The organism is Aliivibrio sp. SR45-2, assembly GCF_963890165.1.
Taxonomy (GTDB): Bacteria; Pseudomonadota; Gammaproteobacteria; order Enterobacterales; family Vibrionaceae; genus Aliivibrio; species Aliivibrio salmonicida.
The window spans coordinates 79,022-136,692 of sequence record NZ_CAWPRC010000161.1 but is presented as its reverse complement, the minus strand read 5'-3'; the positions used below and the strand labels follow the sequence as shown (position 1 = coordinate 136,692).

The following is a 57,671-nucleotide window of genomic DNA, read 5'->3' as shown; positions in this document are numbered from 1 at the left end:
TGAAACACTTGCCCTTGAGCGTAATCAATCCGCCCATCATTGTTGAACTCGTTTGGCTTGTAGGTGTAGGTGTCTATTTTCTCCCTACGGCGCATGAAAAGTGCAGGCAAATGCTTGTACTTAACGATGTGCCCAAAGGCATTACGAACCTCCAATAAATACCCATTACCAAACATTAAAAAGTCATAGAGAAAACGATTTAAGTCTCGACGTGATAATGTCTTGGATAATTTCGTAATGCTTGAGGCCATGCGGCTTTTTGCATACAGGGCGGAGCCGTGCATCGAGTTGGCTCGTGCAACTTTGGCAAAGAGATCTAATGGGATAGGCGGCTCATACAATCCATCCATCAAGGCGACTTCCATGTAACTTAGAAGGTCGCTGTTCATTACGGTTTCTGGGGTGTGAAATTCTATCAAGGTAGCCTCGCTTATAAGAAGGAAACAGTGGTTGAGTCGTCTCGTAAAATATCGATAGGCTCCCAATGTAAAACGTGCATTGCAGCCCACGCTAAATCCGCATGAGAGCCGACTTTATTGCGCGCTGAAATAAAGGTGATTTGGTTACTTTTGGCGGTGGTGTGTTGGCGTATCATTAAAAATGAATGCACTACATCGTCCCACTCATGATCAAATTGAAGTCGGCCAGCGTTAATAATTTCACGGGCTTTGTACGCCATCATGCGTTTCATCTCTGGCGAGTAATCTAGAACAGTGAGTCCTGGATAAAACTTTCTGACGAGCTCAGCAACCGCCGAGCCAACACCGCCCACATCAATGGCCAAATAGACCACATTGTATTTTTTACAGATATCTTCAATGGCGTTGGCTTGGTCTTCATAACTTGAGCCTTTAAGACGAACGCGCTCGATGAAGCGAAACACGCCGCCTTTTCTGACAGGTTTTAGGGCAACAACCAGACCTGCATCGTCCGAGCCTTCGCCTTGCCCGCCACCTCTTGGATCGTAACCGACCAACACTTCACGACGAGCAACAGGGTTAATCGCATCAAATTCAACGTCCCTCCATTCTGAGGTATCGGTTTTACAGGCAAGCAGGGCTTTGATGCTAAAGAACGAGGACGCATCATCCAAAAACACACAACGAAGCAAGTTATCAAACACGGATTTGTCAGGAAACTTACGGCGCAGTTTGTCCATGTTGAAAAAGTTCGCGCCACCCTCAATCGCATCATCCACGGTAATGATTTGACGATAAATACCATCACAACCCATTGCGCCATTTTTTAAGGCTTTATGGCTGATGTCGATATTGAGCTCTTTTGTGCCTGACCATTTTGGATAGGCTTCATGAGCGGTGGTTGATGGGGTCGATAAATAGGTGGTTCGGTACTGCGCCTGAATGGATACGCCACCAATGAAATTATCCAAATCCTGAAATTTAGGCAGCCAGAACACTTCATCAATATACAAATGACCATTAAAGCCTTGGCCTGTTCGGGCATTGGTTGATAAGAACCCAAGGCTCGCGCCATTGCTTAACCAAATGTCGTCTTTGCCTTTTAATTCAACATCCCCAATCTCAAGCGCAAAACGACGAATGTAGTTTTTAAAGATTTCACTTTGCTTGCGAGAGGCAGATAAGAATATCTGGTTGTCGCCATTTAATACCGCATCTTCAAAGGCCTCAAACGCAAAGTAAAACGTTAAGCCGATTTGACGTGATTTGAGATAGAACCGAATCTCATTAATGTCGTCATTATTTTTATGCGCATGAATGTTTTTCTGATAACTAAAGAACGTTTTCTCTCGATAATCAGCGAGCATTTCTGCGGTAATGCCTGAAATATCATTCTTGGTTTTGTTGTTTGGTCTGCCGCGTTTCTCTTCTGAATACCCGTCGCTGTTTTTGGGTTTGTTTTTACGTCGTTCCACGGCATCGCGTTTGTGTTTTTGAGTGAGCAACATCTCCAGTTCGTTGAGCTGCGTTTCGTGTTTTTGGTCAATCCACAATAAATAAGCAATGCGTTGGCGAAGCATCAATTCAACGGGCGCATCGTCGCGCATCGTTTTCCAATTAAATTTGGCTATCCATTGTTGAATGGTTCGCGGGGCAAGATCTAATGCCTCCGCAATTTCAGCGACTTTGTACTGGCGTAAGTAATACCCCAACGCGTGAGTTTGCGTTTGGGTATACATCGGTTTTTCAGGTGGCGTCGGTGAGTTCATTTTCATCACTACAGTGTGCAATAACAAAAGTGAACACTCAGCAAGTCGCATTCCTATATCCCTTATCTAGAAACGAGATGAATACAAAAAGAGGCGAGCTTTGGGTAAATTAAACTAAGAAATTACAGGAGATAACGGCATGTTTCATTCAGAGCCTATTTGTATTTTAAGCGCAGGAAAAACCGTGGATGGTCGGGACATTAGCCAACAGGTTATTGATGACATCGCAGAGACGTACAACCCAGAAGTCTATAACGCCCGCATCAATGAAGAGCATTGGTCGTGGAGTGACAAGTTCGGCTCGGTGCTTTCTGTGGAAAAGCGGGCAGACAAATTGTTTGCGATTTTAAAACCTAATTCACGTCTGTTAAATACCATTGAAAAGGGGCAATTGCTGCACACCTCTTGTGAGTATATTGAGAACTTTTCTGATAGTGGCAAAGCGTATCTCACGGGGCTTGCCTTAACGGACGAACCCGCTTCATTAGGCACAACGGAAATTCATTTATCTACGAAAGAAAAAGGTGAAGGGAAAATCTATTTAAGCTCTGGGGCTACCATAGGAAAAGAACTATTGGGGGACGAAGAGCCAACCAAGCCAGAGGATATAAAACTCTTGGCGCGTATTAAACAGTTGTTCAGCTCTAATGCTGCGCCGACCGAAATCATTGAAGTAGAAGAGGAAGAAGAAATGAGTCAAGAAATTAAAGAATTGCTGCAAGCACAAACGGGATTAATCACCGCACTGTCAGCGCAAGTGATTAGTTTGAATGCCACGGTAAAAGAAGCTTTGCCTCAAGCTCCTGAAGAAACGGTACCGGAAACTAACACCGATGAAACTGAACTCTCCACTAAGTTTGAAGCGCTCTCTACCAAGTTCGATGCGATGGTGACGACACTCAGCAAAATCACCGATGAAAACCCTCGTCAATTAGCGGGTGAAGGTGGAGAAGAAGAATACTTATAAGTATTCGATCCTTTTGTTTCCTCTTCTCATTTTAATGTCTTTATTTTATTAGGTTTACTTATGCAAGAAAAAACAAAACTGGCGGTTGAGAAATACAAGAAAGCCGTTGGAGTTAGTAACTCCGTGTCTGATGTGACAGAAAAGTTCAGCGTCACCCCTGTGGGTACACAGAAAATCATCGCGCAAATTCGTGAAAGCAATTGGTTCCTTGGCAAGATAAACATCGTGCCTGTGATTAACCAAAAAGGGGAATCTATTGGGCTTGGTGTCACGGGCATGATTGCCAGTCGTACCAATACCAAAGGGGACGGTGAGCGTAAAACCAAAGCGGTGTATGACATGGAAGCCATGCCGTACCTGTGTGAGAAAGTCGATTTTGATTCGCACATTCGTTATGAGCAATTGGATGCGTTCGCGCACTTCAAAAACTTCAATAAACTGATTAACTCACAAACCCGTGAGCAAATTGATGCCAATAAAATCACCATTGGTTTTTATGGTGAATCGTGCGCTCCAGATACGAATGCCGCCACAAACCCCAATGGCGAAGATGTGTGTGAAGGGTGGTTTCAAGCCATTCGAACTCACAACGCGGATGCGATGTTAGTCGAAGGCGAAACCACGGGTGAAATCCGTATCGGTGAAGGCCAAGCTCTGGCAGAAGATGGCACGGGTGAAGGGCTTGGTGATTTCATCAATCTTGATTTGGCCGTGATGAATGTTAAAGGCTTATTGGGCGATGCCTGTGCGAATGCCTCAGATTTAGTCGCCATCATTGGCAGTGATTTACTCTCTTATGATAAGGCACGTTTTTACGCCGCACACGGCAATACCCCAAGTGAGAAATCACACATTGAAGACAAACAAGTGATTGGCACGTATGGCGGCTTACCTGCGTTTGCAGTGCCATCATTCCCACCAACGGGCATTCTGGTGACAAGCTTTAAGAACTTGTCGATTTACATCCAGAAAGATTCCATTCGTCGCACGGTCGCGATTAAGAACGACAAAAAAGACCAACTGGAAAACTTCGAATCCATGAACATGGCGTATGTAATTGAGCAATTGCAAAAAGCGGCGGCGATTGAATTTGCCAATGTGAAGTTATGGATTAATGGCGCGTGGGTGTAAACCCACAGTAACGAGCAACCCCCCATGCAGGCTTTCGCTGTGTTATCAAAGAACATTAGGACTTTGCTATTCACTGTCGCGATAAGCCTGCACCTAACGAGGTGTGTATGGAGTTTGTCGGAAATAAAGACGAAGAATACGAGTCAGTCTTGCCAGCAACCACGCATTATCCAGAGCTTGCCATTGCAGAGTTTCAGCGTGTGTTCCATTTTTTAAGCAATGAAACAGAGGCCGGAATTTTACACCATGCCACGGTCGCAAGAGCGGTGGTCAATCAAGAATTACTGGCAACCGTGACGCCGTTTATCACGCTCGATGCATTGTCATTGGATCGCTTTGATGAAACCCAAACAGGCACAACACTATACAAACAAGCGGTCTTTGGATTAACGGCCAACTATCTGGTTGAGAACCAATTGAGCATGAACGCGACGGTGGAAGCGGCGGAAAGGCAAGAGGCGATTCAAGCCAAAGCCGACAACAGTTTGGTGCAATATCGCCGTGCGATTGATTTATTACTTAATGGCGTTGAAACCTATCGATTCGAGGTGGTGTGATGCAAGCCTTACAAAGTTTAACCGAGTTATTTTCTCATCATGTGACGGAAGCAAAAAGTTTGGATGTGTGGGCGGAAGATGGCGAGCTGCTTTGCACTCAAGGCTCGATAGTCGATGGGTTTGAAATTGCGTACACCGTCAACATCAACATGACGGCGGTCGATGTAAAGCCGCATATTTTGATGATGCATTTGGTGAGTTGGTTAAATAAATACGATGTGCAACGCGATGAGAAAGGGTTGCTGCCACCCTCGTTCGCCACTGAATTATTGGATAAAGGCTTGTGCGACATTAAGTTGAAAGTCGATATTCAAGAGTCGTATTCATTGAATGAAAACGCGCAAGGCAATTGGAAGCAGGAGGACACGCGATACGAATGCGTGAGTGAGTTTGCAAAGGCGGCAATAGAGACCGAGTTGCCACCCTTAAAGTACATCGGAGGTAATGACGGGGACTTTCCATCATGCAGCTAACCAATCCTGAGCAGTTAACTCATGCCATCAACAGTTTGATACTGACTGAGCCTGAAAGGTTTGATTTACACCGACGATTAGCCAATCGCTCACGACAGTACTTTCGAGAGCAAATACGAAAACAGCGTGACATTGATGGCAGCAGTTACCAGAAACGCGCACGAAGAAAGATAACGTTAGACAGTAAAACCCACAAAGCCAAAGACAACAAAAACATGCTGCTAGGTTTTGGTCGAGCCTTAAAAACGCAAGTGAATGACAAGGGCTTTGAAGTCGGCCTGACTGGAGTAACAGGCAACATGGCTCGCGTACATAACGAAGGTCAAGGCGTGTCGTTCACGACAAGAGTTAACGGTTACTACAACAGCAAAGTCGGCCAATGGCAGGGCGGCACGAAAGTAAAAGACAATTATCGAATGACCAAACGAACGTTCATTGGTTGGACTCCTGCCCTTGAGCGAGAGCTGCTTGCCATGGTAGCGAACAATTTCTTATCAGGCGTGGAGAGTTAAATGCAAACCATCAAAGTGAAACCAAAAAAGGGATTGCTTGTACGTGATCCAGAAACCCGAATTCCCTTAAAGGAAAAAGGGGAAGACAAACCAAGAAACACGTATTGGCTTCGTCGTATTAAAGACGAGTCCGTGATTGAGTTAACCGCTAAAAAGGACACCACCTCATGAGCATTAGCTTTTCAGAAGTACCGAACAATGCTCGCGTACCGGGCGTTTATATTGAAATCGACAACAGTCTGGCCAATAGCGCCGAAGAGCAGCAACGTGTGCTTGTCATAGGCAACGCGATTGCAGATGCAAAAACACCACCCAACACCGTGGTGCTGTGCATGAATGAAGACTCAGCGCGTGAGCTGTTTGGTGAGTCAGACATTACCAAGATGCTGAAATACTTTACCAAGCAAAATGAAACGCTGCCGATTTACGCGGTGAGTGTGGACAGTGCCGATACCATGAGCGCATTGGCCGCATTAGGGGATACGCAATACCACCATATTGTCTGCTCATTGAATGATGAAACCACCGTTCGTGAATTGGGTGAATTTTTAGATGCACGCTATAAAGCCTTAGAAATGATCCCCGCCATTGCCTATTTACCAAAACAGGGAACGCATGCCGAGCTTGTGACCTTTGGGGCGAGTTCGAACTGTCCATTGATTAGCTTTGTGTCCATTAATAAATTGGGCACCTCAAGCAATGAGCCATTAACCGATGCAGAAGCGGTCGCGGCATGGGCAGGACAAATTGCACCATCACTGGCAAACGATCCATGTCGTCCATTGCAAACCTTAAAAATGAGCGGCGTGTATTCCATTGCGGATAGCGAGTTTGATTGGGCAGAGCGCAATCTATTGCTGCATGAAGGCATGGGCACCTACACCGTCACAGCAACGGGTGAAGTGCAAATTGAACGACCAGTTACCGCGTACACCGAAAACGCAGCAGGGGCGGCGGATGACAGCTATCTCGATGTAATGACCCCTGCAACCGCGATGTACTTTCGTGAGAAGCAACGCTCATTGATACAAAGTAAATACGGTCGTCATAAGTTAGCCAAAGACGGCACCAACTTTGCGGCTGGCCAAGCCATTGCAACCCCAAGCATGATCAAAGGGGAATTGTTAACCCTTTACAAAACATTGGAATACCAAGGCATTGTTCAAGACTTTGAAGGGTATAAATCCTCTTTGATTGTTGAGTTGGATGAAACCAACAAAAGCCGCATTAACTATCGAGACAGTCCTCAGTTCATCAATGGGTTGATCATCACTGCAGGTAAAATTCAATTTAGAAAGTAACGTAAGTTACTTGGAGTTTATTATGAGTACAAAAATAACCAGTCGTGGTTTTCTCGACGCAGGCTCATTGGATCGATTGCCAACCAAAGAAGGGGCGGTGATTAATTTTGGTGGGTTAAAACGAGATGCAGTGATGGGGGATGCGGGCGTTCTTGGCTACAGCGAAGAGTTTGAAAGCGCACCAAGCATTAAAGCCACCATTGTTCATGCGAAAAGCACCGATGAAACCGCCATTAAAAACTTCACGGGTGAGAACATCACGCTTAATACCAACAGTGGGAAAAGCTACACCTTAATGAACGCGTGGGTGAGTGAGCCTCTTGAGTTGACCGTGAAAGATGGACAGCTTGAGGTGATGTTTTTGGGTACGGAATTAATTCCACAATAACGACTTGGGGGTTGCCATGTTAACGCTACTACTGAAACGACAAGCACGAGCCAGAAAAGAGTTGGCCAAGAAAGAATTAGCAACAGAGAAACACAACGAAGTCGCGAGTGAAAAAGTAAACACCCCGCGCACGGCATTTGAAAAAAAGCCATGGAATGAAATTCAACACAGTTTGAAAATGGACTTGGAGTACGCCAGAACAATGGCAGGCTCAACAGAGAAAATCCCTTTTAAAGGCGCTCTCATTAAGAAATACAAACCCGTTATCACCAATTTACTGAGCACGCACGACAACCTTGAAGGGCTTGATGTGATTTGGTGGTTCTATCAGTGGCAAATTGACTGCGGCTTATTAGAAACGGTTCACGATAAGTTTAAATCCTTGGTGCTTAAAGGGCTTAACTCGCCTCAAGGGTGGCGCTCCAATGGGCAGACCGCGTATCTCGATATTATTTTTAAATATTCGGATGGGGCGAAGAAAGCAAACACCAAATTTAACGCTCAATACTTAAGTGATGCGGTAACGGATTTACTTTCTGGCACCTTAGCCACCAATGCGCCACTCAAAGTAAAAATGTTTCGACTCATGGGCGACTTGTTCTATGAAGCGGATAAGAAAGAGGAGGCATTGGCCTTATTTGAGGCGGTGATGGCGATTGACCCTGAGAAAGGCGGTCGTAAAACAAAAGTGAAAGACTTAAAAGAAGAGCTTGGTTATGAATAAAAAAATGTTCACCGTCAAACTGGCCACGGCAATGGAGATTGACGGAAAAGAAGTGGATGAGTTAGAACTTCGTAAACCGTGTGCCGGTGATTTACGCGGTTTGAATCTGGTGTCTGTGGTTGAAATGGATTTTGATGCGGCGTGTACCTTGTTGCCTCGTATTTCTAAACTCAATGAGCGAGACATCTTGAACATGGAGGCTGAAAACTTTCCACCTATCTTGACAGAAATTGCCTCTTTTTTCGTGGATATGAAACATTAATAGAGCGAGTGGAAACCTATTACGCCGACCTTGCTATGGTGTTTCATTGGCAACCTAGTGAAATAGATAAACTCAGCGTAGATGACTTGATTTTATTTCGAGAAGAAGCACGAATTCGGAACGAACCCAAAGAGAGCATTTAGCTCTCTTTTTTTATACCTAAAGATAAGGGCAATCTAATGAAAATGAATTTGTCTGTTGTGATGGGCATTGTCAATAAAACCAGTGCGCCACTACAAAGCATGGCCAGTGACTCTGACCATTACGCGAAGAAATTAAAAGGACTCCAAAAAGCACAAGCGGATGATTCGAGTGCCTTAACCATGATCGCCTCTTACCAACAAATCCAAAAGGCACTAGATAAAAACTCTCTTGAGGGCGAAGAGGCCACCGAGAAACTGCTCAAACTCAAACAACAAATGGCGGCAACACAAAAGCCAAGTGCGGCATTAACTAATAAGCTCTCAAAACAAGAAGAGAAAGTCGCGCTACTTACGGCCAAGAACGACAAGTACGAAGAGAGTTTAAAAGACTCCAGTAAGCGAATGAAGAAAGCAGGGGTTGATGTTCGAAAGTTGGACAGTGAGTTTGACCGCCTATCAAAAAGCCAATTGACTCATGCCAAAAGCGTGGATGCGGTCAGTAAGAAATACAAACGACTTCGCACGGCCATGGCACCTATCCAGAAACTCAGTAAATCCATTAAGATGCCAAATCTTCGCTCGGCTGCCATTGGCAAAGGGGCTGCGATTTTAGGAGGCTTGAGTCTGGGCGGTTTGTTTAGCCAAATCAATGGAACGGCCGCAGAGATGGATAAGCTATCAAAGGCTGCGAAAAATCTAGACATGCCAGTGGAAGAGTTGCAGGCGATGCAATCTCAAGCTGAACATGCGGGTGTCAGCTCAGACACCATGACATCGGCCATGATACGTTTCACCAAACGATTAGGGGTATTACAAACCACGGGCAAAGGCGCGATGGGCTCATTCTTAAAGAAAGGAAAAAGCCCGTTATACAAAGAGCTAAAAAACGCCAAAGACACGGAGCAAGCCTATGGCCAATTGCTTGATTCATTCTCAAAGTTAAAGAGCAATCAAGAGCAGATGGCGTTCGCGGATGCGGCCTTTGGGCAAGACGGTCGAAAGATGCTTATTATGCTGCGCGATGGCACTAAAGGATTAACAGCAGCTCGTAAAGAGTTCAATGAAACAGGCGGTGGTGTGAACTCAGAGGACGCCGCCAAAGCAGAAGCCTATAACGATGCACTTCAAAAGGTGCAAGAAAGTATCCGCTCAATTAAGTTCGCCGCCCTTGCGCCAGTAATGAAACGAATTACAGAAGCGTTCACTGAGTTTTCAAACAAGTTCAAAAATGAAGAATGGCGCACCGACTTAATTGAAAAGATAATTCAAACGGTGAATGGCCTGTATGAGAGTTTTAAGTTCTTGGGAAAAATCATCTTGTTCGCCTCTCAAAACTTCAAAGGCATCATTGCGACCATTGCGATATTAAAAGTGGCACTGATTGCTCTTAATGCCATCATCATGGCAAACCCTATTGGCCTTATGGTTGCGGCCATTGGTGCGGCAGTGATTGCCATCACTTATTTGATTGATAAGTTCATTGGTTTTGATGTGATATTGGATAAGGTGAATAAAACCATTGGGTGGGTGTGGGATGGCATTCAATCAATGATAAATATGTTACCCGATGCGTTAATCCCTGATGGATGGAAAAGCTCTGCAGAGGCGGCAGGCAAAGAGGTGGATAAACTCAGCACCAAAATAAATAAACTAAAAGATAAGAACGCCAAACTTGGAATAACAACCAGTGAAAAGAGAAACCAAGTTATCGCCACGTCCTACCACGAGCAAAAAAAACAAGGCTTCTCAAACAACATAATCCCAATGTCAAAAGTGAGTCCATTAACCAACCAAGCGATGAAAAGCAAAGCCGAAGTCGCACTCACCATCAAATCAGATAAGCCAATTTCAATAGACAAGGCAACGAGTGAGAAGGGCACGGATTTAAGCTTGAATCTGGGAAATATGAGCATGAGTTATTAGAAAGGGAAATTAAAATGCCGAGGAGCGATTAAGCCCCTCGGCGTGGAACGCAAGCGAAGGTTCCATAAGATATGTGCTTGATGCCTTGAGGCTCTCACTTGCATGAAATAACTATAAAGGTTTGGTTGTTGATATGTAAAAAGTCAATAAGAAGGAGTTGATATACTTGCGAGTTGGTTCGAGCTTAAATGTAATTAACAAATTGATTTAAGCTTTAATCTAGGGATATATGAGTTATTAGATAAGGAATTTAAAAAGCCGAGGAGCGGCTGTCTTATCGGTAGGGAATGTATCTGAATTATAAGCACATCCCTAGTTTTACTCTAACTTTGACTACAGTGTCTTAATTTAATAGTTATTACCCCTACAGTACTCTATCTTTACGCATTTATTTGCTATTATATCCTCCTATTTACTGAGGATTAGCAAAATCATGGTTCGTGAACACCAAAAAGAATTACAAAAACAGCTCTGGAGCATCGCCAACACTCTGCGTGGCAATATGTCTGCCGACGACTTCCGTGATTACATTCTAGGGCTTATCTTCTACAAGTACCTATCAGACAAACTAAACCGATATGGTGATAAGTTGTTATCACAAGATGGAATCAAATTTTATGAGTATGAGAATCATTTAGATAGCGATGATAAATTATACATGCAAAAACAGTGCGTCGAGAACCTTGGCTACTTCATTGCCCCTAAGCAGTTATTTTCAAGCCTTGCTAAGCGTGGAGAAAAAGAAGAATTTATTATTCAAGATCTTGAACGTGTACTGGTCGATATTGAACGCTCAGCAACAGCTGGCGATTCTGCTGATGATTTTAACGGTCTGTTTGAAGATCTTGATTTAAACTCAAGCAAACTTGGCAAAAACCCAGAAGCAAGAAATAGTAAAATTGCACAGGTACTTATTCACCTAGAAAATATTGATTTTCACCTTGAAAGCACAGAAATCGACATTTTAGGTGATGCTTATGAATACTTAATTGGTCAGTTTGCTTCTGGTGCAGGTAAAAAAGCGGGTGAGTTCTATACGCCTCAACAAGTTAGTAAAATCCTCGCCAAAATTGTAAGTCAATCAAGTAATGTAAAATCGGTTTATGACCCAACCTGTGGGTCAGGTTCTTTGCTTTTACGTGTGGCTAAAGAGGTGAATAACGACAATTTAACCTTCTACGGTCAAGAGCAAAACCCAAGCACCTTTAACCTTGCTCGCATGAACATGCTGATGCACGGTGTGCGTTACGATAAGTTCGATATTAAGAACGATGACACCCTAGAGTACCCAATGCACTTGGGTAAGCGTTTTGATGCCGTAGTTGCCAACCCTCCATTCTCTGCTAACTGGAGTGCAAGTGATCTACATTTAAACGATGAACGTTTTGCTGACTACGGTAAGCTTGCACCTAAGACTAAGGCTGACTTTGCCTTTGTACTGCACATGGTTCATCAGTTAAACGAAACAGGCACACTAGCGGTTGTAGTCCCTCACGGTATCCTTTTCCGTGGTGCGGCTGAAGGTCATATTCGTAAGCACCTTATCGAGAATAAAAACTACCTTGATGCGGTGATTGGCTTACCTGCGGGTATCTTCTTCGGTACGGGTATTCCAACTTGTATTTTAGTCTTTAAGAAGACTCGCCAACATGCAGATAACGTATTGTTCATTGATGGTTCTAACCATTTTGAAAAAGGCAAAGCGCAAAACCATCTGCGTGAAGAGGACGTTATTCGTATTGTGGAAGCCTACAGCAAGCGTGAATCAGTCGATAAGTATTCGCATGTTGCTGAGCTGTCTGAGATTGCCGAAAATGACTACAACCTCAATATTCCTCGCTATGTGGACACCTTTGAAGAGGAAGATGCAGTCGATCTTGATGCGGTAGCAAAAGACTTAACCGATCTTGAAATTAAGATGCATTCAGTGGATGCGGATATCGCTGATTTCTGTTCTAAGTTAAATATCAAAGCGCCGTTTTAAGGGGAGTCATGATGAATTCAACACCAAGACTTCGCCTTACTGAGTTTAGTAAAGCCCCCCAATACACTCAGTATAACTTTGACGATATTTTTGTATTTTCCTCTGGAAAGAACATTAAGAAAAATGAAGCATCACCAGAGTATAATACTCCTTGTGTAAGGTACGGGGAGCTTTACCACATGTATGGTGAAGTTATTACAAATACTATTAACTGCACAAACTTAGACCATTCAGAGCTTACGTTTAGTTACGGTAACGAGATTCTTTTGCCATCAGCAGGAGAAGATCCCCTTGATATAGGTTCTGCCTCAGCATTAACCCTAAAAGGGGTCGCGATAGGTAGAACTATTAATGTACTAAGACCAAAGGGTAATGTTGATTACTCTCATGCTTATGTGTCTTATTACATAAACGAAAAATTAAGGAAGAAAATATCAAAGCTTGCTAGAGGGGCAAGTATTAGTAATGTATACAACTCTGATTTAAAAACTCTCAAAGCTAACTTGCCCGAAATATTTGAACAACAAAAAATCGCCTTTTTCTTATCAAAGGTCGATGAGAAAATCGGACTGCTGTCAGAGAAGAAAGATAAGCTCACCGAGTACAAAAAAGGTGTGATGCAGCAGTTGTTCAATGGCAAGTGGCACGAGCAAGACGGACAACTTACTTTCACGCCACCCACGCTACGATTCAAAGCCGATGATGGCAGCGAGTTTCCTGATTGGGAAGAGAAGAACTTGGGCGATTACTTTAACTTTAAGAAAGGCGCTCCACTATCCAAAAGTGACCTTACAGACACTGGGTCCAATGTTTGTATTCATTACGGTGAGTTATTTACAAAGTATAGGGAGGTAATCAGAACAGTATTTAGCAAAACAAACGTCACATCTACAAAGTTAGGCTTTGTTGGGGATATTTTGATGCCTACTTCAGATGTAACACCAAAAGGTTTAGCTAGAGCGTCTTGTTTACTTGTCGATGAAGTTGTTCTCAGTGGGGACTTAAATATTTTACGACCAAAAACTGAACTTAATAGTGTGTATTTCTCCTATAAAATAAATCATTTTAAGAATGAGGTTATCAGGCGTGTTTCTGGTACAACTGTAAAGCATATCTACGCTAAAGATATTGATAGTATTAAGTTTAAAACACCAGTTTCTATTCAAGAACAAACCAAAATGGCTAACTTCTTATTGGCTATCGACCAGAAAATAGAACTAGTCAACTCGGAGCTTAATAAAACCAAAGAGTGGAAGAGAGGCTTATTGCAACAGATGTTCGTTTAACTTTGCTAATTGAACTGTCAATGGCGTTAACGGCTTTCACTCACCCTAGTCTCATAGGCAAGCTATGAGACTAGGGCTTAGTTCAATTGCTGCCTTGTTGACAGCCCAATTATCTGCGTTAAAAAGTAGGTAATCGTTAGTTGGATTTAGAAAAAGAAGAATTATGAGCACACAATCAGAAGAAAAACTTGAAAATGACTTAATCACTCAGCTTACCTCAGCTGACTTTGGGCCAGTCAAGATAGAGAATGCCGCCGCGCTTAAAGCGAACCTAAAGGTGCAGCTTGAACGCGCAAATAAGATTACGCTAACCGAGCGTGAATTTGAGAATGTGCTCATTAGTCTTGAAAAAGGCAACATCTTCGACAAATCCAAACGCCTCAAAGGTAAGGTAGATGTGGTGCATGACGATGGTACCATCAGCTACCTCACTTTGCTGAGTACCGACGCATCAAAGAATATTTTTCAAGTGACTAACCAAGTCACCATGCACGGTAAATATGAGAATCGCTACGACGTTACTATTCTGGTGAATGGTTTGCCGTTAGTTCAGATAGAGCTTAAACGCCGTGGCATTGAGATGGCTGAAGCATTCAACCAGATCAAACGCTACGACAAGCACACCTTTGGCGCAGAAGGTGCGCTGTTTAATTACATACAATTGTTTGTGATATCTAATGGCGTGAATACAAAATACTTCTCAAACAACCGTGAGTTGTCATTTAAACAGACCTTTCACTGGACAGATGTAGACAACAACAAGATTAATGTGTTGCACCAATTTACTGATGCTTTTTTGAATAAAGAACACCTGACTAAAATGCTCAGTCGCTACATCGTTCAGAATGAAACGGGCAAGTTCCTAATGGTGCTGCGCCCTTATCAATTTTATGCCGTTGAAGCGATTGTAGAGCAGGTTAAGACCAGTGATAAACATGGTTATATCTGGCATACAACAGGCAGTGGTAAAACCCTAACCAGTTTCAAAACCGCCCAAATATTATCGAGATTAGATAACGTCGATAGAGTGGTGTTTGTCGTTGACCGTAAAGACCTCGACTATCAAACCGCCAAAGAGTTTGATGCCTTCCTAAAAGGCAGTGTCGACAGTACAGGTGACACGAAGAGTTTATTAAACCAATTCCTTGGATCTCGACCTGTTCCTAAGATAGCAGCATCTGCTCTCGGGAATAGCGTCAGTGATGGTGAAGTGCTACAACAAGTCACAGAATATTCACCGATTTACAGCAGTAATGTGAATCGTATTAATAAGCTGACTATCACCACGATTCAGAAGCTGAATAACCTGATTACTAAGTCTCGCTTCAAAGGGCAAGTTGAACACTTGCGCCAAGAGCGCGTAGTTTTCATATTCGACGAGTGCCACCGCAGTCAGTTTGGTGAAACCCACCAAAATATCGTTCAGTTCTTCAAGAAAGCTCAGCTTTTCGGCTTTACGGGAACCCCAATTTTTAGAAAGAACGCCACCGCAAAGAAAGTGGAAGGTAAGGGAGTACAGAAGAGAACCACCAAAGATCTGTTTGGTGAACGTCTGCACAGCTATGTTATTGTCGATGCGATTCGAGATGACAACGTACTACCTTTTGCGATTGAGTATTACGGCAAGCTAAAGCACAAACAATCAGGCTTGGATGCGGATGTATCTAGCATTGATATCGCGGAGTTCTTCAGTTCTCCTAAGCGTATAAAGCAAGTCTGTGAGCACATCATTGGTATTCACAAATTCAAAACCAAACACAAGTTCAACGCGATGCTATGTGTGGCGAGTATCCCTGATTTAATCACCTACTACGATACCCTTAAGGCTCTCAAGGCAGAAGGTAAGCATAAGCTTAATATCGCTACTATCTTCAGCTATGGCGTCAACGAAGCTGAAGAATTTGAGGGCGAAGTCAATGTTAAAGGCTTAGAGGAAGCGAACGCTAAGGTGCATAGCCGAGACAAGCTAGATTCCTACATTGGGGATTACAACGAACAATTTGGTACGAGTTATTCAACCCAAGATACCGACAGCTTCTACAACTATTACAAAGATCTTTCTAACCGAACTAAAAATGGTGAAGTGGATATTTTACTTGTCGTGAACATGTTCCTGACGGGATTTGATGCACCAAGCCTGAACACCATCTACGTAGATAAGAACCTTAAATATCATGGATTGGTTCAAGCTTTCTCTCGCACCAATCGACTGAATGGTACAGTGAAATCACACGGCAACGTGATGTGCTACCGCAACTTGAAACCACAAGCCGATGAAGCGTTCGCGTTGTTTTCTAACAAACAACCGATAGAGTACATCGAAGTACCAGATCTTGACGGTTTGACAGAAGACTTTGCCAAAGCACTGGAAGCATTAAGAATAATAGCGCCAGATGTTCAAAGTGTTGATAGTCTGCCAGATGAAGACATGCAGGCAGGGTTCATTAAACAGTTCCGTATCTTGATGCGTTTGAAGAACCAACTTGAGACCTTCAGTGATTTCGATATTGAAGCGCTAGGTATTTCAGAACAAGAGTTTGTGGATTACGCTTCTAAGTACGGTGATTTAGCCAGAGAGTTGAAAGGCAACCCGTCCGATAAAGAGTCAATTCTTGCTGACATCGACTTTGAATTGGAGCTACTTCAACGTGACAATGTGAACGTAGGCTACATACGCCATCTTCTGCAAACCATGCTAGAAGAATCGTGTGATGATGCCAAAGATAAGAAGCGTCAGGTTATCGCAAACTTACTCGCTTCTGAGCCAACACTTCATAGTAAGCGCCATCTTATTGAAGGGTTCATTGAAAAAAGCTTACAGGGCTTAGTACAAGGGGCTGAATTTGATGAGTACATTGAAGAACAAAAACAGTTGAAGATGCGCAAAATAGCGGAAGAAGAAAAACTTGACCCACTTAAGTTAGATCAAATTGTGTTTGATATTGAACAAGGACTTAATGTTGAAAGTTTAAAATCTGATGATATTGCTAAATTGACTACAGAAAAAATGACATTTCGTACTCGTAGAACTATTTTGCCAAGAATTACCGAGAGGCTAAAAAGTTTTGCGGCTACTTTTATTGAGGGATTTCATTAACTTTGTAAGCTATTTTAAGGCTGTAATTAGTATTGGTGTTTATTATTCTAGACTTAAGTTACATAACCAATTTTAAATAATTGGTTATGTAACCTGGCTAATTATGCGCTTTTATATCAACAATACATTCCCCATCACACTTTCAAATCCTTCCTAAATGAATGACTAGCTTGTCCCAATCACTCCATATTAGTGTCACGACACCTTAATTACTCAAGACAGGTGTTCAAATGCTACCCATAAAAAAAGGTCAACAAGCCATAGTGCAACACATTATTCAACAAGCCTCATTTGAAGAAGTTACGCCAGATAAAATAGTTATTCCGAACCAAAGCCTGACACATATCCAGTTTCTTTTTGAGCAATTAACTATGTTTGGTTATCTATCAAAACTTACAAACGGATGCTATGTTCGCGCTTAAATGTAACTGTGTTTATATACAGTACTTATTTGTTTTGATAAGATGATTTTGTTTTTATGCCTTGAGTACCTGAGACCCAATAGATTATTGGAGAGGAAGCATATTAACCAACTCAGCCACTACTTGTGGCTGGGTTCTTCTGTATTCAAGGCTCTATTTTATGGAGTATCGAATGCAAACAAATACATTACACAATGGCCAATTGCAGCTCATTAACGCAGATTGCCTACACTACCTTAAAACCTTACCTAATAATTCAATAGATCTCATCCTTACCGATCCCCCTTATTTTCAAGTAAAGAAAAACGCATGGGATAACCAGTGGCCTGATGTTGAAACATTCCTTGCATGGCTTGATGAAGTGCTTGTCGAGTTCTGGCGAGTATTGAAGCCTTCTGGCAATTTATACCTGTTCTGTGGTTCTAAACTAGCGGCTGACACTGAACTGCTTATCCGCTCTCGTTTTGATGTATTCAATCATATCGTATGGGCGAAACCTTCAGGTGTGTGGAGAAGGGCACACAAGCCTCATCTGCGTTCATTCTTTCCCTCTACTGAACGTATTATTTTTGCAGGCCATTATGATGCAGAAGGTTTTGCAAAAGGGTGCAGTCAATACGCAACAAAATGCACTGAGTTAAAGAAAGCAGTATTTAAACCATTAATGGATTATTTCAAGAGCGCGAAAGATTCTTTAAATATTTCAGCCAAAGAAATTAATGAAGCCACTGGTACGCAAATGTGCTCGCATTGGTTTTCTTATAGCCAGTGGAAGCTGCCTACAGAAAAACAATACCAACAACTCCAGGACTTATTTGCTGACAAAAGCGGTGAGCTATCTCGCAGCCATGCAGAGCTATCTAATGAATACAGTTTGTTGAATAACGAGTATGGGGAATTATTAAAAGAATACAGTGAGCTAAAAAAAGAGTACGAAGAACTGCGACGACCATTTTATGTGACTGATGAAGTGCCTTATACCGATGTTTGGACATTTGCACCAGTTCAGTATTATCAGGGAAAGCACCCTTGTGAGAAACCTGCCGATTTACTTGAACATATCATCTCAACAAGCAGCAGAGAAAATGCGGTCGTGTTGGATGCGTTCATGGGATCTGGTTCAACAGGGCAAGCTTGCTTAAAGCTGAATAGAAAGTTCATCGGTATTGAGATGGAAGAGGAGACTTACGTAACAACGGTTGATAAGTTGTCGAGTTAGATCCGCTAAGGTTCTTGGTATATAATTCTTGGATGAGACATATTATGTCAAAACATTAATTATTGAGATGTAGTCACTGTTGAGACACTTAATTTATAGTAGAGGTTTAACCCATTGTTAAATATTGAATTTTATTTATGTGTTCAATGTGATCACATTACGAATCATCCAAATAGATAACGTGTATGTCTGATAAACCAAAAACACAAAAACCTGACCGTAAAACTGCGATGCTGAATATCATCGAATTAGTGAAAGCGGATTTTCCATTTGATGCGCCAGAAGCTCAGATATGTGGTGATACGTGTGTTGGTTGTCCGCGTAAATTGATTGAATTGGTGGAAGGTGAATTATTGTATTGGGAGTCTTACGTTGAACGTGGAGAAATCCCCAATTTTTCAGAGATCGAAAGTTTTGCCAAACTGTGTAAAAACGTTCGTCGTGGCTTAGTTAGAAATGGAATTTTAGAGCCGCTACCAAGGTAACTTAGTACTATCAAAATTTAATAATTACCCGCTATTGTTAATCGATAGCTGGGTAATATCCCTCCATGAATGTTCTTCTTTTTCTCTTCATTGTTGTTACACGGAATACTTGTGTTTCTCTATGTAAACAAATTGTTGTCTGTTTTTAGACATTAGCGCTTGAGGCTATCTGCGCATCTTAATACAATTTAACAATACATTATAAGAAACAAATAATAGAAACCAGTCAGCCAACAATAAGATAATTATTATGAAATTAGAAGCGATCGATTACACTGCTGAAAATGCAGCAGAGCTGTTTGTTAAGTCATTAAGAGAAACGGGATTTGGTGTACTGAAAAATCATCCAATTCAACAAGATCTTGTACAAAGTATTTACGATAATTGGTATTCATTCTTTAATAGTGAAGAGAAAGAAAATTTTCAGTTTAATGTAGACACGCAAGATGGTTTTTTCCCAGCCTCAGTGTCTGAAGTTGCGAAAGGTCATACAAAAAAAGATATTAAAGAATACTTCCATTACTACCCTGCAGGGCAATGTCCTGCTGAATTGAAAGCACAAATTCAAGAGTATTATGATAATGCGAATACTTTAGCATCAGAATTGCTTTCTTGGGTTGAAGCGCACTCACCATCAGACGTGTCTGAGTTATTCTCTCAATCGCTTTCTAGCATGGTTGAGCAGAGTGATAAGACCTTACTTCGTATTCTTCATTACCCACCGTTAGAAGGCGATGAGGAGCTTGGTGCTATTCGTGCTGGTGCACATGAAGACATCAATTTATTAACGATACTTCCTGCCGCTAATGAACCAGGTTTGCAAGTTAAGACAAAAGAAAACGAATGGTTAGATGTGCCGTGTGATTTTGGTAATCTAATTATTAATATTGGCGATATGCTGCAAGAAGCGTCAGAAGGGTATTATCCATCAACAACACATCGCGTTGTGAACCCTGAAGGTGCTGACAAAACAAAATCTCGTATTTCACTGCCTTTGTTTTTACACCCTAAACCAGATGTGGTTTTATCTGAACGCCACACCGCAAATAGTTATTTGATGGAACGTTTACGTGAGTTGGGCGTAATTTAGTTGCCCTAGTAGTTTATAAAAAGCGAGTAGCCTTGGTTACTCGCTTTTTTTGTATCTGTGTGACCTAGATTGTCTATTGATGTTTACTCTGTGGAGGGGCGCGTACATAAGTGATTTTATTTTTCTATAATGACATGAGATGAAAAATGAAGGAGTAAAGATATGGAATATCGAATCGTCAAGATAACCCCTGAACATGATAATGATATTTGTTACATCATCAAAAATGTTGGCGTTGAGTTTGGTGCGGTAGGAGAGGGTTTTGGCCCTTCAGATGATGAGGTTCTTGAAATGAGTAAGCATTATCATGAAAAGAATCGAAGCCGATATTTAATACTATTGCTGAATGGGCGAGTTGTTGGCGGTTGTGGTATTGCCCCTTTTGATAGCAGTGAAACGACCTGTGAGCTAAGAAAACTCTTTTTGTTACCAGAGGCTCGTGGGCGGGGTTTTGGTAAAACCATTGCAGATAAAATATTAAACTTTGCTAAAGAAGCGGGTTTTACTCAATGTTATTTAGATACACTTTCAAGTATGAAATCAGCCGTTAAATTGTATGAGAATTTGGGTTTTGAGCATTTACCAAAACCGATTGATGGAACGTTACATAATGGTTGTGATGTTTGGATGTTAAAAAGCTTAGTTAAGGAAAGGTAGATTCGATATCCTTTTATAGACAAAAGCAATCGTTTGCTTATATTGTCTATTCATGTATTATCCGCCGCATATTTTCGTGTAACAATGTAATTCAAACAGGGTATAAATATATGAAAGGCTTTCGTTGTTGTTTTATTGCTTTAACTATGATGTTTTCATTTTCGGTAAGTGCAATGCCACAACCCATTCTTCTTCAAGGCGCAATGGATATTGAAGTTGAGTATATGGTTGCTCAATTGGAAAATAAAAAAGAAGAGACGATTGGGTCTTGGACTTTTTGGGAAGGAACAATTGACGGCTATCCAGTGGTTGTCTCAAGAACGGAAGTGGGTATTGCTAATGCTTCAGCCTCTACCGTACTTGGGATTGAAAAGTTTTCACCAAGTATGATTGTTAACCAAGGTACATCGGGTGGACATGATCCTGAATTGTATCGAGGTGATATTGTTTTAGCTGTAAAGAGTTTCAATATGGGGGCAAACCGCTCTGAGTTTTCTGAAGCGAGTGCTGGTATTCAACCTGAAAAATGGAAAAATTTTACCGTTACTATGCGTCTTAGAGAAGATAACAAGCTAGTTGAGCATGATGCATTTTACTCTGAACCAACATTAGTTGATTTTGCTTTCGAGAATGTAAGTCACCCAGGTAAAGGTAAGGTAGTGAAGGGCGTGATTGGAACCGCTGATGAATGGAATCGCGAGGTGGCGAGAATTAACTGGTTGCATAAAACATATCAAACTTCAGCTGAAGAGATGGAAAGTTCTTCTGCTGCGTTAGTTGCTAAGGCTTACAATATTCCGTTTATAGGTATTCGTATTTTGTCAAACACTGACCTACACAATCAAGATTTTGATCCTGAGACCGCAACCGTGAATCAGAAGTACGTGATTGATTTTGTGAAAAAGTGGGTTGCGAGCCAAAAATAAATTTACTTTATATAACGAAAAAGCCCCAGCATTTCTGCTAGGGCTTCGAAATTGGTGGAGGGATAGGGATTTGAACCCTAGAACCGCTATTAACGGTTGCCGGTTTTCAAGACCGGTGCTTTCGACCACTCAGCCATCCCTCCAACGCCGTGAATAATAGGCGTAAGCCCTCATCATGTAAAGCATTCTTTTAAATATAAAAATCGTTCGCTCTAAATTCGATCAGATCGAGTGATTTTAAAGCGAAAATTAATGTTTTTTGTTTTATACCCACTCCAGTACTTCTCTGTTTATTCTTATTTGTTAAATCACTTAAGCGCGATGTTAAAAGTTTTAATGGTAAAATAACTACTTATCAGAACGTTTACTTTGCTCTTAAGTGATTTTTCTTCGTAATAAATAGATAGCTACGTGAGTTGAGTGGCCTTATTTTAAAATCGGCCGAGCGTTTATTGCTTGAGTCGGACGATTATTACCATTATAAAGCGCTGTAAATTGTGCTAGCTGTTCTGATGATATCTCAATAGGGTTTTTCATCACTAGCCAAGTAACCCCTTCTGAACAAGGTGGGGTAGTTAATGAACCGTTGAAACGGTAATAAGCTTGATCACGAGGAAGAAGCTTCGTTAGATCTAATTGATTTTCAAGATCTACTTGCCCTGATTGTGGCATTTTAGCCCATATTTTTGTCAATTCAGAATTAGGTTTTCCTTCTTTTAGCATCACTCCAATAACGGCAAGGTTGCCATCTTTATCTGCATGGACTAAGTGCATTTCTAATGGGAATGAGTGACCCTCAATGAGGTTTTCGCTTGGGGCATGGAAATGAAGTTGTAAAAGCGTAAAGGTTTTCCCTTCAATTTGAATGGATTGCTTTACGTCAAAATTAACTTGTACCGTATGTCCATTATTGACGACATTTTTTCCCGCTTTTGAATAGTTGAAAATAATTGGGTCTAATGTGCTCTCGATAGCGTGAGTAATATCTATCGGTGACTGGTTTACTCCTGATTGACAGGTTCCATGCCAATTTGTGGGTGCGGTTTCACCTGAGTAACTCCATTCAGAGGCAGAGACAGTGTAGCTGGTTGATAGAACCGTTAAAGCCGCTAACGTTGTAATGATTTTTTTCATGGTATTTATATAACCTTATTGTTTTAGATAATCACCGATAGGCTAATATAAATACAATTTGGTTGATAATAGTTTAAATGAAGTTTTGCAACCTACTTCCAAATATTTGAAATGTTTTGATCGTTTGTTTTATTTTTAAAACATTTATAAAGGAAGATCGATTACACGGATATTGATGGGTAATCGTGAAGACGTTAATAATGTTTTAGAGAATAATGGTGATGGATAAGGAGGGCGTTTGAATTGTGATTTCATAATTAGCAGATACAAAAAAGGCATCGTCTTTAGACAATGCCTTCGTTGTATTGGCGGAGCGGACGGGACTCGAACCCGCGACCCCCGGCGTGACAGGCCGGTATTCTAACCAACTGAACTACCGCTCCAATTTTTTGAAACCCAGACTCTATCTGAATTTCGAAAGTGGTGGAGGGATAGGGATTTGAACCCTAGAACCGCTATTAACGGTTGCCGGTTTTCAAGACCGGTGCTTTCGACCACTCAGCCATCCCTCCAGTGCGGTGAATAATAGTAATATCCTTGCTTTTTGTAAAGCATAAAATTAAAAAAAATGACTGACTGCTCTATTTTTGTGCGTTGTGCTTTATTTTTAACTCATTTTGTCTTTTTTTACTCTATTAATTACTCATGCTTTTATAGGCATGTTAACTATTTCGTGTGAAAAAATGAATTATAAACAGAGAGATATAAAAAATCCCTTTATGAGTAAAGGGATTTTTAGTGTATTACTTTTTCAGAATTAATGCTTTTCGCAAGCGTTAGTTCTTTGGGTGATAAAAGCGTTTTAGCTCTGAAATACCTTGCATTAATAATGATAATTTTGGTTTTTCATCACGCAGACGTTGATAATTTTCATCGTATACTTTGTAGTTACCAAATTTATCAATGACGACGGTATTTTTGTCTGTAATTAATGCAATGTTTTGTCGGTCACCAGCAAGCAACCAACTGCGATCATCATTAGGACTAAATAAATTTATGCCGCTACTGTAGCTTTCAGCCGGTGTTGTTGTGCTAAGAAATGACTCCATTAACGTTGGCGTTAAATCGAGATGACTTGAGCGTGTAGTGATCAGTTCAGGTTCAGCATTGGGCCAATGAATAAGCATTGGAACACGTAATTGATATTGGCTAAAGTTTGTGTTTGAGCCCCAACTATTACTATTTGTTTCATCAAATTCCATACCGTGATTTGATGTAATAATTACGATGGTTTTTTCCCAATCAGGAGATTGCTTAAGTGTGTTTAATACTGCTTTAAGCTGTTGATCCGTTTTTTGAACTGCTTTACGGTAGTTCGCTTCAAAGGCATGTTGACCTGCATTCGTTGATATTGACCCTACATCATCATATTCAGACACGGCAGTCAGTTCTAAATAGCTAAACCAAGGTTGATCTGTTGTTTGTTGAGTAAACCAAGTATTCCACTGGGATATGGCTTTAGTATCGCTCATCTTCTCTGGTTTTTCTGCTAACTCTCCATGAGTGAAGATAAGCTGTTTATAAAGAGAAGAGTCAAAGTCATCACCACTAAATAAACCAAAGGTATAATTACGATTATGTAATTCCGCTAATACTGGCGACGCTTTATGCGAGTTTCGGAAGTTATCAACGTAGCTGCCTGGTAATCCATAAAACAAGCCAAATAAACTGGTTGGATTATTACTGGCGCTGTAGTGATTATTATAATTTAAATTATTTTGAGCAAAACGAGTTAGGTTTGGAGTGTCAGTATGGTTCAGCGTATCGGCTCTTAGGCTATCGACCATAATAATCTGAAGGTTATACTCTTTTTGCTTGCTTTTAAATTTGATCGGTTCAAGAGGGTATCGCATGGCTTCTGTTGCGCCACCAGTTCCTTCGTCTTCGATTTGTTTTGCTAACGCTTCACGATCAATAAAACCATGCTTCTCTAAGAATGAGCGAGCCGTCATTGGATAAGACAGTGGGAAAGTCGCGCGTTGTGCTGTGACTGGGCCATAAGCAGATGCATCTGCCCAAGTATGAATTAGGTGGCTACCAATAAAGGCAACTGAAAATAAGATGGCAAAAGGGCGACCGACTTGTTTATGGGCCAATTTACGTAGTTTGTTCCATACCCATTCAGACAGAGATAGCTGCAATAAGAAAATAACGGGTACAACAATAAATAAATATTGCCACTGGGTATTTAAGTTTGATTTATCATTATTTAGCAGCATATCCCAGACTAAGGGGGTTATGTGCAAATGAAGGTTTTGATAAGCGTAAGTATCAAGCAGTAATAAGGTCATGCCTGCAGTAGCAATGATGACACTCAATACACGCATTAATCGTTGAGATGGGGTAATAAACGTTAAGGGAAACAGAACAAGTATATAGAATCCAAAAACGAGAAAACCAAAATGACCTATCCAGTTTAAAACCAGATAGGTCTGACCGAGAAGAGTTTCAGGCCATGGTGATTGCGAAATGTAACGCGAACCAATAAGCATTGCTGCAATGATATTGAAAAAGCTGAACCAGTGGCCCCAAGTAATTAACTTGGACACTTTATCGCCGTATGTATTTCCGCTATCGACCATGTGAATTGAATTCTCGCTCTTAGTGAGTTTTTGGAATATCTAATGAGCTAAGCAGCGCTTGAGCAAATTTTTCAGCGATAATTTTACGCTGTTCTGCTGGCACTTCTTGGTTTAGTACATTAGTCGCAATGTTACCAACCAACATTAGAGATAGATCTGCAGGAGCACGATGTTTATCTAATACATCGACCATCTCTGTTAACATTTGTTCAATTTGTTTGTTGCTGTATTTCGAAGTAATAGCCATAAGTCTTTTCAGTTAATGATAGTGAAAGCGGCTTATGATAACCTACTATGTACGTCAACTAAAAACCTTTTCTATTATGAGTTTAATCCTTTCAAACGTAATTTTACATAAATTAGTAAAAAATGAGCAAGATGAGCTTGAAGTTTGTCTACGAAATCAACTTCTTGAGAATGAAGAATTTACTGAAGCCTTAGTTTCTGAGCTGCACAGAGTGTTTAATTCAAAAGCAGGTAAAGGTTTTGGTATTTTCAAGACTGAAAGTGAATTTGGTCACTGGTTAGGTTCTGTTCGTAAGAATGAAACCCCATTCTTAGAGTTTAGTAATAAATCTGCGGAAAAGCTGAAATCTGAGCTGATCAAATACCCATTTGCAGAAGAAGGTATCCTCGTTATCGCAGAGTACCAATCTTTAGCAACAGAATATTTATTTGTGGCAGTTTTGCCATCAAATGAGAGCATGAAAGTTACTGATGAGCTGAATATCAGTGCGACTGATTATCTTGATATTGCGAAAATGGATATCGCAGCGCGTATTGATTTATCAACATGGGAAACAGATTCAGACTCTAATCGGTACCTTACTTTTATTAAAGGTAGAGTAGGTCGCAAAGTATCTGACTTCTTCTTAGATTTCTTACAAGCAGATGTTGGTATGGATACGAAGGTTCAAAACCAAGTATTAATGCAAGCCGTTGAAGATTTCTGTGCTGATGAACGGTTAGAGAAAGAAGAAAAACAACAGTACCGTAAGCAAGTATATGATTACTGTAATGGTCAATTACAAGCTGGTGAAGAGTTAACGGTAAAAGAATTATCAGGTGAATTACCGACATCGGAATCTGGTTCTAATTTCTATCAATTTGCTGAAGAGCAGGGTTATGAGTTAGAAGAGTCTTTTCCTGTTGATCGTACGGCATTACGTAAGCTGACTAAGTTTGTGGGAGCTGGTGGTGGTTTGTCATTGAATTTTGATGCAATGTTATTGGGGGAGCGTGTATTTTACGATCCAGAAACCGATACATTAACCATTAAGGGCACTCCTCCTAACCTAAAAGATCAATTAACACGCCGTTTAGGTTCTTCTGAATCATAGATGGTATGTATTTGTTCATGTAATAAATGTGAAAATAGCGGTATTTTTATCGTAGATATTAACTATCTAAGTTAATTGTTTTTTACAAAATGCTACCCTATCTATTCTTAATTATAATAATTTGGCTAGGTAGGGTTGTTTATGAAATACACCTCAAAATTCTTTTCTATATTTCTATCTCTATTTGTACTTAATGGGTGTTCTTTACTGGAACTGAAAATTGAATCCCAATCGGTACCTCTAACAACCGCGGAGTTAAATACGCGTATTTTAACTCGTGCATACAGTAAGCATTTCTTTAGTGAAGTTGAATCCGCCGCAGACGAAATCTCAGCGATGTATCCGAAAGATGATACCTTGCATCAATCTTATGTCTTGTTGTGGAAAATACACGCAGAAGAGGGGTTACAACATGCAGCGTATCAAGTGTCACCGACTATTTCGTTAATTGATACATGGGTCTTTGCCGCTCAAATGGAACAATTCTTTTCTGATGATGGGAAGGGTGCCGACGTGTTTGAAGGGAATATTGATTTTAAAACGAGTCAATTACTGCATGTTGACATTGAGGCATTAGCAAAGAAGCTATTACCAAGTTCTGAATTTAATGAAGCAAAAGACTTTATTGCACAATTTGTTGCAGAGTATCCCTTTGATAGCGTAGCTATGAGAAGAACCCCAGCTCTAAAAGCATGGCTAGCCGATCAAAATATTGATGAGACAGAAGCGGTAGCAACGCTTGGTTCAATGCCAGAAGCGCTTGGTGATGTTTCTGATCAACTTAGTTTAGTCTCTGAGCAAACACCAAAAATCATGACATGGAAAGCTCAGCTTATCGCGATGAACAGCAATCTGAATGGCGATGACATTAATAAAACAATGGAAAGCTTACGAAACACATCGGAGTCATTCCAAGATTTTGTTAATAATAATCCAGAATACATGCAAAATTTAGCAGAACAAATGAGTTTGCAATTACAGCCATTATTGGATGATTTAGACAATAAAACAGATGATAAATTAAACCAGTTAAGTGCAGAGCGTATCGCTTTGGAAGCGATGGTAGCAAGAGAGCGCCAAGAACTGGTTAATATGGTAGAGAGAGAACGTAAAGCGATTGCAGTAATTGTCTCTCAAGAGCGTGAGAAGTTCACTCAAGATCTCGACCAAGTCTCACAAGATGTACTAACGCTTGCGATGGATAAAGTGATTGATTTGATTAAGAGCACGATCATCTACTTTATCTTGTTCATCTTGGCTATTTTCTTTGCTCCTTTAGGCTTAGGTTATTTCTTAGGGAAACGAGCGGCAGTAAAGAAAACAGTGGTATAAAAATCACAATGATGACAAATATCATGCAAAAGTAAATCAGATACAATAGACATAAAAAATGCCAGTGTTTGAGTTCACAATCACTGGCATTTTTTTATTTAAAACAGAGTCGTTCTATTTTTATTATGCAGTTTTTGTTTCTACTGCAATGACGTCATCTGTTTCTTCTGTGGTAATAATTGGGTCACATTTATCAACAAACCAGCCCATGTAAGACGTAACAATAGTCACGATAATACAAACAAAGCTTAACCACATGAATGGTGCGTAAGACAGTGTCGCTACACCTAAAATACTCGCCATGTAGATACCGTTATCACTCCACGGCACCATACCTGATGTTAACGTACCACCAAATTCTGCGTTACGAGATAAGTTTTTACGCTTGTAACCTAAACGGTCGTAGTTTTTCGCACAAATCTTTGGGGTAAGGATAAGTGATACATACATTGCTGAGCCGAAGATGTTACCAAAGAAGGCTGTCGCAATAGTACTTGTCGCAAGTGAGCCAGGGCCTTGCACGCGTTTTTCGAATAGTTTAGCGACCGTTTCTAGTACACCGACTTTATCCAGTAGACCACCAAAGCCTAAACCAAAGATAATGACCGCTACCGAACCTAGCATTGAAGACATGCCACCACGATTTAGAATTGAATCGATAAAACCAACCCCTGATTCAATTGAATATGGAGCCCACGCTGTATTAAATGCGGTTAAGAAGTTGATGTCTTGAACCATTACAGCCCAGATAATTCCTAGTAATGAGCCAAAGCTGATCACAGGGAAAGAAGGCATACGCATTGCTAATAGGCCAAGAACAATAACAACAGGAACGAATGAAAATGGAGTAATAACGAATTGTTCTTCCATTGCTAAGATAACTGAATCCACTTGGCTCATATCAACGTTGCCTGCGAAATGGAAACCAAAGGCAGTAAACATAATACCAGTAATAATGTAGCTGATAAGGGCAACAGGAAGCATGCCTTTAATATGTTCTACGACCTCAACACCAGACATAGAAGAAGCAAGAATTACGGAATCAGACAGTGGTGACATTTTATCACCGAAGTAACAACCAGAAAGGATAGCACCGGCAGTAATTGGAGCCGGAACACCAAGTCCTTGACCAATCCCCATCATTGCAATACCCGCAGTACCCGCGGCACCCCAAGAGGTTCCTGTTGCAAGTGCTGTTAATGAACAGATGATCATTGTGGCAAGTAGAAAGATTGATGGGTGAATGGCTTTTAAACCATAGTAAATAATTGTAGGAACAATACCACCAGAGATCCAAGTACCAACTAAGGCACCTACAGCCAAGAGAATTAACACCGCTCCTAGTCCATTAGATATTCCATTTAGAGCTGCTTTTTCTAAAGATTTATAATCATGGCCTAACTTAATACCTAACGTAATTATAATGAACCAGCCTATGTAAAGTGCTAGTTGAATTGGTAGGTCAAGTTGTGCCGTGAATGAAAAGGCAAGAAGTAGAAATAGCCCTAAAGAAATAATTACCTGCGTTAACGAAGGTAATTTTGTCGTTGCTTGCTTCATGTATAAAGCCTCTTTTTTGTATGCATGAATAAAATTCATACGATAAGGGATTGTGTTTCCTAAACGGGGCTAACTGTACCTGATGATCAAGAAGAGATCGATTAAGTATGATTGAATTGTGATTATCATCTCTAGTCTTGTTAATTCACGCTCTTCTTGGTTGTAAAAGTGTTAATTCGACGTTTTAAAATGTTTCATCTTGGTTTCTCTTGTGTTGGTTTGGTTTTATTTTCTTTTAAATAATGTGGGTATTACTAGATTTAAATATCATTTAATTGGTTATATTTAAATTAATCGTTCGATTTTTTAGTTTAATTATTGATTTAATGAAGTGTAATTAAGTATGTATTTTGTTACTTATTTATTTTTCGTAGGTTAAATCTGAAATTTGCTTCTAATGTATAAAAGCCTTAGAAATCTATGGGGATAAAATCATAATTGAGGAGGTAAATAAATTAAGTGATGATAAATTGCACAAATGAAATTCTTTAGTTGTCTGTTTTTCTTTTATTGATGGGTATAAAAAACATAATTCTTAGCCAAATAGTGCTTGAGATCTTTCTCTGTTCATCATATAGATGGGACAGAGAAAATTATTTTTTAAATACAGGGAGAGTACAATGAGAGTAGGTTTAGTTGGCTGGCGTGGCATGGTAGGTTCGGTATTAATGCAACGTATGGTTGAAGAGAGAGATTTTGATCTTATTGAACCTGTATTTTATACCACGTCACAAGTTGGTATTCCTGCGCCTAATTTAGGCAAGGGCGAAAGTCTATTGCAAGATGCGTTTGATATAGAATCATTGTCTAAACTTGATGCAATTATTACTTGTCAGGGTGGCAGTTATACAGAGAAAGTCTATCCTGCGTTACGTAAAGCAGGTTGGAAAGGGTATTGGATTGATGCCGCATCAACATTACGTATGAAAGACGATGCGATTATTAGTTTAGATCCTGTCAATTTCGATCAAATTCAACAAGGTATTCATTCTGGTACTACTACGTATGTCGGTGGTAACTGTACCGTAAGTTTAATGCTTATGGGACTGGGTGGTCTTTATAAAGCAGGGCTTGTTGAGTGGGTGAGCGCAATGACGTACCAAGCGGCGTCTGGCGCGGGTGCTAAAAATATGCGTGAGCTTATTTCTCAAATGGGTGTTATCAATGACAGTGTAACGTCTGAATTAGCGAACCCATCAAGTTCTATTTTGGATATTGATAAAAAAGTCGCAGAAACGTTACGCTCAGATTCATTCCCTACTTCTGAATTCGGTGCGCCATTAGCGGGTTCATTGATCCCTTGGATTGATGTAAAGCGTGAGAACGGTCAAAGTAAAGAAGAATGGAAAGCGACCGTTGAAACTAACAAGATCCTAGGTCTACAAGATTCTCCAATAGCGATTGATGGTACGTGTGTGCGTATCGGAGCAATGCGTTGTCACTCACAAGCACTGACAATTAAACTGAAACAAGATGTGCCGATGGATGAGATTGAAGAGATCATAGCTACGCATAATGATTGGGTTAAAGTGATCCCGAATGATCGTGATATTACGGCACAAGAACTGACGCCTGCAAAAGTAACGGGTACGTTATCGGTTCCTGTTGGCCGTTTACGTAAGATGTCTATGGGAAATGATTTCCTAAATGCATTTACCGTTGGTGATCAATTATTGTGGGGTGCCGCAGAGCCACTTCGCCGTACATTACGTATTATCCTTAACGAAAAAAGATAATATATATTTCGGTTTTTATAATTAAAAAAGGCTTCCCATGAGTGATCAGGGAAGCCTTTTTATTATTTTAAGACATCTGTAGTTAGTAAGTTAACTCACCACGTAGATTTTGCTGCATCATCGTACGCATGGTTTCATAAGGCAGGTTTTTGCTTAATAAGTAATGTAACTTAGCAAGAGCTGCTTCTGGTGTCATATCGTAGCCGCTGATCACGCCAGCTTCAGCAAGAGCACAACCCGTAGCATAGCCACCCATGTTTACTTTTCCCGATAAGCACTGAGTTAAATTGATGACGACAACGCCGCGCTCAGAAGCCTCTTTTAATTGTGCCAAAAGCTCAGGATTTTGAGGAGCATTACCAACACCAAAAGTCAGTAATATCATTGCATTTACAGGTTGACGTAATGTATTTTTAATCACTTCCGCAGAGATGCCTGGATACATGGTAACGACACCAATGGGCTGTGGTGTAATGTTGTTAACCGTAAATTCACCTTCAGGTTGCTTATTAATTTCAACACCGTTGATTTGGATGTTAATACCAGCTTCCAATAATGGAGGTAAATTTGGTGAACTGAATGCGTTAAAGCCATCGGCATGAGATTTTGTACTGCGGTTACCGCGAATAAGTTTGTTATTGAAAAATAACGTCACTTCGTTAATTGGATAATTTGCGGCAATGTGCAGTGCATTTAATAAGTTACTTTGGCCATCAGAGCGAAGTTCTGCAAGAGGGATCTGTGAACCGGTAACAATAACTGGTTTACCGAGGTTCTCTAGCATAAATGAAAGTGCAGATGCTGTGTAGGCCATGGTATCCGTACCATGAAGAATTACAAATCCGTCGTATTTATCGTAGTTAGCACGAATATCATCTGCAATACGCTGCCAGTCTTCTGGAGTCATGTCAGATGAATCGATTAATGGCTCATATTCGTGAATGGTGAAAATTGGCATTTCAGCACGGTGAAACTCTGGCATTTGCTTTAATTGATGTTGCATAAAGCCTGATGCAGGGACATAGCCATGATCATCAGATTTTAACATGCCGATTGTGCCGCCTGTGTAGGCGATATAAATGTGTTTTCTTTCCATAATAACAACGGTACAGAGTTATGGGAGGTGGTGGGATTATACTGGTCATTCTGCATAAAGAAAGCCCGACATGTGTCGGGCTCGTCATGCTTTTACAGATTACTGCAATTGAGGCAGAACAGATATTGTCCTTTTGGGTCATTAAAGTTATTTAACATGTTGATATCTGTTGCAACTTTGCTTATGGCTGGTTGCAATGCTTCAGGCGCTAATGAAAATAATTCAGCTTTTACACTGACATTTAAGCTCATGCTTAGCTCTTCAAGAAATTGTTCCATCGGTGTTAATGGTTCCTTTACCCAATACAGATTATATGCATCCATATTGGCGAGTTCAGCCGCAGCTTGAACAGCATCATCAAAATCACCTAGCTGGTCAATCAAACCATGCTCAAGGGCATCTTTCCCTGTCCATACTCGACCTTGAGCGACATTATCAACAGCATCTAAAGACATATCACGATGATCGCTGACTAATTTAATGAATCGGTAATAACCATGTTCAATACCTAATTGCATGACTTGAGCAACGTCTTTATCAAGCGGGCGAGTAAGGCCAATTCCATTAAAAGGTGATGTTGAAATGCCATCGCTGTGGATGCCCATTTTTTCTAACCCTTTTTCAAAAGTGGTTAAAATACCAAAAATACCAATAGAGCCAGTAATCGTTGTTGGTTGAGCAATGATCTTATCAGCACTTGCGGAGATCCAATAACCACCAGAGGCCGCGACACTCGACATAGAAATAACAACAGGTTTACCTGCTTCTTGTAGAGCATCAACTTCGTTACGAATAATTTCAGAAGCAAAAGCACTGCCTCCTGGGCTATCTACTCTCAAAACGACAGCTTTCACATTATCATCATCACGAGCTTGGCGTAATAATGCGGCAGTTGAATCGCCTCCGACAGTACCTTGACGTTGAGTTCCATCCATAATTGCGCCACTAGCGACAACAACAGCAATGTCTTTTGCATCAGGGATAATCGAAGGGTGAACTTGAGGGAGATAATCGTAATAGCTTATTTGTTTAAAGCTATCATAACCATTTGACCCAAATTCAGTAATAAGGTCTTTACGAACTTCTTGACGAGTAGCGAGCTTGTCAACTAAACCAAGTTCCACCGTCATTTGTGATAAATCACCATTTAATGCCGTCAATTTTGCAATAAACTGATCCATTGGCATCGTTAATGTTTTTGCGTCAATTTGGCGATTGGTTGAGACATCACCTAAATACGCATCCCAAAGCTGAGTTAGCCATGCAGACGTGGATTTTTTAGCAGCATCAGACATGTCATTACGTAAGTAAGGTTCTACGGCTGATTTATAAGTACCTACGCGAAAAACGTGTGTCGATACATTGAGTTTTTCTAATAAATCTTTGTAGTACAGAGTGTAAGCTCCGTAGCCACGTAATAAGACTGCGCCGTCAGGAGCCATAAAGATTTTGTCAGCGTAACTTGCTAAATAGTATTGGCTTTGGTTGTAATAATCACCGATGGCATAGACGGGTTTACCAGACGCTTTAAATGTATTGATGGCTTTTGCGATATAACGCAATTTAGTTAGACTTGTTTCATTCATTTCTTTTAAATGAAGAACTAAACCTGACACATTATCATCTTTAGCGGCATAGCGAATTGTATCTACGATATCGAATAAGACGTTTTCTTGTGATCGTTGGCTACCGAGTAAATCGGCCGTAACGCGTTCTAGCGGCTCTCTGAATTTACTTTCTTCAACAATTGGGCCAGAGAGATCCAGAATGAGTGCTTTTTTCTCAACGGTTTGATCTTGTTGAATATCATCGGTACTTAAAAAGGTAAAAGCAATGACACCGATAAAAGCCAAGAAAAACAGATTAAGTACTAGCTGACGTGTAAAGGAAAGTAACTTCCATATCGCCTGAAAACATTTACTTATGAAGTGGAATAACCCTTTCATATATTTCCTTATTATTTATTTCATTATGCTTTTATCCTACTCTAACTTAAGTAGAAAGTAACTATAGGCGTGAATGAGAATCAAAGTGATTTACTGATTTGCAACGTAAAATAAATGAGAAGCATGAAAATAATGATGGATGTTGCATATTTGTAAATTCATCATTGTGTGTCCAGTAAATAATTACTATTCTGGTCTGACCACAATAACAATAAGCGATGGATTGCCATGACGTACCCACACCTATTTCAACCATTAGACTTGGGTTTTACCCAATTAAAAAATCGAGTATTAATGGGCTCGATGCATACGGGTTTAGAAGAAAGTAATGATGGCTTTAAAAAACTGTCGTCTTTTTATGCAGCACGAGCGAAAGGGGGCGTTGGTTTGATTGTTACTGGTGGGTTTGCACCAAACTTTAGAGGTAGATTAACCCCATTTAGCGCCCAATTTAGTTCTGCTAGAGCAGCAGAAAAACATAAAGCACTCACGTCTGCCGTACATGACAATGGTGGGAAAATTGCTCTGCAATTACTTCATGCTGGGCGTTATGCAATGCATCCCCTCGCGTTAAGTGCTTCAGATATACGCTCTCCAATTGGTATGTTTACGCCCTCTCAAATGAGTGATCGCCAAATTCATAAGACGATAGGTGATTTTGCAAACAGTGCCCATTACGCTAAACAAGCCAATTATGATGGTATTGAAGTGATGGGATCTGAAGGCTATCTCATTAATCAATTTATCTGTGCTCGTACCAATATGCGTTATGACGACTGGGGCGGAAATTATCACAATAGAATGCGTTTCCCCTTAGAAATAATTAAAGCGATACGAGAAAAAGTAGGGGCGGATTTTATTATTATTTTCCGTTTATCAATGCTTGATTTGGTAGAGCAAGGCAGCACATTTGAAGAGGTTGTTGAGTTAGCTCAAGCCTTAGAAAAAGCGGGCGTGACTATTTTAAATACTGGTATTGGGTGGCATGAAACTCGAATACCAACGATATCGACACAAGTGCCAAGAGCGGCGTTTAGTTGGGTGACTGAAAAACTAAAAAATAAAGTATCTATTCCGTTGATCACCTGCAATCGAATTAACACACCAGAAGTAGCCGAAAATATATTGGCTTCAGGTCAAGCCGACATGGTTTCTATGGCGCGTCCATTTCTGGCTGATGCAGAGTTCGTCAATAAAGCAGAGCAAGATAAGGCCGATTTAATTAATACGTGTATTGGTTGTAATCAGGCGTGTTTGGACCATGTATTTAAGGCAAAACGAGCCACGTGCTTAGTGAATCCCCAAGCCTGTTATGAAACTGAATTAGTGTTAGATCCCATTAGTTCAAAAAGGAATATCGCCATTATTGGGGCTGGCATGGCAGGGCTATCTTGTGCCACTTCAGCGGCTGAACGTGGTTACAACGTGACATTATTTGAACGAAATGACCGTATTGGTGGGCAGTTTAACTTAGCAATGGAAATCCCTGGCAAAGAAGAGTTTAAAGAAACAATTCGTTATTTCTCGAACAAGGTAAACCATGAAAATATTACATTGAAATTGAATCATACCGTTACGATGGAAGAGTTGAGCAAATTTGATGATGTCGTGGTGGCGACAGGGGTTAAACCTAGAGCGCCGACTCTTGAAGGAAGTGAGCACCCTAAAGTTATCGATTACCAAACTTACATTAAAACTAAGCCAAATTTGGGACAGAAAGTCGCCGTAATTGGCGCAGGTGGTATTGGTATTGATGTCGCAACGATGATTACCGAGCCTGAAAATCAGACGCTAGACAGTTGGTTGCAAGAGTGGAATATTGATAAAAACATTGAGTTTGAAGGAGGTCTTAAACCTCAACAAACGGATAAAACAACGCGTGAAGTCTGGTTGATGCAACGCCGTAGTGGCAGTGTTGGTAAAGGACCAGGAAAAACGACAGGTTGGATTCACAAACGCACGTTAGAGAAACGGGGGGTAAATATGTTGGCGGGCGTTGAATATCTGAAAGTGAGTGATGAAGGTTTATATATTCGACATAATGATGAAGTGAAATTATTAGATGTTGACCAAGTATTAATGTGTGCAGGGCAAGTTTCGGTCAACGAATTGGTTGATACATTAATTAAAGCAAACATTACACATCATGTTATTGGTGGTGCAGAGCATGCCGGTGAGCTAGACGCTAAACGAGCTATTCGTCAAGGTGTTGAGTTGGCTGCAAATTTATAATAGCGATTAGATTGACTAGAAAACTTGATAACTGTCTATTCGTACAGGTATAGTGCTGATGTTATTCACAACATCAGCATTTTTTATGTCACGATTATTTATTGCAGAAAAACCAAGTTTAGGGCGAGCGATTGCAGCTGGCTTAGCCAAGCCACAAAAAAATCACCAAGGCTATATTGAATGTGGTAATGGTGACATTGTGACTTGGTGTATCGGTCACTTATTAGAACAAGTAGAGCCAGATGCCTATGACGACAAGTACAAATCTTGGCGTATGGAGCATCTGCCAATTGTGCCTGAACAGTGGCAACTTCGACCTAGAAAGTCATCGAGTAAGCAATTGACGGTGATTCGAAAATTACTTAAAACAGCCTCTCAAGTTATTCACGCGGGAGATCCCGATCGAGAAGGTCAGTTATTAGTTGATGAAGTCCTTGATTACTTAAAGTTATCGAAGACAAAAAAAGCGGCGACTCAACGTTTGCTTATTAGCGATTTGAACTTACCCGCGGTAAAACGTGCCTTATCTGCGATGAGAAGTAATCAAGAATTTATTCCTCTTTCTATCTCTGCATTAGCTCGTTCTCGTGCTGATTGGCTATATGGCATGAACATGACTCGAGCTTATACTTTGCTAGGGCAACGAGGTGGATATCAAGGTGTTTTATCAGTAGGCCGAGTACAAACACCCGTTTTAGGGCTTGTGACCCGTCGAGATGAAGAGATCGCACATTTTATTCCTAACGCGTATTTTACGTTGGACGCGCTTATCCCTTACCATAATCCAAACCTCAATGGTGGATTACCCTTTGATATTCGTGCTAAATGGAAACCAAGCGAGGCATGTCAGCAATGGCAAGATGAAGATGGGCGAGTTCTTAATCTCAAATTAGTCGAAAATGTTGCCCAACGAATTGCGAATCAACCTGCCACAGTGACTAAAGCTGAAAATAAAGAAACGAAGCAGAATGCGCCTTTGCCGTATTCATTATCTGCATTGCAAATTGATGCATCAAAACGATATAACTTAAGTGCTCAGCAAGTACTGGATTCTTGTCAGGCGCTTTATGAAAAGCATAAATTAATTACGTATCCACGCTCGGATAGCCGTTATTTACCCAAAGACCACTATAAACAGCGTGAACAAGTGTGTGCTGCGATCGGGAATAATGACAAGCAGTTATCTAATGCCGTGAATAATGCCGATGTAAATTTGCGTTCTCGGGCTTGGAACGACAGTAAAGTAGATGCTCACCATGCGATTATTCCAACCCCTAAATCCAGTGGGTCCGCAGGGTTATCTGGCTATGAAGAAAAGGTGTACCACCTTATTGCGCGTCAGTATTTAATGCAATTTTATCCGGCCGCTATTTATGCGGAAGCAGAACTTATTTTTGATATTGCGGGTGGTGTATTTTCTGCAAAAGGAAAACAAATGCTTTTTGCTGGGTGGCGTATATTATTGGGTAAAACACACTCCCAAAATGCTGACGATGATGTAGCGAATAAAGTACCTCCATTAAAAAAGGGGGAAGTACATACGTGTCGTGAGGGAGAGATTAAACACAAAATGACAGAGCCGCCAAAATACTTTACCGAAGCCACCTTATTACAAGCAATGACAGGGATAGCACGCTTTGTTGAAGATAAAGAGTTGAAGAAAGTATTAAGGGATACCGATGGTCTAGGAACAGAAGCCACTCGTGCCGGTATTCTAGATACTCTTTTTAAACGTCAATTATTGGTTCGTAATGGAAAAAATATTAATGCGAGTGACGCGGGAAAAGGCTTAATTCACGCATTGCCTAGAGAAGCAACTTATCCTGATATGACGGCTCATTGGGAGTTCCAGTTACAAGGCATGACAGAGAAAACCTATTCCTATCGTCCATTTATGCAGTCTCTGGAAACCAAAGTGACTAACTTTATGCAAGGGGTACAACAAGGTCCGATTCCTGATTCGCTGAGATCATTAAAAAGTCCGACAAAACCGCAATTTAAACGACGAAAAAGCGCAAAAAAATCGTAGAGTTAGATCAGTATCATCGAACTTGAAAATATAATCAGTTAATCTTACTTCTCATTTCTAAGCGATTAATATAAGAAGTAAGTATGACATTTAAGCATGTTGTTGGTTTTGGTGTTGCAGGTAATTTTGCCGGTCATTTAGAGCAGGCCGGTGAAGCTTCTGATTTTTTGAGCGTTAAAGTTGAAAACTCAATTCAGCCGAAAGCGTTGTTTCCATTTTATATCCCTTCAGAGAAGGCGGGATTTTTATCTCAATATCCGCTGTCTTCCGATACGATTATTCCACCGAATGATGCTGATAATTTACAAATAGAGCCTGAAGTTGCCATCGTGTTTGATATTGAGTATGAAAATGGAAAAGTAACTCAGTTAATACCAGTGAAATTTGCAGCTTATAATGATTGCTCTATTCGCAAGCCGAATGCAAAAAAAATCAGTGAAAAGAAAAATTGGGGAAATCACTCTAAGGGGATTTCTCAAGATTTTATAGAGCTGTCTTCTTTCTCTAAAGGATGTGAATTGGATGCGTATCGCATTGCCAGTTTTCATGTGCGAGATGGGAAAATTAATCGTTATGGTGAAGATAGCGCAGTTATTGACTATAGTTATTTTCATGAACAATTAAGTTCGTGGATCATTGATCGAATGAACCATCAAAAAGATGAAGGTCCTGCGGAAGATATTTCATTGCATTTGTCGAATGCAAAGTACCCAAAGCAAACTATTATCAGCATTGGTGCGACCCGATATACCCCGTTTGGGGAGTCTAATTTCTTACAGAGTGGGGATAAAAGCATTGTTGTCGTTTATAATTCAGACAAATATAAACCCGCCAAAATAGAAGAAATGGTACATAATAATCAACTTGAAAAAGACGGAATATCCTCATTAACTCAATGGGTTAGCGAATGAAAATGGCTTAATGCTTATATTATTTGATTGTCAGAAATGTGTTAGGATTTATGTATTTGAGAGATTTTGCACAAAAATATAGGTAGTATGTTCGGTTCAATTTTTGTTATAGAAGCATTTATGCCCAAATCTAATTTAAAACACATCTTTCTAATCCCAACACTGTTCTTTGTGTTGATCGTGGGGTTTGTTTTAAATAATCACCTTGGTGCAGTCCAACGACAAGTGAATCGAGAATATGATCGTATTATCGATTCACTTCAACGAACAATAAAAGTCATTATTTCTTTAGATTACAACCTCTCTCAAATGTATAAACAAGAAACGGGTGAATTTTATAATCATAATTTTGAGATGGATGAGAAGGCCGGACTTTGTGTTATTCGCCCCAGTAACGATCTTGATGCTGTTATGGTTAATCAAGGTATCTCGGTGCCTGAAAGCCGCTTAGATTATAGCATTGCCGGCAGTGAAGATTTATGTGACGAGAATTCAGAATTATATAAAATAGCGTCTAAAAAAATCGCCTTGGCACCTGTAATTTCCTTCATTCATGATTACGAAAATTATCTTCATGGCATCTATTTTATTTCAAAATATAATTACATCATTTCAGCCCCTAAAGAAATAGCAGAAAATCTAACGAAACAAAGTTTAGAGACGATTTACACTAGACCATACTGGAAGAACAGTATGAAAAATGATAATGAAAGGCACATTACATTTACACCTCCCTATACTGATGCTTTTTTTGATGGGCTAGAGGTTCTTACTTTCTCAACGCCTATTTATTATAAAGATTTATTTAAAGGTGTTCTGGTTATTGATTTATCAGTGGATAAACTATTACGTTCTAGTAATGACATATCTCAGCATATTCAATTGTTAGATAGCGATGAATATGAACGCTTTGAACAATACCGATTTATGCAGCCAGTTATTCTCAATGACACTAATTTTACGTATTTTCTGTATTATAAAAGCTCAATAAAAGAAGAGATCAAAAGTTTCTTTGTTCATGATGCAAAAAGTCTCATTTTAATTTTTGTCACTTATATCTTAGCGCTTCTATCCATGTTTTATTACCAAACTCGATTGTCACAGAATTATTATCGTGATTTAGCAAAGCAAGATCCAATGACAGGGTTGTATAACCGTCGAGGGTTTGAAATGAGCTTACAAGATCGTGTGGTTAAAAAGTTTGTTGGTTTTGCTATTTATGACATCGATGACTTTAAGCAGATTAATGATGTGTTTGGTCATGATGTTGGAGATGAAGCGATTAAGTATGTAGCAAGAATGCTGACTAAGAGTGTGAGAGACAGTGATATAGTCTCTCGCTTTGGTGGTGAAGAGTTTGTTATCTGCATTAATGCAGATTCAAGAGAAACGCTTGAGAATGTATGTGAACGAGTGAGAAAATCAATTCAGGATTCATCAGGTAAAATAGTCAGTGGTGGTTTTACTGTGTCTGGAGGGGTTTCGATTATTGATTCTCATCAAGACTTTTCATTTGAACACATTATTAAAAAAGCCGATGATTTGTTGTATAAAGCCAAAGAAGATGGAAAGAATCGTGTTTACTTTGCATAAACACGATGAGTAATAGCGATTAACTAACGTTGTCTAATTCTTGATTTAAGCGCTCTACAATTAAAGGCGCTTTTTTATGGCTTCGAATATCCATGAAAATATCTTTAGCTTCAGTATATTCTTGTCGAAGATAAACTAGCCATTGTTTTACTCTGTTTGCATAATACTGGCCTTTATCACCAGCCATTTGTAATTTTGAATAATGAATTAATAATGCAATCACTTCTGGCCACGGCATTTTCGGGTGATTGTGTTTCACTACGTTCCCAAGGTTTGGCATATTAAATGCGCCTCGGCATACCATTAACGAATCAATTCCTGTGGCGGCAATACAACGTTGTCCATCTGCATAGTTCCAAATTTCACCATTAGCGATAATAGGAATATCTACTTTTTGGCGAACTTGGTTGATGTAATCCCATTTTATTTCTTCTGCACGATAGCCATCAGTTTTAGTGCGCGCATGGATGGTTAATTCGTTTGCGCCAGCTTGTTTTATCGCATCGGCAATAGCAAAACATTCTTCGGGATTCTCCCAACCTAAGCGAATTTTTGCAGTGACTTTTTTATCTTGTGGTACTGCTTCACGACACGCTTTAACGATTTGATAAATTAATTCAGGATCTTTTAAAAGCGCAGCTCCGCCCCGACTTTTGTTTACCGCTTTTGCTGGGCAACCAAAGTTTAAATCAAGACCATCAGAACCAAGATCAATTGCTCGTGCCGCGTTTTCTGCCATCCAATTAGGTTCTTGCCCTAATAGTTGTAGACGAATAGGGGTACCTGATTTGGTTTTACTGTCGTTATGTAATTCCGGACAGATTCGGTGGAATACATGAGGAGGTAACAGTTGATCAACGATGCGCACAAACTCAGTAACGCAGAAATCATAGTCGTTAATTTCTGTTAATAGTTCACGCATTAAGTGATCGAGTACGCCCTCCATAGGGCCTAGTATTACTTGCATATCCCACCTCTTTTATTGGAGGTGGGATTGTAGGGGGAAAGGGGCTAGATGTCACTTATTTTGGGAAATCAATAGTAACGTTACGGTTTGACGGGTCGTAATGTATTGTGGTTATCTCTTGATTATTATCCAAATAGGAGTAATAGCATCTAGCATCACCAGTATAATGATAAATAATATCTCCAACGTTAGCATTGGACTTATCCGCTTCAGCAATTAATGTTATATCGGTGTCTATCAAAGATTCAAAGATAACCTTACAGCCTTCACCATAGACGTTGCCATCATCTTTATCACTTACAGGGTAACCCGCGGCATTAGCATAAAGCTTTCCATTTGCATATCCAGTAACTAGATCAGGTTCGCCTTCCACTAGCCATTGGGTGTGATAAAGATCAAGGGCGGTATTAAAAGACCCATAAACACCCTGCATTAATGATTTATGAGCATCAGTTTGTAAGTTCAAAAATTTAGGCGCAGCGGTGACCGCTAGAATACCTAAAATAACGATAACAACGATCAGTTCAATTAAGGTAAATCCTTGATTATTTTTCATAGATTTCTCAGCAGCAAAAAATTAATAATAACGGCACTTAGGCTCTAATAATTATTTGCGCTATACTACGCCGAAAACTTAATTTCGGAAGTGAATAAATAATGAAATATCAATTAATTGCGTTAGATGGCGTTGATTTGAACTGTTCTGGCCTTTTTCTTGAAGGTGCAGTGCTTGCCGCTAATATGGCAACGAAGCCATTAGCACCAGAAGCGTGGTTAGGTGATCTTGTTGGTGCAGATAATGCACTTGAAATGGAAAAACAAATCTCTCAGCACATTGAACACCAATATACGTTACTTAAACGTAATGAATATGAAATTACCGAATTAGTTAATTTTGATGATTTAGATGCCGTCACTGATTTCGCAGAAGGCTTCATGACAGTATGGCCAATGGTTGAAGAATTATGGTCAGATCTTAACGTCGCTGATGGTACGATGCGCATGCTGTCCGCGTTATTAACGACAATGATGCTGGCTGTTGATGAAGAAGAAACGCACCGCCAAATGGCTGAAGCGGGTATTGATACACCGCCAACATTAGCTCAAATGCTTCCTCAGTTAGACATGATGATTTTAGAAGTGGCAATGGCTGCGGATGAATATCAAATTGGCTATAAAGGACAGAAAGTGAATCCTTACAAAAATGTGGGCCGTAATGATACTTGTCCATGTGAGAGCGGTAAGAAGTTCAAGAAATGCTGTGGTAAATAGGTAGATTTCTATTTTCTGATTTAAATAAAAAAGCCATCTGGTAATTATTACCCGATGGCTTTTTTGTTATTCGCAATATAAATAGTTAATTATGCGCTTTTCTTATTGAAGAACTGAGCGATAACAATAATAGCGAGAGCAACTAAATTACCGGCAAAGATAATAACCAACCATTGTGGCATGGTAAGTGTTAAAAATTGCCAAACGATTTTGCTGCAGTCACCATAAGCTTCAAACATCCAAGGTGCCCATTTATTTAATGGTGCCCATGATGGGAACGTGACAAATAAATCACACGTTGAGAATGGTGAAGGGTTTAATTGAAAATCAACATGTTGCATAGCAAGTTTTAAGCCCCAGCCAGCACTTATCCCCCAAGCAATAAGACCACACCATCTGAAAATAATGTTATTAGGGTTTAAGAGTCCAATAATGGCAGCACCAGCAATACCCATCATGGCCACTCGTTCGTAAATGCACATGACGCATGGTGGTAGTTTTATGATGTGTTGGAAGGTCAGTGCACAAGCTTCAAAAAAGATAATGAAGATAAGCAAAATAAGCCAAGAGAGGCGAATGCGTGAAAAATGGTTAAGGGCTTGCATTAATATTCCTTAGTAAAAAGAAAGGCTCCGTATAAACAGAGCCTTTTAGTCAATCAAAAGTGGCTATGCCATTATTAATGACCACTAGAAACGGCATTAGTTGCAGCTTCTATCGTTCCGTGTGTGATCCAACCGAAATCGTAGAACATTGTTGTCATTGGTTCAAGTAAGAACGAGATACCAAATAAACCAACTAATGCCAAAACGATGGTATATGGCAGAGCCATCCAAACCATACGACCATAAGATAATTGAATTAATGGTGCGAGTGCTGAAGTTAATAAGAACAAGAAGGCTGCTTGACCGTTTGGTGTGGCAACAGAAGGTAAGTTAGTACCTGTATTGATTGCAACGGCTAATAAGTCAAATTGGTCTCGTGTAATAACACCATCAAGTAATGCGGTTTTAACTTCATTAATATAAACGGTACCAACAAATACGTTGTCAGAGACCATCGAAAGAATACCATTTGCCACATAGAATAGAGCAAGTTGAGAGCTCTTATCTTCAACAGCTAATACCGCATCTATAATTGGTTTGAATAGTTCTTGATCTATAATCACCGCGACAATGGCAAAAAAGACCGCAAGTAATGCAGTGAAAGGCAATGCCTCTTCAAATGCCTTACCCATAGCATGCTCTTCAATGACACCAGTAAAAGCAGTTGCAAGAATGATGACAGATAAACCAATGAGGCCAACGGCTGCAAGGTGCATTGCTAAGGCAACAATTAACCATACGGCAATCACGCCTTGAATAATCAATTTTGCGTTGTCGATATTCGTACGATTTTTACGTTCTTCTGATTCGTATTCTTCTAGAATATTACGAACATTTTCAGGAAGTTTTGCACCGTAACCACAAATACCTAATTTTTCTACAACAACACACGTTAACAAACCGCAAATAAATACAGGGGCGGTCACAGGTAACATACGGATGATGAACTCACCAAACATCCAGTTTGCTTGATCCGCAATAATTAAATTTTGCGGTTCACCCACCATGGTCATTACGCCACCAAGCGCAGTACCAACACCAGCATGCATTAATAGGCTACGTAAAAATGCTCGGTAGTTTTCTAAATCGTCACGACTTAATTCATCCGTTACATTCGAATCACAAGTATGATCATGGCTAGGTGTACCACCTTGACCTGAGGCGACTCGATGATAAATAGCATAAAAGCCAACAGCAACACTGATAACAACGGCAATAACGGTTAATGCATCAAGAAATGCAGATAAGAATGCCGCGGTAAAACAGAAAGCCACTGATAAGGCTGTTTTTGATTTTATGCCAATAAGTATTTTTGTAAAAATGAACAGCAGCAACTGTTTCATAAAGTAAATACCAGCAACCATAAACACAAGCAGTAAGAGAACTTCAATATTCGCTACTAATTCGTGTTTTACTTGTTCGGCACTTGTCATACCTATAGCGATTGCTTGAATAGCAAGCAAACCACCAGGTTGAAGAGGGTAGCATTTTAAAGCCATTGCAAGAGTGAAAATGAATTCCACAACGAGCAACCAACCTGCAGCGAATGGGTCAACAAAAAAGAAAACCAGCGGGTTGATGATTAGAAACGAAATTATTGCGATTTTATACCAGTCGGGGGCTTTACCAAGAAAGTTTTTGATAAATGCATTCCCTAGCGAAATAGACATGTGATGCTCTCTACAATTGTTACTCTAATTCCATAAAAATAAGGTTAAGTAAGGAGTTGATAATAATCGCCTAACGTATTGTTTTTAGTAAAGATAAACAACTATTTAGTAAAGCAACAAGTAATAAATTACTGCCTTGCCAAATAACTACCTATAATTATCTTAACCTTATACCAAACGCCTGAACTCTACTCTTTATTGCTAATTAGTCAATATTATAGGGGTGGGATAATGTGCAAAATGTGCCTTTGCTCGGTTTTATAAAGAAAACTAAAGAAATGTATAAAAAAAAGTCATCTTCTACTTGATTCTTCTAGGGAGATATAGGCTTAAAAGTGAGAAGGTTAAGGCCTTAATTTGGTTTCAAATTAAGAAATAGTTAAGAATTTGTTTAAGTGGTGGTATGATGAGTTTAGTTATTTTAATAAAAAATGGATCGTAAACTTGTATGGTTATTAAGGCTAAAAGTCCTGCCGGATTTGCTGAAAAATACATTATAGAAAGCATTTGGAATGGTCGATTTCCTCCAGGTTCAATCTTACCAGCAGAACGTGAATTATCTGAATTAATCGGGGTTACAAGAACAACGCTTCGAGAAGTATTACAACGCCTTTCTCGTGATGGTTGGTTAACGATTCAACATGGTAAACCAACAAAAGTTAATGATTATATGGAGACGTCGGGTCTTCATATTTTAGATACATTAATGACATTAGTGGATGCAAATAATGCGACTTCAATTGTTGAAGACTTATTGGCAGCAAGAACTAATATTAGTTGTATCTTTATGAGACAAGCATTTAAGACCAATAAAGAAGGATCTCTTCGCACATTAGACCGAGTAATTGAGTCTTGTGAGCAGTTAATTGCAGCAGAAAGCTGGGATAAATTTATTGAAGAATCTCCATTTGGGGCAAAACTTAAAGCTGAAATAAAAGAAGATAATGAAAAAGATCCAATAAAGCGCCAAGAGTTGTTAATTGCAAAAACCTTTAATTATTATGATTATATGTTATTTCAAGGTATTGCATTTAAATCAGGCAACCAAATATATGGACTGATCTTTAATGGTCTCAAAAAGCTTTATGCTCGTGTTGGTAGTTATTATTTCTCAAGCGATGAAGCAAGAGAATTAGCATTACAGTTTTATCGAGACTTAAAACAGATTTGTGAAGAAGAAAGAAAAGATGCTGTAATGCCGAGAATGCGTCAGTATGGCATTGAAGGCAATCTTATCTGGAATGAAATGAAAAAGAATTTACCAAGTAATTTTAGAGAAGATGATAGTTAATTTCATCTAAAAATACATAAAAAGCAGGCTAATATAGCCTGCTTTTTTTTGTTCTAAATTTATAAAAGTAGTTATATTCTGTATTTGTTGTCATTTAATTGCGTTATCTAATGGTTGATAGTGTTGGTTCTATGTTTTTATTTGGAATTTAATTCTGTATGCGTTAACAATATCTTAAAAACTATCAAAAAGTATCCAGTACTGTATAGTGCGTAGGTATAAATAATAGAGTTGATATAATCATCGATAGTTAAACGTATAAAGGGTATGCAGTGAATAAATTAGTCAGTGGTTTCATTCTAGGAGCAGTATTGCTCGTAACCAATAGTGTAAATGCAAAAATATCTCAATGGTCTATTGGTGCTGCAGCAGCATATTCCCCCTCTTTTTATAAAGAAACACCATCAAATACAACGGTAATACCAATGATTGGTTATGAGGGAGAGCATATATTTTTGCGTGGATTCAGTGGTGGTTATCGTTTATATCCTATTGGCTCACCTCAAAATATTATCTTTCGTTTTGTATATGATCCTCGAACATTTCAACCAGAAGATTCTAAAAATACAGAGATGCAGCAATTAGATGAACGAAAAAGTACGGTGCTAGGTGGGGTTAGCTATCAAATGATTACTCATATAGGGATCATTGAGTTCACCGGAGGAACTGATGTTGGTAGAGCGCATAATGGATTATATGCAGAAGCAGCATGGCGTTTACCGATTAGAGGCAAAGGATGGGCCGTAACCCCATCTTTTGGTTATTCATATAATAGTCAACGGTTAAACAATCACCTTTATGGGGTATCAGCTGAAGAAGCCCAGAGAAGCGGTATTGAAGAGTTTGATGCTGATTGGGATGGCCAATTTTTTATTGGATTATCGACTTATTTCCACGTAACCTCAAATATAAGAGTGACGGGGGGCTTACGATATGTGAATCTTGAAGGGAATTTAGAGCAAAGTCCGATGATAGAGCACACAACCAGCTCTACGGGTAATGTTGGTATAGCATACGTATTCTAAATAATAGATATTTAGAATAAAAAAAAGCCATTCATTTGAATGGCTTTTTTATCGAAATCACATTGTTCTATAAGAACAATTTAGATAGCGAACTCTTCTAATGATTTACCAGAATCAAGGTGTACTTGAAGTGCTGATGGAGTACGGCCTTGGCCTGTCCATGTTTTTTCTTCGCCAGCGTGGTCTAAGAATTTGTACTTAGCTGGACGTGGAGCACGTTTCTGCTTTGTTTTAACTGTAGTAGAAGACATTGTGTCTAGTAGATCTTCAGGAGCGATACCGCTCTCAATCATCATTTGACGGAATTCTTCAAGCTTCGCTTGTTTTTCAGCAAGTAGAGCGCGATCTTCAGCTTCTGTTTCTTGACGCTCAGCAACAACTGCTTGAAGCTTTTCAAGTGCTTCTTCTAGTTGCTCTAATGTCATTTCACGAGATAACGCGCGTAGGCTACGTAGGTTCAGTAATGTTTTAATAGTATCAGACATGTTTGATTCCATATTAATTTGATAATGTAATTTTTATATAACCATTAAATAATATATCAAACTATGGGATAAGGAAATAATTAATTATTAATGATAATAATATTAAAAGTGATCTTTCTCTGTTGTGAGATAATTAAATGTTAATTTTAAAGTATCTCATTCTATCGAGGGGTGGTTTTTAATGTTAAAATTCTCAGAATAGTATTGCAAAGTTGTATTCAATCCGTACAATAACTCCACCTAAACGGGTAGAGGCGCATTGCCTAAAAGTAAATTGTTCGAGGTTGATAACCGATGACTGCAATTGAAAGGAGTCAATGCCGAAGTTAGTACTGTTATCAAACAGGTTAGCTGGGGTTATTTCGAAAAGGAATAACACTGCCATAGTCAATTTTATTTTTTAACTATGGAGCGCTACTGTGGGGGAATGGTTTTATTACATTCACTTCCTTATAACGGTATATACCGTATCTACAGTAGATCTCCAACCAAACTGGTTGTTGTAGATCATGAATTTAGCCGATTTTTCCAATTCTCCAATTTCAATATTGCCCCCATTAGTTGCACTGGGTTTAGCTATCATTACGCGTCGAGTTTTATTATCTCTCGGTGTGGGTATCGTTCTAGGCGCTATCTTATTATCAAGTTATTCAATTTCTGGCACAAGCGCGTATGTCTTTAATTCAGTTAAAGGCGTATTTATTGCTGACGGAGCAATAAATAGCTGGAATATGAGTATTGTTGCTTTTTTAATCTTATTAGGAATGACAACAGCACTTCTAACCCTATCAGGCGGAACACGCGCTTTTGCTGAATGGGCACAAACACGTATTAAAAGTAAACGTGGAGCAAAATTATTGGCAGCTTGCTTAGGTGTGTTTATTTTTGTTGATGATTATTTTAATAGCTTAGCCGTTGGTTCAATATCCCGCCCTGTAACTGACCGTTTTTATGTATCACGTGCTAAATTAGCTTATATTTTAGATTCAACAGCCGCTCCTATGTGTGTACTAATGCCAGCGTCTAGCTGGGGTGCATACATTATTACTATTATTGGTGGTATTTTAGTTTCTCATGGAGTGACTGAATATTCAGCACTGGGCGCTTATGTTCGTCTCATTCCTATGAACTTCTATGCGGTATTTGCATTATTAATGGTATTTGCCGTTGTTTGGTTCCAATTAGATATTGGTCCTATGCGAGATCATGAAAATGAAGCTAATCGTGGTAATGGCTTTGATGATCAAGCGGTTGATAAAGAATCGAAAGATTTAAATGAAGAGCTAAACATCACAGAAAGTGATACTGGTAAAGTTTCTGATTTAATCTTTCCAATTATCGTACTAATTGTCGCGACTATTTTCTTCATGGTTTATACCGGTGCTCAAGCGTTAATCGCTGATGGTAAAGAATTCAATATTCTGGGTACCTTTGAGAATACCGATGTTGGAACCTCATTATGTTACGGTGCTTTACTTGGTTTAGCGTCTGCATTAATTACGGTTTTCCGCCAAGATATAGAAATGAAAGACATCGCAATCACAATGTGGATTGGTGCTAAGTCAATGTTTGGCGCAATACTCATTCTATTCTTTGCGTGGACAATTGGTTCTGTTATCGGTGATATGCAAACCGGTTCATATTTGTCTAGCTTAGCTCAAGGCAGTATTGGTATTCATTGGATCCCAGTTATTTTGTTCTTATTGTCAGGTTTGATGGCATTTAGTACAGGTACGTCATGGGGCACATTTGGCATTATGCTTCCTATCGCAGGAGACATGGCTGGTGCAACAGATATCGCACTCATTTTACCAATGCTAGGTGCTGTGTTAGCTGGCTCTGTGTTTGGTGATCACTGTTCCCCTATCTCTGATACAACAATCTTGTCTTCAACAGGGGCTCGTTGTTGCCATATAGACCATGTATCGACACAATTACCTTATGCGTTATCTATTGCTGGTGTTTCAGCGGTTGGTTATATAGCACTTGGCTTTACTAACTCTGTATGGATGTCATTTTTAGCATCAACCGTTGCCTTTGTTCTTGTTTGTGGCGCAATGATGGTAATTTCAAAGAAGGGTCGCGTAACCGCTTAATCCTCTCTTTTTTTAACTCTTAAAAAACCGGCTTTGATTGCCGGTTTTTTATTGCTATTTTTCTGTTTAATCGCGATCATGGCGCTTCATATATGCTTTTAGGAGTTCTTTGTGTCTCGTTATAGTTTGCCCCTCATCGATAAAAACTCCCCATTTCAAGCTGTATTTGAACCGGCAATTAAAGACTTGATGGTGCATGTTCGTTCTGCTGCTCCTAAGTCAATCCACAGTATTTATTTATATGGTAGCGTGGCAAGACGAGAGGCGATTCCGGGCCGTTCAAATTTAGATGTTACTTTAATTACCACCGTTCCTTTAACAAACAAAGAACAAACATTAATCAATACAATTAAGGTTCGTTTTCAGTCTAAATATCCACAAATTACCGGGGTTACCTTTAACATCGGTACTGCATCAGAAGTTCTGCAATTAGAATCTATATTCAGTTGGGGATTTTGGTTACGTCACTGTTGTGTTTGTATTTTTGGTGATGATCTTTCTACTCGTTTTGGTGATTTTGAACCGAGCTGGGAAATTGCTAAAAACATGAATATGGACATTGAAGAATGGTTACAAGTGTACATAAAAAAAATCACCGCTAGCCAAGATATTAATACTCAAGTTCAATTACAGAAAACCATAGCAAAGAAATTATTAAGAAGTTGTTACTCTCTTATTATGCATAAAGATAAAGGCTGGTATGATCATCCTATTTTATGTGCACGCAAATTTCTAGAATATTACCCTGAAAAGCAGACAGAAATAGAACGCGTTGTTTTATTATTAAAAGGCCGAAAAGTACCTAAGCGCTCAGTTCTTGTTTTATTAAAAGAATTTGGAGATTGGGTTGTGAGCGAATTTAATAACATAGAAAGAAGAATAGGTTAACGATTGAACTCTCCTCAATGCGGCTTTTTATTAACTCGTCAGAATAAAGACATCAGAGACCATTCCCTCGTCGATTTATGGGTTAAATGTGATGACCATATAGCACATTTATTAATTGAAAATGAATTGGCTGTTATTTTCTTTTTGAAAGAACGACAAGTTGAATATGAGTCAATATTAACGAACGCACATATTCATTATTCAATTAAATCGACCTCTTTACATACTTTTCAGCATCAACCTGTTTTTGGTTTGTATTTTACGAGTACTCAGCAAAAACGAGTAGCAACAGCTCTATTTGAAGAGCATCAACTGCCGACTTTTGAAGGTGATATTCGTTTAGCCGATCGTTATTTAATGGAACGTTTTATTTGTGGAGGAATGGCTTTTGTTGGTACTCCGCGACAAAGAAAAGGATACGTTGAATATCGAGATGTAAAAATTAAATCCGCAGAAATGACACCTGAATTCAGTGTGGTTTCATTAGATGTAGAGTGTTCAGAAAAAGGTATTTTATATTCTGTAGCGCTGCACTGTGAGCGTGATACTCGTATCATTATGGTAGGGCCAGAAGAGACGAGTGACTTACCGATAGAATGGGTTGAGAATGAAAAAGCATTGCTTCTTGCTCTAGAGTCTTGGTTTCAAACGTTTGACCCCGATATTATTATCGGGTGGAATGTCATTAACTTTGATTTTAATTTACTAATTAAAAGAGCCAAATGGCACAACCTTGCCTTTCGATTAGGTCGAGGAAATTCTTCTCTTTATTTTCGAGAATCAAATAAAAATCGGCAACAAGGTTTTTTATCTTTTCCCGGTCGGGTGGTTTTGGATGGCATTGATGCGTTAAAAACGGCGACATATCATTTTTCGAGTTGGTCTTTAGAGTCGGTATCTCAAGAATTATTAAATGAAGGGAAATCGATACATGATCCGAGTGATCGGATGGGGGAGATAAACCGTATGTACCGTGAAGATAAATGCGCATTAGCAAAATATAATCTTCAAGATTGCGTGCTAGTTACTCGTATTTTTGAATTAACACATTTATTAGCGTTTGTTATTGAAAGAACGAAATTGACCGGTATCGAACTCGATCGTGTTGGTGGTTCGGTTGCCGCTTTCACTAATTTATATTTACCTCGATTGCATAGAGCAGGGTACATTGCTCCGAATTTAGAAAGTGAGAATTGGATTGCAAGCCCTGGTGGTTATGTTATGAACTCTAAACCGGGTCTATATGAATCGGTGTTGGTCCTTGATTTTAAATCGCTTTATCCTTCTATTATTAAAACCTTTCGTATTGACCCGTTGGGGCTAGTTGAAGGCTTAAAATTAGAATCGGGGATCGAAGATGGGCAGGCTATCGAAGGATTTAGAGGTGGTCGTTTTCATAGAACAAAACATTTTTTACCTAATTTGATCGAAACCTTATGGTCAGCGAGAGATGTCGCGAAGAAAAATAATGAAAAGGCGTTTTCTCAAGCAATTAAAATCATAATGAATTCTTTTTATGGGGTGTTAGGATCATCTGGGTGCCGATTTTTTGACCATCGTTTAGCGTCTTCAATTACGATGCGTGGGCATGAAATAATGAAAACAACCAGAGAGCTTATAGAATCTCAAGGGTATGAAGTGATCTATGGCGATACCGATTCCACCTTTGTTACTTTGGGGGAATCTATGCCATCGGATGAAGCGGATAAAATAGGCAAACAGTTAGTTGATCATATTAATCAATGGTGGACCGCGCATTTAGAGTCTGAATACGCAATAGACTCTGCTTTAGAAATCGAATATGAAACGCATTATCGTATCTTTTTAATGCCGACTATTCGCGGTTCTGAAATGGGATCGAAAAAACGCTACGCAGGGTTGATTAGAAAAGGCGATAAAGAAGAGATCATTTTTAAAGGGTTAGAAACGGTGAGAACCGATTGGACCCCTCTCTCCCAAGAGTTTCAAAAGGTACTCTTTGATAAAGTATTTCATCAACAAGCTGTGGAAGAGTACGTACGTGAATATGTTGATAAAACAAAATCGGGCGAATTTGATAGTAAGTTAATTTATCGTAAGCGCTTACGTAGACAGTTAGATGAATATCAAAAGAATGTTCCACCGCATGTGAAGGCGGCAAGAATAGCGGATACACAGAATCAAAAATTAGGAAAACCACTCTTGTATCAACAAGGGGGGTGGATTGAATACATAATAACGACAGCGGGTCCTGAACCCATTGAATATCGCCAAAATCCGATTGATTATGATCATTATGTTGAGAAACAATTAAAGCCAATTGCTGAGGGCATACTTCCTTTTGTTAATTTAAGTTTTACTGAATTATCGGCCTCTCAATTAGGTCTATTCTAACGATTAGTTTTGTTATATATTGAGTAATACATCTAAAAAACTTAGTAAAGTCAATAGGCTTTTAATAGCAAAAATTTGCGTCCTAACGCATAATCAATGCGCGCATTACTTTTTATTTAAGGTAAAATAGGACATTGAGATAAGCCTCAGCCGAGGTGGCTGTAGATTAATTCGGAGTGTCAGTTGTGATTAAAGTATTCCTTGTAGATGATCATGAGCTGGTTCGCACAGGGATTCGACGTATTCTTGAAGACGTCCGTGGAATTAAAGTAGTAGGGGAAGCTGACAGCGGTGAAGATGCCGTTAAATGGTGTCGAACAGAGCAGGCTGATATTGTTCTGATGGATATGAACATGCCTGGTATTGGTGGCTTAGAAGCCACGAAAAAGATTTTACGATTTAACCCAGATATGAAAGTTATAGTATTAACTATTCATACTGAGAATCCATTCCCAACTAAGGTGATGCAAGCGGGAGCTGCAGGCTATCTAACCAAAGGTGCGGGACCGGATGAAATGGTGAATGCTATTCGTATGGTACAAAGTGGTCAGCGTTACTTATCACCAGAAATTGCTCAACAAATGGCGTTAAGTCAATTTACGCCTGATTCTGAAAATCCTTTTAAAGAACTTTCAGAGCGTGAGCTACAGATAATGATCATGATTACTAAAGGCGAAAAAGTGACGGATATTTCCGAACAACTTAATTTAAGCCCTAAAACTGTGAATAGTTATCGTTATCGATTATTTAGTAAATTAGACATTAGTGGAGATGTTGAATTAACGCATTTAGCTATTCGTCATGGCATATTAGATGCTGAGACGCTGTAGTGCCTCCTTTTGATTCAAAAGCTTTTCTACTATCTGTTACCCATCAGCCCGGCGTTTATCGAATGTATAACGCCGAAGCTGAGGTTATTTACGTCGGTAAAGCAAAGGATTTAAAAAAGCGATTATCGAGCTATTTTCGCAATAATATCCCTTCAGAAAAAACCAAAGCCTTGGTCACACATATTGCACAAATTGATGTTACGGTCACTCATACAGAAACTGAAGCATTAATTCTTGAGCATAATTATATTAAGCAATATTTACCTAAATATAATGTGCTGCTGCGTGATGATAAATCTTATCCTTACATTTTCATTTCGAATCATAAGCATCCAAGGATCTCCATTCATCGTGGTACGAAACGAAAAAAAGGAGAATATTTTGGACCTTATCCTGATTCAGGAGCGGTTAGAGATTCCCTTCATCTAATTCAAAAACTATTCCCTATTCGTCAATGTGAAGATTCAGTGTATGCAAATCGTCATAGACCTTGTTTAATGCATCAAATTGGTCGCTGTTTAGCGCCATGCGTAAAAGGCATTATTAGTGATGAAGATTATGCCGAGCAAACTGAATTTATTCGATTGTTTTTGCAAGGGAAAGACCGACAAGTTATTCAATCTCTAGTTGAACAAATGGAAGGGGCGAGTCAGGCTCTTAATTTTGAAAAAGCAGCGACAATTCGTGATCAAATTCAATCAATGAGACGTGTACAAGAACAGCAATATGTTTCGGATGAAAGTAGTGACGATCTTGATGTATTAGGTTTTGCTATTGAAAATGGACTCGCTTGTATTCACTTGTTAATGATCCGACATGGAAAGATTTTAGGCAGCCGTAGTTTTTTTCCTAAAATTCCAGCTAAAACTGAGAAAGAGGAAGTATTTTCTAGTTTTCTCACTCAATATTATTTAAACCACAGTCAAGGGCGCACTATTCCCAATCGAGTGATTACCAGTTTTGAATTTGAGAGTGAAGGGCTAGAGCAGGCATTAACGGAACTGTCTGGCCGTAAAGTGTTATTTCAATTAAACCCTAAAGGAATGAAAGGTCGCTATCTAAAACTCGCGGATACGAATGCATTGTCGGCCTTAACGAGTAAGGCGAACCATAAGCTTACGGTTTATCAGCGATTTAAACAGTTAGAAGACGCGCTTTCTTTAGCATCTATCCAACGTATGGAATGTTTTGATATCAGCCATACGATGGGAGAGAAAACCGTCGCGTCATGCGTTGTATTTAATCAAGAAGGGCCAGTAAAATCGGAATATCGTCGATACAATATTACCGGTATTACTGGGGGGGATGATTACGCGGCGATGGCTCAAGTTTTAGAACGTCGTTACAGTAAGCAATTGGATATTGATAAAATCCCTGATATTGTGTTTATTGACGGAGGGAAAGGGCAATTGAACAGAGCTTACGACGTTATTCGTCAGCATTGGGGAGATTGGCCAAAAAGACCGTTATTACTTGGGATTGCAAAAGGAGTGACAAGAAAGCATGGGCTAGAGACTCTGGTGAAAATTACAGGAGAAGAGTTTTCGATGCCAAGTGATTCGCCTGCATTGCATTTAATACAACATATTCGTGATGAGAGTCATAATCATGCGATTAGCGGGCACCGTGCTCAGCGCGCTAAAGTAAGAAAAACCAGTACATTGCAACACATTGAAGGTGTCGGTCCTAAGCGGAGACAAGCATTATTACAATATTTAGGTGGTCTACAAGAATTAAAAAAGGCAAGTGTTGAAGAAATAAGCAAAGTGCCAGGTATTAGCCGCTCTTTAGCAGAAAAAATACAGGATGCGTTGAAACAAGGGTAAAAAAAGCGCACCATAGACCCGCGGACCAAAACTAAAGAATTATTATGCGATTAACGATACCAAATATACTCACGTTTATCCGACTTGCACTTATTCCAGTGTTTGTTGTTGTTTTCTATTTACCTTATGAATGGTCTGCAGTTGCTGCTGCGATGGTTTTTTGGGTAGCAGGCTTTACTGATTGGTTGGATGGGTTACTAGCAAGAAAGCTAGGACAAACCTCTCGATTTGGTGCCTTTTTAGATCCTGTCGCAGATAAAGTAATGGTTGCTGCGGCCTTAATTTTAATTACCGAACATTATCATAGTATTTGGATAACAATTCCTGCGATTACCATGATAGGGCGTGAACTGATTATTTCTGCTTTAAGAGAATGGATGGCAGAAATAGGTAAACGTGCAAGTGTTGCTGTTTCTTGGGTTGGAAAAGTTAAAACCGTTTCTCAAATGTTCGCATTGTGGGTTTTAATTTGGCGTTATGATGATTGGATGGTGTGGGTTGGTTATGTTGCACTTTATGTAGCCACCATTCTAACGTACTGGTCAATGATGCAATATCTCGCTGCAGCGAAAGATGATCTACTTAATGCTGATGATTAGTCAGTGATTGAGATGAAGAAGCGAACTTAGGTTCGCTTTTTTTGTATTTATAACAAAATAAAGTATAGAGTTCTGATATTGCTGCTTTTTATTCTTAGTTTTTAGTTTGTTTTATTCTTACTTTCTACAGTTATCTTATCTTAATTTGTTTGAATACTGCATTTTTAGTGTGTTTTATATTCATTTTGATCGCATTTTATTCAAACGGAACAAAAATAGAAAAATAGTGTTGACTACAGATGCTGAATCAGTAGAATGCATCCCGTACCCAAGAGGAAGGCAACTAAGTAATTGGTTAAGTCTTTGAGGGCTGGAATGGCGTGTTGGCAGAGTGGCTATGCAGCGGATTGCAAATCCGTGGAGCTCGGTTCGACTCCGGGACGCGCCTCCATTTGCGACACTAGCTCAGCTGGTAGAGCGCAACCTTGCCAAGGTTGAGGTCACGAGTTCGAGCCTCGTGTGTCGCTCCAAATTTTGTAACAACAGTCAAGTAACATTGGCGGACTGTTGAAGATGGT

50 protein-coding genes, 5 tRNA genes and 1 riboswitch (1 of these 56 cut by a window edge) are annotated in these 57,671 nt (G+C 39.7%); of the genes, 39 read left to right on the top strand and 16 right to left on the bottom strand.

Annotation, left to right across the window (positions count from 1 at the left end; all coding sequences use genetic code 11):
* Both AACV33_RS12920 and AACV33_RS12915 read right to left on the bottom strand, forming a co-directional pair.
* Nucleotides 1–389, bottom strand: partial view of a phage portal protein gene (locus AACV33_RS12920; protein WP_182699379.1) — the beginning only. 553 nt of this gene lie to the left of the window's left edge; only the first 389 of its 942 coding nucleotides appear in the window; it begins with the start codon at nt 387–389; its stop codon lies off the left edge, out of view.
* A gap of 41 nt (nt 390–430) precedes the next feature.
* Nucleotides 431–2,158, bottom strand: coding sequence for a terminase large subunit domain-containing protein (locus AACV33_RS12915; protein ID WP_370527099.1), 1,728 nt, complete (start codon nt 2,156–2,158; stop codon nt 431–433).
* Nucleotides 2,159–2,327: 169 nt separating this feature from the next.
* Here AACV33_RS12915 and AACV33_RS12910 point away from each other — a divergent pair, with 169 nt between their 5' ends.
* The 21 genes from AACV33_RS12910 to AACV33_RS12810 all read left to right on the top strand — a co-directional run bounded on the left by AACV33_RS12910 (nt 2,328) and on the right by AACV33_RS12810 (nt 21,735).
* Nucleotides 2,328–3,155, top strand: coding sequence for a GPO family capsid scaffolding protein (locus tag AACV33_RS12910; protein WP_017020721.1), 828 nt, complete (start codon nt 2,328–2,330; stop codon nt 3,153–3,155).
* A gap of 60 nt (nt 3,156–3,215) precedes the next feature.
* Nucleotides 3,216–4,286, top strand: coding sequence for a phage major capsid protein, P2 family (locus AACV33_RS12905; RefSeq protein ID WP_182699332.1), 1,071 nt, complete (start codon nt 3,216–3,218; stop codon nt 4,284–4,286).
* Between the two features lie 107 nt (nt 4,287–4,393).
* Entirely contained in the window at nt 4,394–4,843 is a 450-nt protein-coding gene (locus AACV33_RS12900; RefSeq protein WP_017020723.1) for a head completion/stabilization protein, read from the top strand.
* Nucleotides 4,843–5,316 carry a phage tail protein gene (locus tag AACV33_RS12895; protein WP_182699331.1) on the top strand — a complete coding sequence of 158 codons (474 nt, stop codon included), beginning with the start codon at nt 4,843–4,845 and terminating at the stop codon, nt 5,314–5,316. The genes AACV33_RS12900 and AACV33_RS12895 overlap by 1 nt, the downstream gene beginning before the upstream one ends.
* Nucleotides 5,307–5,828: a phage virion morphogenesis protein gene (locus AACV33_RS12890; RefSeq protein ID WP_182699330.1), complete on the top strand. Its 522-nt coding sequence runs from the start codon at nt 5,307–5,309 to the stop codon at nt 5,826–5,828. Before AACV33_RS12895 ends, AACV33_RS12890 begins: the two co-directional genes overlap by 10 nt.
* Nucleotides 5,829–5,999 carry a DUF2635 domain-containing protein gene (locus AACV33_RS12885; RefSeq protein ID WP_182699329.1) on the top strand — a complete coding sequence of 57 codons (171 nt, stop codon included), beginning with the start codon at nt 5,829–5,831 and terminating at the stop codon, nt 5,997–5,999.
* Nucleotides 5,996–7,129 carry a phage tail sheath subtilisin-like domain-containing protein gene (locus AACV33_RS12880; RefSeq protein ID WP_182699328.1) on the top strand — a complete coding sequence of 378 codons (1,134 nt, stop codon included), beginning with the start codon at nt 5,996–5,998 and terminating at the stop codon, nt 7,127–7,129. Before AACV33_RS12885 ends, AACV33_RS12880 begins: the two co-directional genes overlap by 4 nt.
* 22 nt (nt 7,130–7,151) lie before the next feature.
* Entirely contained in the window at nt 7,152–7,517 is a 366-nt protein-coding gene (locus tag AACV33_RS12875; protein WP_182699327.1) for a phage tail tube protein, read from the top strand.
* Nucleotides 7,518–7,533: 16 nt separating this feature from the next.
* Nucleotides 7,534–8,241: a phage terminase small subunit gene (gene gpM / locus AACV33_RS12870; RefSeq protein ID WP_182699326.1), complete on the top strand. Its 708-nt coding sequence runs from the start codon at nt 7,534–7,536 to the stop codon at nt 8,239–8,241.
* Nucleotides 8,234–8,503: a phage tail assembly protein gene (locus AACV33_RS12865; RefSeq protein WP_182699325.1), complete on the top strand. Its 270-nt coding sequence runs from the start codon at nt 8,234–8,236 to the stop codon at nt 8,501–8,503. Before gpM ends, AACV33_RS12865 begins: the two co-directional genes overlap by 8 nt.
* A gap of 35 nt (nt 8,504–8,538) precedes the next feature.
* Nucleotides 8,539–8,646, top strand: coding sequence for a GpE family phage tail protein (locus AACV33_RS12860; RefSeq protein WP_141706648.1), 108 nt, complete (start codon nt 8,539–8,541; stop codon nt 8,644–8,646).
* Between the two features lie 36 nt (nt 8,647–8,682).
* Nucleotides 8,683–10,569 carry a hypothetical protein gene (locus AACV33_RS12855; RefSeq protein ID WP_182699324.1) on the top strand — a complete coding sequence of 629 codons (1,887 nt, stop codon included), beginning with the start codon at nt 8,683–8,685 and terminating at the stop codon, nt 10,567–10,569.
* 433 nt (nt 10,570–11,002) lie between these two features.
* Complete coding sequence (locus AACV33_RS12850; protein WP_182699323.1) at nt 11,003–12,553, top strand: type I restriction-modification system subunit M; 1,551 nt, start codon at nt 11,003–11,005, stop codon at nt 12,551–12,553.
* 8 nt (nt 12,554–12,561) lie between these two features.
* Nucleotides 12,562–13,839 (top strand): restriction endonuclease subunit S, encoded by a 1,278-nt coding sequence (locus tag AACV33_RS12845; protein ID WP_220488484.1) that lies wholly within the window; start codon nt 12,562–12,564, stop codon nt 13,837–13,839.
* A gap of 163 nt (nt 13,840–14,002) precedes the next feature.
* The gene (locus tag AACV33_RS12840; protein ID WP_182699322.1) at nt 14,003–16,936 is read left to right on the top strand and encodes a type I restriction endonuclease subunit R; all 2,934 of its coding nucleotides are present in this window, start codon (nt 14,003–14,005) and stop codon (nt 16,934–16,936) included.
* Nucleotides 16,937–17,166: 230 nt separating this feature from the next.
* Complete coding sequence (locus AACV33_RS12835) at nt 17,167–17,358, top strand: hypothetical protein (RefSeq protein WP_182699321.1); 192 nt, start codon at nt 17,167–17,169, stop codon at nt 17,356–17,358.
* A gap of 172 nt (nt 17,359–17,530) precedes the next feature.
* Nucleotides 17,531–18,577, top strand: a complete 1,047-nt coding sequence (locus AACV33_RS12830) for a DNA-methyltransferase (protein WP_182699320.1) — start codon at nt 17,531–17,533, stop codon at nt 18,575–18,577.
* Nucleotides 18,578–18,762: 185 nt separating this feature from the next.
* Nucleotides 18,763–19,062 carry a hypothetical protein gene (locus AACV33_RS12825; RefSeq protein ID WP_017020795.1) on the top strand — a complete coding sequence of 100 codons (300 nt, stop codon included), beginning with the start codon at nt 18,763–18,765 and terminating at the stop codon, nt 19,060–19,062.
* A 250-nt stretch (nt 19,063–19,312) separates the two neighbouring features.
* Nucleotides 19,313–20,152 carry an isopenicillin N synthase family dioxygenase gene (locus AACV33_RS12820; protein WP_182699319.1) on the top strand — a complete coding sequence of 280 codons (840 nt, stop codon included), beginning with the start codon at nt 19,313–19,315 and terminating at the stop codon, nt 20,150–20,152.
* 162 nt (nt 20,153–20,314) lie between these two features.
* Nucleotides 20,315–20,809, top strand: coding sequence for a GNAT family N-acetyltransferase (locus AACV33_RS12815; protein ID WP_182699318.1), 495 nt, complete (start codon nt 20,315–20,317; stop codon nt 20,807–20,809).
* 110 nt (nt 20,810–20,919) lie between these two features.
* Entirely contained in the window at nt 20,920–21,735 is an 816-nt protein-coding gene (locus tag AACV33_RS12810) for a 5'-methylthioadenosine/S-adenosylhomocysteine nucleosidase (protein ID WP_017020793.1), read from the top strand.
* A 52-nt stretch (nt 21,736–21,787) separates the two neighbouring features.
* On the opposite strand, the gene AACV33_RS12805 is transcribed toward AACV33_RS12810, so the two are convergent.
* The 6 genes from AACV33_RS12805 to AACV33_RS12780 all read right to left on the bottom strand — a co-directional run bounded on the left by AACV33_RS12805 (nt 21,788) and on the right by AACV33_RS12780 (nt 25,698).
* Nucleotides 21,788–21,878: transfer RNA gene (locus AACV33_RS12805), tRNA-Ser, on the bottom strand.
* 283 nt (nt 21,879–22,161) lie between these two features.
* Nucleotides 22,162–22,869, bottom strand: coding sequence for a carbonic anhydrase (locus AACV33_RS12800; protein ID WP_182699317.1), 708 nt, complete (start codon nt 22,867–22,869; stop codon nt 22,162–22,164).
* Nucleotides 22,870–23,175: 306 nt separating this feature from the next.
* Nucleotides 23,176–23,252 (bottom strand) — tRNA-Asp (locus AACV33_RS12795).
* Nucleotides 23,253–23,290: 38 nt separating this feature from the next.
* Nucleotides 23,291–23,381 (bottom strand) — tRNA-Ser (locus AACV33_RS12790).
* Nucleotides 23,382–23,645: 264 nt separating this feature from the next.
* Nucleotides 23,646–25,451, bottom strand: a complete 1,806-nt coding sequence (locus AACV33_RS12785; protein ID WP_065612040.1) for a DUF3413 domain-containing protein — start codon at nt 25,449–25,451, stop codon at nt 23,646–23,648.
* Between the two features lie 19 nt (nt 25,452–25,470).
* Nucleotides 25,471–25,698: a YejL family protein gene (locus AACV33_RS12780; RefSeq protein WP_012549815.1), complete on the bottom strand. Its 228-nt coding sequence runs from the start codon at nt 25,696–25,698 to the stop codon at nt 25,471–25,473.
* A 76-nt stretch (nt 25,699–25,774) separates the two neighbouring features.
* On the opposite strand from AACV33_RS12780, the gene yejK reads away from it, so the two are divergent.
* Together yejK and AACV33_RS12770 are read left to right on the top strand one after the other, a co-directional pair.
* Nucleotides 25,775–26,791 (top strand): nucleoid-associated protein YejK, encoded by a 1,017-nt coding sequence (gene yejK, locus AACV33_RS12775; RefSeq protein ID WP_012549816.1) that lies wholly within the window; start codon nt 25,775–25,777, stop codon nt 26,789–26,791.
* A 141-nt stretch (nt 26,792–26,932) separates the two neighbouring features.
* The gene (locus tag AACV33_RS12770; RefSeq protein WP_182699316.1) at nt 26,933–28,123 is read left to right on the top strand and encodes a chemotaxis protein; all 1,191 of its coding nucleotides are present in this window, start codon (nt 26,933–26,935) and stop codon (nt 28,121–28,123) included.
* A 123-nt stretch (nt 28,124–28,246) separates the two neighbouring features.
* Here the strand turns inward: AACV33_RS12770 and nhaC are convergent, their stop codons facing one another.
* Nucleotides 28,247–29,683, bottom strand: coding sequence for a Na+/H+ antiporter NhaC (gene nhaC, locus AACV33_RS12765; protein WP_065612098.1), 1,437 nt, complete (start codon nt 29,681–29,683; stop codon nt 28,247–28,249).
* 620 nt (nt 29,684–30,303) lie between these two features.
* Here nhaC and asd point away from each other — a divergent pair.
* Nucleotides 30,304–31,419, top strand: a complete 1,116-nt coding sequence (gene asd, locus AACV33_RS12760) for an aspartate-semialdehyde dehydrogenase (protein WP_012550685.1) — start codon at nt 30,304–30,306, stop codon at nt 31,417–31,419.
* Nucleotides 31,420–31,501: 82 nt separating this feature from the next.
* Here the strand turns inward: asd and ansA are convergent, their stop codons facing one another.
* Entirely contained in the window at nt 31,502–32,515 is a 1,014-nt protein-coding gene (gene ansA / locus AACV33_RS12755) for an asparaginase (RefSeq protein WP_012550684.1), read from the bottom strand.
* A gap of 92 nt (nt 32,516–32,607) precedes the next feature.
* Nucleotides 32,608–34,461 carry a signal peptide peptidase SppA gene (sppA, locus tag AACV33_RS12750; protein WP_182699315.1) on the bottom strand — a complete coding sequence of 618 codons (1,854 nt, stop codon included), beginning with the start codon at nt 34,459–34,461 and terminating at the stop codon, nt 32,608–32,610.
* 228 nt (nt 34,462–34,689) lie between these two features.
* Between sppA and AACV33_RS12745 the strand changes: the two genes are divergently transcribed.
* The 4 genes from AACV33_RS12745 (at nt 34,690) to AACV33_RS12730 (ending at nt 41,226) form a co-directional block, all read left to right on the top strand.
* On the top strand, nt 34,690–36,693 hold the full coding sequence (locus AACV33_RS12745) for an NADPH-dependent 2,4-dienoyl-CoA reductase (protein ID WP_182699314.1): 2,004 nt from the start codon (nt 34,690–34,692) through the stop codon (nt 36,691–36,693).
* A gap of 85 nt (nt 36,694–36,778) precedes the next feature.
* Nucleotides 36,779–38,722, top strand: coding sequence for a DNA topoisomerase III (locus tag AACV33_RS12740; RefSeq protein WP_023603551.1), 1,944 nt, complete (start codon nt 36,779–36,781; stop codon nt 38,720–38,722).
* Nucleotides 38,723–38,805: 83 nt separating this feature from the next.
* Nucleotides 38,806–39,633: a DUF5718 family protein gene (locus AACV33_RS12735; RefSeq protein ID WP_182699313.1), complete on the top strand. Its 828-nt coding sequence runs from the start codon at nt 38,806–38,808 to the stop codon at nt 39,631–39,633.
* A 120-nt stretch (nt 39,634–39,753) separates the two neighbouring features.
* The gene (locus tag AACV33_RS12730) at nt 39,754–41,226 is read left to right on the top strand and encodes a sensor domain-containing diguanylate cyclase (protein ID WP_012550679.1); all 1,473 of its coding nucleotides are present in this window, start codon (nt 39,754–39,756) and stop codon (nt 41,224–41,226) included.
* 19 nt (nt 41,227–41,245) lie between these two features.
* Here the strand turns inward: AACV33_RS12730 and dusC are convergent, their stop codons facing one another.
* Together dusC and AACV33_RS12720 are read right to left on the bottom strand one after the other, a co-directional pair.
* Nucleotides 41,246–42,193 carry a tRNA dihydrouridine(16) synthase DusC gene (gene dusC, locus AACV33_RS12725; protein ID WP_182699312.1) on the bottom strand — a complete coding sequence of 316 codons (948 nt, stop codon included), beginning with the start codon at nt 42,191–42,193 and terminating at the stop codon, nt 41,246–41,248.
* A 55-nt stretch (nt 42,194–42,248) separates the two neighbouring features.
* Entirely contained in the window at nt 42,249–42,749 is a 501-nt protein-coding gene (locus tag AACV33_RS12720; protein WP_182699311.1) for a type II secretion system protein, read from the bottom strand.
* 101 nt (nt 42,750–42,850) lie between these two features.
* Between AACV33_RS12720 and AACV33_RS12715 the strand changes: the two genes are divergently transcribed.
* Nucleotides 42,851–43,465, top strand: coding sequence for an SEC-C metal-binding domain-containing protein (locus tag AACV33_RS12715; protein ID WP_023603548.1), 615 nt, complete (start codon nt 42,851–42,853; stop codon nt 43,463–43,465).
* Nucleotides 43,466–43,554: 89 nt separating this feature from the next.
* On the opposite strand, the gene dsbB is transcribed toward AACV33_RS12715, so the two are convergent.
* Both dsbB and nhaB read right to left on the bottom strand, forming a co-directional pair.
* Entirely contained in the window at nt 43,555–44,070 is a 516-nt protein-coding gene (gene dsbB / locus AACV33_RS12710; protein ID WP_017022831.1) for a disulfide bond formation protein DsbB, read from the bottom strand.
* Between the two features lie 74 nt (nt 44,071–44,144).
* Entirely contained in the window at nt 44,145–45,740 is a 1,596-nt protein-coding gene (gene nhaB / locus AACV33_RS12705; protein WP_017022832.1) for a Na(+)/H(+) antiporter NhaB, read from the bottom strand.
* A gap of 448 nt (nt 45,741–46,188) precedes the next feature.
* Between nhaB and fadR the strand changes: the two genes are divergently transcribed.
* Together fadR and AACV33_RS12695 are read left to right on the top strand one after the other, a co-directional pair.
* Nucleotides 46,189–47,031, top strand: a complete 843-nt coding sequence (gene fadR, locus AACV33_RS12700; RefSeq protein WP_017022833.1) for a fatty acid metabolism transcriptional regulator FadR — start codon at nt 46,189–46,191, stop codon at nt 47,029–47,031.
* 272 nt (nt 47,032–47,303) lie between these two features.
* Nucleotides 47,304–48,056 (top strand): MipA/OmpV family protein, encoded by a 753-nt coding sequence (locus tag AACV33_RS12695; RefSeq protein WP_182699310.1) that lies wholly within the window; start codon nt 47,304–47,306, stop codon nt 48,054–48,056.
* 80 nt (nt 48,057–48,136) lie between these two features.
* Here AACV33_RS12695 and AACV33_RS12690 read toward each other — a convergent pair whose 3' ends face one another.
* Complete coding sequence (locus AACV33_RS12690; protein ID WP_017022835.1) at nt 48,137–48,541, bottom strand: H-NS family histone-like protein; 405 nt, start codon at nt 48,539–48,541, stop codon at nt 48,137–48,139.
* 241 nt (nt 48,542–48,782) lie between these two features.
* Nucleotides 48,783–48,966: riboswitch (Lysine riboswitch) on the top strand.
* A gap of 84 nt (nt 48,967–49,050) precedes the next feature.
* On the opposite strand from AACV33_RS12690, the gene AACV33_RS12685 reads away from it, so the two are divergent.
* The 8 genes from AACV33_RS12685 to AACV33_RS12650 all read left to right on the top strand — a co-directional run bounded on the left by AACV33_RS12685 (nt 49,051) and on the right by AACV33_RS12650 (nt 57,623).
* Nucleotides 49,051–50,637, top strand: a complete 1,587-nt coding sequence (locus AACV33_RS12685) for a Na+/H+ antiporter NhaC family protein (RefSeq protein ID WP_017022836.1) — start codon at nt 49,051–49,053, stop codon at nt 50,635–50,637.
* Nucleotides 50,638–50,748: 111 nt separating this feature from the next.
* On the top strand, nt 50,749–51,525 hold the full coding sequence (locus AACV33_RS12680; RefSeq protein WP_012550669.1) for a nucleotidyltransferase domain-containing protein: 777 nt from the start codon (nt 50,749–50,751) through the stop codon (nt 51,523–51,525).
* Between the two features lie 3 nt (nt 51,526–51,528).
* On the top strand, nt 51,529–53,898 hold the full coding sequence (locus AACV33_RS12675; protein ID WP_182699309.1) for a DNA polymerase II: 2,370 nt from the start codon (nt 51,529–51,531) through the stop codon (nt 53,896–53,898).
* Nucleotides 53,899–54,083: 185 nt separating this feature from the next.
* The gene (gene uvrY / locus AACV33_RS12670) at nt 54,084–54,728 is read left to right on the top strand and encodes a UvrY/SirA/GacA family response regulator transcription factor (RefSeq protein ID WP_012550667.1); all 645 of its coding nucleotides are present in this window, start codon (nt 54,084–54,086) and stop codon (nt 54,726–54,728) included.
* Nucleotides 54,728–56,554, top strand: coding sequence for an excinuclease ABC subunit UvrC (gene uvrC / locus AACV33_RS12665; protein WP_182699308.1), 1,827 nt, complete (start codon nt 54,728–54,730; stop codon nt 56,552–56,554). The genes uvrY and uvrC overlap by 1 nt, the downstream gene beginning before the upstream one ends.
* A 44-nt stretch (nt 56,555–56,598) precedes the next feature.
* Nucleotides 56,599–57,153: a CDP-diacylglycerol--glycerol-3-phosphate 3-phosphatidyltransferase gene (pgsA, locus tag AACV33_RS12660; RefSeq protein WP_017022839.1), complete on the top strand. Its 555-nt coding sequence runs from the start codon at nt 56,599–56,601 to the stop codon at nt 57,151–57,153.
* A gap of 317 nt (nt 57,154–57,470) precedes the next feature.
* Nucleotides 57,471–57,544, top strand: a tRNA-Cys gene (locus AACV33_RS12655).
* Nucleotides 57,545–57,547: 3 nt separating this feature from the next.
* A tRNA-Gly gene (locus AACV33_RS12650) sits at nt 57,548–57,623 on the top strand.
* The last annotated feature ends 48 nt before the right edge of the window (nt 57,624–57,671 follow it).

Bases quoted from the DNA above. Each gene is read 5' to 3' on its own strand.
- AACV33_RS12915 (WP_370527099.1), bottom strand. From the start codon at position 2,158: ATGTATACCCAAACGCAAACTCACGCGTTGGGGTATTACTTACGCCAG.
- AACV33_RS12910 (WP_017020721.1), top strand. From the start codon at position 2,328: ATGTTTCATTCAGAGCCTATTTGTATTTTAAGCGCAGGAAAAACCGTG.
- AACV33_RS12905 (WP_182699332.1), top strand. From the start codon at position 3,216: ATGCAAGAAAAAACAAAACTGGCGGTTGAGAAATACAAGAAAGCCGTT.
- AACV33_RS12900 (WP_017020723.1), top strand. From the start codon at position 4,394: ATGGAGTTTGTCGGAAATAAAGACGAAGAATACGAGTCAGTCTTGCCA.
- AACV33_RS12895 (WP_182699331.1), top strand. From the start codon at position 4,843: ATGCAAGCCTTACAAAGTTTAACCGAGTTATTTTCTCATCATGTGACG.
- AACV33_RS12890 (WP_182699330.1), top strand. From the start codon at position 5,307: ATGCAGCTAACCAATCCTGAGCAGTTAACTCATGCCATCAACAGTTTG.
- AACV33_RS12885 (WP_182699329.1), top strand. From the start codon at position 5,829: ATGCAAACCATCAAAGTGAAACCAAAAAAGGGATTGCTTGTACGTGAT.
- AACV33_RS12880 (WP_182699328.1), top strand. From the start codon at position 5,996: ATGAGCATTAGCTTTTCAGAAGTACCGAACAATGCTCGCGTACCGGGC.
- AACV33_RS12875 (WP_182699327.1), top strand. From the start codon at position 7,152: ATGAGTACAAAAATAACCAGTCGTGGTTTTCTCGACGCAGGCTCATTG.
- gpM (WP_182699326.1), top strand. From the start codon at position 7,534: ATGTTAACGCTACTACTGAAACGACAAGCACGAGCCAGAAAAGAGTTG.
- AACV33_RS12865 (WP_182699325.1), top strand. From the start codon at position 8,234: ATGAATAAAAAAATGTTCACCGTCAAACTGGCCACGGCAATGGAGATT.
- AACV33_RS12860 (WP_141706648.1), top strand. From the start codon at position 8,539: ATGGTGTTTCATTGGCAACCTAGTGAAATAGATAAACTCAGCGTAGAT.
- AACV33_RS12855 (WP_182699324.1), top strand. From the start codon at position 8,683: ATGAAAATGAATTTGTCTGTTGTGATGGGCATTGTCAATAAAACCAGT.
- AACV33_RS12850 (WP_182699323.1), top strand. From the start codon at position 11,003: ATGGTTCGTGAACACCAAAAAGAATTACAAAAACAGCTCTGGAGCATC.
- AACV33_RS12845 (WP_220488484.1), top strand. From the start codon at position 12,562: ATGATGAATTCAACACCAAGACTTCGCCTTACTGAGTTTAGTAAAGCC.
- AACV33_RS12840 (WP_182699322.1), top strand. From the start codon at position 14,003: ATGAGCACACAATCAGAAGAAAAACTTGAAAATGACTTAATCACTCAG.
- AACV33_RS12835 (WP_182699321.1), top strand. From the start codon at position 17,167: ATGCTACCCATAAAAAAAGGTCAACAAGCCATAGTGCAACACATTATT.
- AACV33_RS12830 (WP_182699320.1), top strand. From the start codon at position 17,531: ATGCAAACAAATACATTACACAATGGCCAATTGCAGCTCATTAACGCA.
- AACV33_RS12825 (WP_017020795.1), top strand. From the start codon at position 18,763: ATGTCTGATAAACCAAAAACACAAAAACCTGACCGTAAAACTGCGATG.
- AACV33_RS12820 (WP_182699319.1), top strand. From the start codon at position 19,313: ATGAAATTAGAAGCGATCGATTACACTGCTGAAAATGCAGCAGAGCTG.
- AACV33_RS12815 (WP_182699318.1), top strand. From the start codon at position 20,315: ATGGAATATCGAATCGTCAAGATAACCCCTGAACATGATAATGATATT.
- AACV33_RS12810 (WP_017020793.1), top strand. From the start codon at position 20,920: ATGAAAGGCTTTCGTTGTTGTTTTATTGCTTTAACTATGATGTTTTCA.
- AACV33_RS12800 (WP_182699317.1), bottom strand. From the start codon at position 22,869: ATGAAAAAAATCATTACAACGTTAGCGGCTTTAACGGTTCTATCAACC.
- AACV33_RS12785 (WP_065612040.1), bottom strand. From the start codon at position 25,451: ATGGTCGATAGCGGAAATACATACGGCGATAAAGTGTCCAAGTTAATT.
- AACV33_RS12780 (WP_012549815.1), bottom strand. From the start codon at position 25,698: ATGGCTATTACTTCGAAATACAGCAACAAACAAATTGAACAAATGTTA.
- yejK (WP_012549816.1), top strand. From the start codon at position 25,775: ATGAGTTTAATCCTTTCAAACGTAATTTTACATAAATTAGTAAAAAAT.
- AACV33_RS12770 (WP_182699316.1), top strand. From the start codon at position 26,933: ATGAAATACACCTCAAAATTCTTTTCTATATTTCTATCTCTATTTGTA.
- nhaC (WP_065612098.1), bottom strand. From the start codon at position 29,683: ATGAAGCAAGCAACGACAAAATTACCTTCGTTAACGCAGGTAATTATT.
- asd (WP_012550685.1), top strand. From the start codon at position 30,304: ATGAGAGTAGGTTTAGTTGGCTGGCGTGGCATGGTAGGTTCGGTATTA.
- ansA (WP_012550684.1), bottom strand. From the start codon at position 32,515: ATGGAAAGAAAACACATTTATATCGCCTACACAGGCGGCACAATCGGC.
- sppA (WP_182699315.1), bottom strand. From the start codon at position 34,461: ATGAAAGGGTTATTCCACTTCATAAGTAAATGTTTTCAGGCGATATGG.
- AACV33_RS12745 (WP_182699314.1), top strand. From the start codon at position 34,690: ATGACGTACCCACACCTATTTCAACCATTAGACTTGGGTTTTACCCAA.
- AACV33_RS12740 (WP_023603551.1), top strand. From the start codon at position 36,779: ATGTCACGATTATTTATTGCAGAAAAACCAAGTTTAGGGCGAGCGATT.
- AACV33_RS12735 (WP_182699313.1), top strand. From the start codon at position 38,806: ATGACATTTAAGCATGTTGTTGGTTTTGGTGTTGCAGGTAATTTTGCC.
- AACV33_RS12730 (WP_012550679.1), top strand. From the start codon at position 39,754: ATGCCCAAATCTAATTTAAAACACATCTTTCTAATCCCAACACTGTTC.
- dusC (WP_182699312.1), bottom strand. From the start codon at position 42,193: ATGCAAGTAATACTAGGCCCTATGGAGGGCGTACTCGATCACTTAATG.
- AACV33_RS12720 (WP_182699311.1), bottom strand. From the start codon at position 42,749: ATGAAAAATAATCAAGGATTTACCTTAATTGAACTGATCGTTGTTATC.
- AACV33_RS12715 (WP_023603548.1), top strand. From the start codon at position 42,851: ATGAAATATCAATTAATTGCGTTAGATGGCGTTGATTTGAACTGTTCT.
- dsbB (WP_017022831.1), bottom strand. From the start codon at position 44,070: ATGCAAGCCCTTAACCATTTTTCACGCATTCGCCTCTCTTGGCTTATT.
- nhaB (WP_017022832.1), bottom strand. From the start codon at position 45,740: ATGTCTATTTCGCTAGGGAATGCATTTATCAAAAACTTTCTTGGTAAA.
- fadR (WP_017022833.1), top strand. From the start codon at position 46,189: ATGGTTATTAAGGCTAAAAGTCCTGCCGGATTTGCTGAAAAATACATT.
- AACV33_RS12690 (WP_017022835.1), bottom strand. From the start codon at position 48,541: ATGTCTGATACTATTAAAACATTACTGAACCTACGTAGCCTACGCGCG.
- AACV33_RS12685 (WP_017022836.1), top strand. From the start codon at position 49,051: ATGAATTTAGCCGATTTTTCCAATTCTCCAATTTCAATATTGCCCCCA.
- pgsA (WP_017022839.1), top strand. From the start codon at position 56,599: ATGCGATTAACGATACCAAATATACTCACGTTTATCCGACTTGCACTT.